The organism is Paenibacillus sambharensis, from assembly GCF_003233845.1.
Lineage (GTDB): Bacteria > Bacillota > Bacilli > Paenibacillales > Paenibacillaceae > Paenibacillus_I > Paenibacillus_I sambharensis.
Window position 1 is genome coordinate 573500 of record NZ_QKRB01000044.1, and the last position, 55075, is coordinate 628574.

At 54.5% G+C, this 55075-nt stretch carries 60 protein-coding genes and 1 other annotated feature (2 of these 61 cut by a window edge); of the genes, 43 read left to right on the forward strand and 17 right to left on the reverse strand.

The annotated features are described in order from the left end of the window. Positions 1 to 1002, reverse strand: partial view of an aconitate hydratase AcnA gene (gene acnA / locus DNH61_RS13950; RefSeq protein WP_111147250.1) — the beginning only. The gene continues 1710 nt to the left of window position 1, outside the view; 1002 of the gene's 2712 nt are visible here — the first part of the coding sequence; its start codon is at positions 1000 to 1002; its stop codon lies off the left edge, out of view. Positions 1003 to 1319: 317 nt separating this feature from the next. Here acnA and DNH61_RS13955 point away from each other — a divergent pair, with 317 nt between their 5' ends. The 8 genes from DNH61_RS13955 (at position 1320) to DNH61_RS13990 (ending at position 8466) form a co-directional block, all read left to right on the forward strand. Continuing rightward, entirely contained in the window at positions 1320 to 2489 is a 1170-nt protein-coding gene (locus DNH61_RS13955; protein ID WP_111147251.1) for an amidase domain-containing protein, read from the forward strand. Positions 2490 to 2566: 77 nt separating this feature from the next. Further along, complete coding sequence (locus DNH61_RS13960) at positions 2567 to 3679, forward strand: D-alanine--D-alanine ligase (RefSeq protein ID WP_111147252.1); 1113 nt, start codon at positions 2567 to 2569, stop codon at positions 3677 to 3679. Positions 3680 to 3762: 83 nt separating this feature from the next. Beyond that, complete coding sequence (locus tag DNH61_RS13965; RefSeq protein WP_111147253.1) at positions 3763 to 4080, forward strand: hypothetical protein; 318 nt, start codon at positions 3763 to 3765, stop codon at positions 4078 to 4080. Beyond that, entirely contained in the window at positions 4077 to 5162 is a 1086-nt protein-coding gene (gene uvsE / locus DNH61_RS13970; protein WP_111147254.1) for a UV DNA damage repair endonuclease UvsE, read from the forward strand. The genes DNH61_RS13965 and uvsE overlap by 4 nt, the downstream gene beginning before the upstream one ends. Before the next feature lie 103 nt (positions 5163 to 5265). Beyond that, positions 5266 to 6036: an enoyl-ACP reductase FabI gene (fabI, locus tag DNH61_RS13975; RefSeq protein ID WP_111147255.1), complete on the forward strand. Its 771-nt coding sequence runs from the start codon at positions 5266 to 5268 to the stop codon at positions 6034 to 6036. A 182-nt stretch (positions 6037 to 6218) separates the two neighbouring features. Beyond that, positions 6219 to 7040 (forward strand): sulfite exporter TauE/SafE family protein, encoded by an 822-nt coding sequence (locus tag DNH61_RS13980; RefSeq protein WP_111147256.1) that lies wholly within the window; start codon positions 6219 to 6221, stop codon positions 7038 to 7040. A 112-nt stretch (positions 7041 to 7152) separates the two neighbouring features. Further along, positions 7153 to 8001 (forward strand): inositol monophosphatase family protein, encoded by an 849-nt coding sequence (locus DNH61_RS13985; RefSeq protein WP_111147257.1) that lies wholly within the window; start codon positions 7153 to 7155, stop codon positions 7999 to 8001. A 162-nt stretch (positions 8002 to 8163) separates the two neighbouring features. After that, positions 8164 to 8466 carry a hypothetical protein gene (locus tag DNH61_RS13990; RefSeq protein ID WP_111147258.1) on the forward strand — a complete coding sequence of 101 codons (303 nt, stop codon included), beginning with the start codon at positions 8164 to 8166 and terminating at the stop codon, positions 8464 to 8466. 66 nt (positions 8467 to 8532) lie between these two features. On the opposite strand, the gene DNH61_RS13995 is transcribed toward DNH61_RS13990, so the two are convergent. Further along, complete coding sequence (locus DNH61_RS13995; RefSeq protein ID WP_111147259.1) at positions 8533 to 8997, reverse strand: bactofilin family protein; 465 nt, start codon at positions 8995 to 8997, stop codon at positions 8533 to 8535. Positions 8998 to 8999: 2 nt separating this feature from the next. Further along, positions 9000 to 10019: a peptidoglycan DD-metalloendopeptidase family protein gene (locus DNH61_RS14000; protein WP_111147260.1), complete on the reverse strand. Its 1020-nt coding sequence runs from the start codon at positions 10017 to 10019 to the stop codon at positions 9000 to 9002. A 199-nt stretch (positions 10020 to 10218) separates the two neighbouring features. Between DNH61_RS14000 and cls the strand changes: the two genes are divergently transcribed. Then, positions 10219 to 11646 (forward strand): cardiolipin synthase, encoded by a 1428-nt coding sequence (cls, locus tag DNH61_RS14005; protein WP_111147261.1) that lies wholly within the window; start codon positions 10219 to 10221, stop codon positions 11644 to 11646. 56 nt (positions 11647 to 11702) lie between these two features. Here the strand turns inward: cls and ligD are convergent, their stop codons facing one another. The 3 genes from ligD to ku are packed head-to-tail and all read right to left on the reverse strand — an operon-like array spanning position 11703 to position 14651. Continuing rightward, positions 11703 to 12599: a non-homologous end-joining DNA ligase gene (ligD, locus tag DNH61_RS14010; protein WP_111147262.1), complete on the reverse strand. Its 897-nt coding sequence runs from the start codon at positions 12597 to 12599 to the stop codon at positions 11703 to 11705. A 7-nt stretch (positions 12600 to 12606) separates the two neighbouring features. After that, positions 12607 to 13626, reverse strand: coding sequence for an ATP-dependent DNA ligase (locus DNH61_RS14015; protein WP_111147263.1), 1020 nt, complete (start codon positions 13624 to 13626; stop codon positions 12607 to 12609). Positions 13627 to 13628: 2 nt separating this feature from the next. Further along, complete coding sequence (gene ku, locus DNH61_RS14020; protein WP_111147264.1) at positions 13629 to 14651, reverse strand: non-homologous end joining protein Ku; 1023 nt, start codon at positions 14649 to 14651, stop codon at positions 13629 to 13631. 168 nt (positions 14652 to 14819) lie between these two features. On the opposite strand from ku, the gene DNH61_RS14025 reads away from it, so the two are divergent. The 3 genes from DNH61_RS14025 to DNH61_RS14035 are packed head-to-tail and all read left to right on the forward strand — an operon-like array spanning position 14820 to position 16230. After that, entirely contained in the window at positions 14820 to 15008 is a 189-nt protein-coding gene (locus DNH61_RS14025) for a hypothetical protein (RefSeq protein ID WP_111147265.1), read from the forward strand. A gap of 41 nt (positions 15009 to 15049) precedes the next feature. Beyond that, positions 15050 to 15235, forward strand: a complete 186-nt coding sequence (locus DNH61_RS14030) for an H-type small acid-soluble spore protein (RefSeq protein WP_111147378.1) — start codon at positions 15050 to 15052, stop codon at positions 15233 to 15235. Between the two features lie 50 nt (positions 15236 to 15285). After that, positions 15286 to 16230, forward strand: coding sequence for a polysaccharide deacetylase family protein (locus tag DNH61_RS14035; protein ID WP_484216270.1), 945 nt, complete (start codon positions 15286 to 15288; stop codon positions 16228 to 16230). On the opposite strand, the gene DNH61_RS14040 is transcribed toward DNH61_RS14035, so the two are convergent. Further along, positions 16196 to 16429: a hypothetical protein gene (locus tag DNH61_RS14040; protein ID WP_111147266.1), complete on the reverse strand. Its 234-nt coding sequence runs from the start codon at positions 16427 to 16429 to the stop codon at positions 16196 to 16198. The genes DNH61_RS14035 and DNH61_RS14040 overlap by 35 nt on opposite strands. A 129-nt stretch (positions 16430 to 16558) precedes the next feature. On the opposite strand from DNH61_RS14040, the gene DNH61_RS14045 reads away from it, so the two are divergent. The 5 genes from DNH61_RS14045 to tsaD all read left to right on the forward strand — a co-directional run bounded on the left by DNH61_RS14045 (position 16559) and on the right by tsaD (position 20488). Further along, positions 16559 to 17455, forward strand: coding sequence for a YitT family protein (locus DNH61_RS14045; RefSeq protein WP_111147267.1), 897 nt, complete (start codon positions 16559 to 16561; stop codon positions 17453 to 17455). Positions 17456 to 17592: 137 nt separating this feature from the next. Further along, positions 17593 to 18087, forward strand: coding sequence for a tRNA (adenosine(37)-N6)-threonylcarbamoyltransferase complex ATPase subunit type 1 TsaE (gene tsaE, locus DNH61_RS14050; RefSeq protein WP_111147268.1), 495 nt, complete (start codon positions 17593 to 17595; stop codon positions 18085 to 18087). Continuing rightward, positions 18084 to 18920: a tRNA (adenosine(37)-N6)-threonylcarbamoyltransferase complex dimerization subunit type 1 TsaB gene (gene tsaB / locus DNH61_RS14055; RefSeq protein ID WP_111147269.1), complete on the forward strand. Its 837-nt coding sequence runs from the start codon at positions 18084 to 18086 to the stop codon at positions 18918 to 18920. The genes tsaE and tsaB overlap by 4 nt, the downstream gene beginning before the upstream one ends. Before the next feature lie 5 nt (positions 18921 to 18925). Beyond that, entirely contained in the window at positions 18926 to 19429 is a 504-nt protein-coding gene (gene rimI, locus DNH61_RS14060) for a ribosomal protein S18-alanine N-acetyltransferase (protein ID WP_245948173.1), read from the forward strand. Then, entirely contained in the window at positions 19430 to 20488 is a 1059-nt protein-coding gene (tsaD, locus tag DNH61_RS14065) for a tRNA (adenosine(37)-N6)-threonylcarbamoyltransferase complex transferase subunit TsaD (protein WP_111147271.1), read from the forward strand. A gap of 120 nt (positions 20489 to 20608) precedes the next feature. Here tsaD and DNH61_RS14070 read toward each other — a convergent pair whose 3' ends face one another. Beyond that, positions 20609 to 21685 (reverse strand): phosphodiester glycosidase family protein, encoded by a 1077-nt coding sequence (locus DNH61_RS14070; RefSeq protein ID WP_111147272.1) that lies wholly within the window; start codon positions 21683 to 21685, stop codon positions 20609 to 20611. Further along, entirely contained in the window at positions 21685 to 22110 is a 426-nt protein-coding gene (locus DNH61_RS14075; RefSeq protein WP_111147273.1) for a hypothetical protein, read from the reverse strand. Before DNH61_RS14075 ends, DNH61_RS14070 begins: the two co-directional genes overlap by 1 nt. Positions 22111 to 22804: 694 nt before the next feature. Continuing rightward, positions 22805 to 23160: a binding site (T-box leader), on the forward strand. Between the two features lie 68 nt (positions 23161 to 23228). Between DNH61_RS14075 and DNH61_RS14085 the strand changes: the two genes are divergently transcribed. The 4 genes from DNH61_RS14085 to DNH61_RS14100 all read left to right on the forward strand — a co-directional run bounded on the left by DNH61_RS14085 (position 23229) and on the right by DNH61_RS14100 (position 27753). Beyond that, positions 23229 to 24812 (forward strand): 2-isopropylmalate synthase, encoded by a 1584-nt coding sequence (locus DNH61_RS14085; RefSeq protein WP_245948174.1) that lies wholly within the window; start codon positions 23229 to 23231, stop codon positions 24810 to 24812. A gap of 435 nt (positions 24813 to 25247) precedes the next feature. Continuing rightward, complete coding sequence (locus tag DNH61_RS14090; protein WP_111147275.1) at positions 25248 to 26117, forward strand: helix-turn-helix domain-containing protein; 870 nt, start codon at positions 25248 to 25250, stop codon at positions 26115 to 26117. A 35-nt stretch (positions 26118 to 26152) separates the two neighbouring features. Next, positions 26153 to 27109 (forward strand): helix-turn-helix transcriptional regulator, encoded by a 957-nt coding sequence (locus DNH61_RS14095; RefSeq protein WP_111147276.1) that lies wholly within the window; start codon positions 26153 to 26155, stop codon positions 27107 to 27109. Between the two features lie 68 nt (positions 27110 to 27177). Further along, positions 27178 to 27753, forward strand: coding sequence for a DinB family protein (locus tag DNH61_RS14100; RefSeq protein ID WP_111147277.1), 576 nt, complete (start codon positions 27178 to 27180; stop codon positions 27751 to 27753). 99 nt (positions 27754 to 27852) lie between these two features. Here the strand turns inward: DNH61_RS14100 and pstA are convergent, their stop codons facing one another. From pstA to DNH61_RS14120, 4 genes are all read right to left on the reverse strand, one after another. Beyond that, entirely contained in the window at positions 27853 to 28746 is an 894-nt protein-coding gene (gene pstA / locus DNH61_RS14105) for a phosphate ABC transporter permease PstA (RefSeq protein WP_111147278.1), read from the reverse strand. Beyond that, positions 28746 to 29705 carry a phosphate ABC transporter permease subunit PstC gene (gene pstC / locus DNH61_RS14110; RefSeq protein ID WP_111147279.1) on the reverse strand — a complete coding sequence of 320 codons (960 nt, stop codon included), beginning with the start codon at positions 29703 to 29705 and terminating at the stop codon, positions 28746 to 28748. The genes pstA and pstC overlap by 1 nt, the downstream gene beginning before the upstream one ends. Positions 29706 to 29806: 101 nt before the next feature. Further along, positions 29807 to 30658 (reverse strand): phosphate ABC transporter substrate-binding protein, encoded by an 852-nt coding sequence (locus DNH61_RS14115; protein WP_111147280.1) that lies wholly within the window; start codon positions 30656 to 30658, stop codon positions 29807 to 29809. 49 nt (positions 30659 to 30707) lie between these two features. Next, positions 30708 to 32078, reverse strand: coding sequence for a stalk domain-containing protein (locus DNH61_RS14120; RefSeq protein ID WP_181438710.1), 1371 nt, complete (start codon positions 32076 to 32078; stop codon positions 30708 to 30710). A 367-nt stretch (positions 32079 to 32445) separates the two neighbouring features. On the opposite strand from DNH61_RS14120, the gene DNH61_RS14125 reads away from it, so the two are divergent. From DNH61_RS14125 to DNH61_RS14150, 6 genes are all read left to right on the forward strand, one after another. Continuing rightward, positions 32446 to 33213, forward strand: coding sequence for a DUF2087 domain-containing protein (locus DNH61_RS14125; protein WP_111147282.1), 768 nt, complete (start codon positions 32446 to 32448; stop codon positions 33211 to 33213). Between the two features lie 29 nt (positions 33214 to 33242). Beyond that, positions 33243 to 33641 carry a GIY-YIG nuclease family protein gene (locus tag DNH61_RS14130; RefSeq protein ID WP_111147283.1) on the forward strand — a complete coding sequence of 133 codons (399 nt, stop codon included), beginning with the start codon at positions 33243 to 33245 and terminating at the stop codon, positions 33639 to 33641. Between the two features lie 301 nt (positions 33642 to 33942). Next, positions 33943 to 34665, forward strand: coding sequence for an ABC transporter ATP-binding protein (locus tag DNH61_RS14135; protein WP_111147284.1), 723 nt, complete (start codon positions 33943 to 33945; stop codon positions 34663 to 34665). Positions 34666 to 34678: 13 nt separating this feature from the next. Beyond that, positions 34679 to 35923 carry an ABC transporter permease gene (locus DNH61_RS14140; protein WP_111147285.1) on the forward strand — a complete coding sequence of 415 codons (1245 nt, stop codon included), beginning with the start codon at positions 34679 to 34681 and terminating at the stop codon, positions 35921 to 35923. A gap of 53 nt (positions 35924 to 35976) precedes the next feature. After that, positions 35977 to 37005 (forward strand): hypothetical protein, encoded by a 1029-nt coding sequence (locus DNH61_RS14145; RefSeq protein WP_111147286.1) that lies wholly within the window; start codon positions 35977 to 35979, stop codon positions 37003 to 37005. Between the two features lie 54 nt (positions 37006 to 37059). Next, a complete protein-coding gene (locus DNH61_RS14150; protein WP_111147287.1) occupies positions 37060 to 37461 on the forward strand; it encodes a hypothetical protein in 402 nt (133 codons plus the stop codon). A 73-nt stretch (positions 37462 to 37534) separates the two neighbouring features. Here DNH61_RS14150 and DNH61_RS14155 read toward each other — a convergent pair whose 3' ends face one another. Continuing rightward, positions 37535 to 38068, reverse strand: coding sequence for an NUDIX hydrolase (locus DNH61_RS14155; RefSeq protein ID WP_111147288.1), 534 nt, complete (start codon positions 38066 to 38068; stop codon positions 37535 to 37537). A 175-nt stretch (positions 38069 to 38243) separates the two neighbouring features. Between DNH61_RS14155 and DNH61_RS14160 the strand changes: the two genes are divergently transcribed. Then, a complete protein-coding gene (locus DNH61_RS14160; protein ID WP_111147289.1) occupies positions 38244 to 38663 on the forward strand; it encodes a universal stress protein in 420 nt (139 codons plus the stop codon). A gap of 60 nt (positions 38664 to 38723) precedes the next feature. On the opposite strand, the gene DNH61_RS14165 is transcribed toward DNH61_RS14160, so the two are convergent. Next, the gene (locus DNH61_RS14165) at positions 38724 to 39995 is read right to left on the reverse strand and encodes a BaiN/RdsA family NAD(P)/FAD-dependent oxidoreductase (RefSeq protein ID WP_111147290.1); all 1272 of its coding nucleotides are present in this window, start codon (positions 39993 to 39995) and stop codon (positions 38724 to 38726) included. 151 nt (positions 39996 to 40146) lie between these two features. On the opposite strand from DNH61_RS14165, the gene DNH61_RS14170 reads away from it, so the two are divergent. The 7 genes from DNH61_RS14170 (at position 40147) to nadE (ending at position 45656) form a co-directional block, all read left to right on the forward strand. Continuing rightward, on the forward strand, positions 40147 to 40860 hold the full coding sequence (locus DNH61_RS14170; protein ID WP_111147291.1) for an HAD family hydrolase: 714 nt from the start codon (positions 40147 to 40149) through the stop codon (positions 40858 to 40860). Between the two features lie 59 nt (positions 40861 to 40919). After that, the gene (locus DNH61_RS14175; protein ID WP_111147292.1) at positions 40920 to 41783 is read left to right on the forward strand and encodes an alpha/beta hydrolase; all 864 of its coding nucleotides are present in this window, start codon (positions 40920 to 40922) and stop codon (positions 41781 to 41783) included. A 158-nt stretch (positions 41784 to 41941) separates the two neighbouring features. Further along, positions 41942 to 43621 carry an ATP-binding protein gene (locus DNH61_RS14180; RefSeq protein WP_146241019.1) on the forward strand — a complete coding sequence of 560 codons (1680 nt, stop codon included), beginning with the start codon at positions 41942 to 41944 and terminating at the stop codon, positions 43619 to 43621. A gap of 46 nt (positions 43622 to 43667) precedes the next feature. After that, positions 43668 to 43805 carry a hypothetical protein gene (locus DNH61_RS26415; protein WP_181438711.1) on the forward strand — a complete coding sequence of 46 codons (138 nt, stop codon included), beginning with the start codon at positions 43668 to 43670 and terminating at the stop codon, positions 43803 to 43805. Positions 43806 to 43820: 15 nt separating this feature from the next. Further along, on the forward strand, positions 43821 to 44261 hold the full coding sequence (locus DNH61_RS14185; protein ID WP_111147294.1) for a DUF3905 domain-containing protein: 441 nt from the start codon (positions 43821 to 43823) through the stop codon (positions 44259 to 44261). A gap of 134 nt (positions 44262 to 44395) precedes the next feature. Continuing rightward, the gene (locus DNH61_RS14190; protein ID WP_111147295.1) at positions 44396 to 44830 is read left to right on the forward strand and encodes a BrxA/BrxB family bacilliredoxin; all 435 of its coding nucleotides are present in this window, start codon (positions 44396 to 44398) and stop codon (positions 44828 to 44830) included. A 16-nt stretch (positions 44831 to 44846) separates the two neighbouring features. After that, entirely contained in the window at positions 44847 to 45656 is an 810-nt protein-coding gene (gene nadE, locus DNH61_RS14195; protein ID WP_111147296.1) for an ammonia-dependent NAD(+) synthetase, read from the forward strand. Positions 45657 to 45771: 115 nt separating this feature from the next. Here nadE and DNH61_RS14200 read toward each other — a convergent pair whose 3' ends face one another. After that, positions 45772 to 46305, reverse strand: coding sequence for a DUF2062 domain-containing protein (locus DNH61_RS14200; protein WP_111147297.1), 534 nt, complete (start codon positions 46303 to 46305; stop codon positions 45772 to 45774). Positions 46306 to 46411: 106 nt separating this feature from the next. Between DNH61_RS14200 and DNH61_RS14205 the strand changes: the two genes are divergently transcribed. The 8 genes from DNH61_RS14205 (at position 46412) to DNH61_RS14240 (ending at position 54127) form a co-directional block, all read left to right on the forward strand. Then, on the forward strand, positions 46412 to 47482 hold the full coding sequence (locus DNH61_RS14205; RefSeq protein WP_245948175.1) for a CobW family GTP-binding protein: 1071 nt from the start codon (positions 46412 to 46414) through the stop codon (positions 47480 to 47482). 83 nt (positions 47483 to 47565) lie between these two features. Further along, positions 47566 to 48375: a VLRF1 family aeRF1-type release factor gene (locus DNH61_RS14210; protein ID WP_111147298.1), complete on the forward strand. Its 810-nt coding sequence runs from the start codon at positions 47566 to 47568 to the stop codon at positions 48373 to 48375. A 207-nt stretch (positions 48376 to 48582) separates the two neighbouring features. After that, positions 48583 to 49740, forward strand: coding sequence for a PstS family phosphate ABC transporter substrate-binding protein (locus tag DNH61_RS14215; RefSeq protein WP_245948176.1), 1158 nt, complete (start codon positions 48583 to 48585; stop codon positions 49738 to 49740). Between the two features lie 139 nt (positions 49741 to 49879). Then, positions 49880 to 50464 carry a hypothetical protein gene (locus DNH61_RS14220; RefSeq protein ID WP_111147299.1) on the forward strand — a complete coding sequence of 195 codons (585 nt, stop codon included), beginning with the start codon at positions 49880 to 49882 and terminating at the stop codon, positions 50462 to 50464. Between the two features lie 190 nt (positions 50465 to 50654). Then, positions 50655 to 51887 (forward strand): DUF4367 domain-containing protein, encoded by a 1233-nt coding sequence (locus DNH61_RS14225; protein WP_111147300.1) that lies wholly within the window; start codon positions 50655 to 50657, stop codon positions 51885 to 51887. A gap of 182 nt (positions 51888 to 52069) precedes the next feature. Beyond that, positions 52070 to 53257: an alanine racemase gene (gene alr, locus DNH61_RS14230; RefSeq protein WP_111147301.1), complete on the forward strand. Its 1188-nt coding sequence runs from the start codon at positions 52070 to 52072 to the stop codon at positions 53255 to 53257. Positions 53258 to 53491: 234 nt separating this feature from the next. Then, positions 53492 to 53773 carry a CopG family ribbon-helix-helix protein gene (locus DNH61_RS14235; protein ID WP_111147302.1) on the forward strand — a complete coding sequence of 94 codons (282 nt, stop codon included), beginning with the start codon at positions 53492 to 53494 and terminating at the stop codon, positions 53771 to 53773. Between the two features lie 3 nt (positions 53774 to 53776). Then, positions 53777 to 54127 carry a type II toxin-antitoxin system PemK/MazF family toxin gene (locus tag DNH61_RS14240; RefSeq protein ID WP_111147303.1) on the forward strand — a complete coding sequence of 117 codons (351 nt, stop codon included), beginning with the start codon at positions 53777 to 53779 and terminating at the stop codon, positions 54125 to 54127. Positions 54128 to 54237: 110 nt separating this feature from the next. Here DNH61_RS14240 and cypX read toward each other — a convergent pair whose 3' ends face one another. Further along, positions 54238 to 55075 carry the 3' portion of a pulcherriminic acid synthase gene (gene cypX, locus DNH61_RS14245; RefSeq protein ID WP_111147304.1) on the reverse strand. It continues 410 nt past the right edge of the window, so only the last 838 of its 1248 coding nucleotides appear in the window; the start codon falls outside the window, past its right edge; the stop codon is at positions 54238 to 54240.

Below are 55075 nucleotides of genomic sequence, written 5' to 3' on the forward strand. Positions count from 1 at the left end.
TTCGCTGCGGCCGGTTTGGCGCATGAAGTCAAGCGTGATGGCATCAACCGGGAAGAAGCCGACGGTTGCGCCGTACTCAGGTGCCATGTTGGCAACTGTTGCACGGTCAGGCAGGCTGATGTTGGAGAGGCCAGGCCCAAAGAACTCAACGAATTTGCCGACAACGCCCTTCTTCCGGAGGATTTCCGTGACGGTCAGCGCAAGGTCAGTTGCCGTGGAGCCCTCTGCCAGCTTGCCGGTCAGCTTGAAGCCGATAACTTCAGGTGTGACAAAATAGAGCGGCTGTCCCAGCATGCCGGCTTCCGCCTCGATACCGCCTACGCCCCAGCCGACAACGCCAAGACCGTTGATCATAGTGGTATGAGAGTCGGTACCTACAAGGGAATCCGGGAATACGACGGTTTCGCCGTCAATATTCTTGGTGGCCGCTACCGAAGCCAGATACTCCAGGTTTACCTGGTGGACGATACCGGTTGCAGGAGGAACGGCACGGAAGTTGTCAAATGCAGTCTGTGCCCAGCGCAGGAAGCGGTAGCGCTCGCCATTGCGCTCAAATTCAATACGTTCATTATATTCAAGCGCATCCGGCGTGCCGAACGCGTCAACCATTACGGAGTGGTCGATAACCAGGTCGACAGGAACAAGCGGGTTGATCTTCTTCGGATCGCCGCCTGCCTTCTTGACGGTATCGCGCATAGCTGCGAGGTCAACGACAACAGGGACACCAGTGAAGTCCTGCAGAACGATACGGGCAGGAATGAATGGAATTTCCTTGTCTTCGCGGCCGTTCGCCCAGCCTGTCAGCTGCTTCACATGGTCGCCGGTAATTGCGCGGCCGTCGAATTGACGGACAGCTGCCTCAAGCAGCACTTTAATGGAGAAGGGGAGTTTGGAAATCGGACCGAGGCCCTGCTCCTCGAGACCATCCAGCCGATAGTAAGCATACTGCTTGCCTTCGACCTGAAGGTTCGAGCGGACCGAGTAGTGGTCTTGTTTTGCCATGGGTTGAAAACGCCTCCTTAGAATATGTTCAGATGAGTCTGCCTGCGATCCTGCGTAAATCGGTTTCGTTACGGAGAAGAGAAGTAAGCTGCTCTTTCCTGTTTCACAGAGTGAAACCCAATTTCATAATCGCTCATAATATAAGTATATCGTTTTTTAGGTGCGATAGTAAAGAGCGATTTTCTTCATGGGACTGCCTGTTTCTTCATATAATTGAACCATTGTTCGCCGCCCGCTGCAACCTGTGGGCCGGCGGGCGTGAGCAGCAGCTGGTCCGTCCGTTCACAGGGGGCGGCAGCTTCAAAGGAGGTTCTCGCATGCCTGCAAAACAGGTAAAGGCACCGGAGAATGATAGATTGAAGGGCTGGAAGGCCGCCGTTTATGAATATGTTAAGCTTGTCAACCAGGCAGGTATCGAACCGCTGCGCAGCCATGCGGAGCAGTCGGTTGCCGACCCGGATTGTCTGCAGCGCGTTGAACTTCTGTGCACAAGGGTCCAGCGGCGCGAACAGCAGCGGGAGGCCGAGGCCGTGCGTCAGGAGACGCATGTCAGGCTGCTTGGCACCGAGGAACGGCCGGATGGGCTGTCGGTTGAGCTTGAGCGCTGGATCAAGCGGCTCATCCGTCAGGGGTCAGCCGTCTACACGGAGGAACGGGTGGAACAGGAGCGGCTGCTGCTGGAAGGCAGCCAGGACAACTGGCGTGTCATTAGGGTAGAGCCTGGTCCCGGCGAAAGGGCAATGAAGGCGGCAGGTGCGCAGGAAGGCAGGGACGGCGGAACAGCACGCCGCACTGCGGACCCGGACCACGACCAGGATTCTGCATACGGACAGCAGTCCGGAAAGCATGAAACGGGAGCGCTGGAGCGCCACTGGCATTCGGGGAGCCGCTGGGAGTCAGGCGACACGCCGATCAAGCCTTTGTCTTTACCTTATATAAATTATGAACTTCTTCATGATTTCAATCACCGGGACCCGGAAATCCCCTACCGCCGGGATTTGGCGGCCGCTTATGCCGACAGATGGTGGAACGAGTCCAACCCTGCTTACGAGCTGTTTGACGTTAACTGTACCAACTACGTCTCCCAGTGTGTCTTTGCAGGTCATGCCCCGATGAACTATACTGGTAGAAGAGAATCGGGCTGGTGGTATAAGGGCCGAACAGGCGGCAGAGAATGGTGGAGCTACAGCTGGTCCGTATCGAATGCGCTGGCCGGGTACCTGTCCGGTGACAGGCCACAGGGCCTCAGAGCCGAAGTGGTACGCTCGCCGGAGCAGCTGCAGCTGGGCGATGTAATCGCTTATGACTGGGATGGCAGCGGCCGTTATGGGCACAGCACGGTTGTGACCGCATTTGACCGCCAGGGAATGCCGCTGGTTAATGCCAATACCGTATCAAGCCGCCACCGCTACTGGGATTACAAGGATTCCTACGCCTGGTCGGAATCCACCCGATATCGCTTCTTCCACATAGCAGACTATTTCTGAAGCGCTGGTTCTATAAGAGGCGGACGCATGCATGGGATAGGTACGAAGTGGATATTTTACTAACACCGGAGGATCTTATGGGGGAGAAAATAAAGGTTGGACTGCTGTACGGCGGCAAGTCGGGTGAGCATGAGGTTTCGCTGCAGACGGCGCTGGCAGTCATGAAAGCATTTGATTATACCAAATATGAAATTAAACCTTTCTATATTACCAAGCAGGGGGAATGGCGTTCGGGAGCGCCGCTGCTTAAGGCTCCTGAAGAGGTTGCGCAGCTCCGCTTCGGGGATGCTGGCACGGAGGACAATGCGCTCGTGCCCCTGTTCACCGGGCTGACGGAGAAGGCAGGCAGCGACCGTACGGCCGCATCGGGTGTTGATGTCATGTTCCCGCTGCTTCACGGCACGTTCGGCGAGGATGGCACGGTTCAGGGATTGCTGGAGATGGCCAATCTGCCTTACGTTGGGGCGGGTGTTCTGGCCAGTGCGGTCGGAATGGACAAAATCATGATGAAGAAGGTATTTGCCGAGGAAGGCATTCCGCAGTGCGCTTACCGGTATTTCAACCGGACACAGTGGCAGAAGGACCCGCATTTCTTCGTGATGGAAGTGGAAGTATCGCTTGGCTATCCCTGCTTCATTAAGCCGGCTAACCTTGGCTCAAGCGTAGGAATCTCCAAGGCGAAGAACCGTGAGGAGCTGCTGCAGGCGATTGCTTACGCATTCCGCTTTGACCGCAAGGTAATTGTGGAAGAGTTCGTCGATGCGCGCGAGATTGAAGTCAGTGTGCTGGGCAATGACGAGCCCCGGGCATCGGTGCCGGGCGAGGTCGTGTCGTCGGGTGATTTCTATGATTACAACGCCAAGTATATTGATGGCAAGTCGGTCATGCAAATTCCCGCTCAGCTGCCTGAAGAGACAGCGGAAGCGGTCCGTGATATGGCAGTACGTGCGTTCCTGGCGATTGACGGCTCCGGCTTGTCCCGCGTGGATTTCTTCATGCGCAAGGACGACGGGCAGCTGCTGATCAATGAGGTGAATACGATGCCGGGCTTTACGCCGTTCAGCATGTATCCGCTAATGTGGAAGGAAACAGGACTATCCTATCAGGAGCTGCTGGATAAGCTGATTCAGCTGGCGCTTGAACGCCATGCCGAGAAGCAGCAGATCGATTACAGCGGCGGCGCGGAATAAGTAAAACAGGGCCGGACGCACGCTTGGGCAGTGCAGTCCGGTTTCCGTTAAATGGCACTCATTATCTTAGGGAGGCGACAGGTATGGGATTCCAAACGGAGTTTAACTCGGTATGCAAGTTTAAGTCTGAGCAGGAGCTGTACGAGCTGCTGGAGTACGGCAAGGGCAAGATGGTGAAGAGCGGCTTCCGCGTCTTTCCGACCGGACAGAAGGTCATTGCCTATACGCCTGACAACCAGGCCATCGCCATCGTGAAGATATCGGCCTCTATTGCCGAGATCAATTTTCAGGGTGAGGAAGTGACCCAGGTGGAGATGCAGCTGGTCCGCAAGCTGACTGAGGAGGAAGCGCGGGTTCAGACGGCTCTGGCGTACGAGATGTTCTTCGGGGACCGCTCATGATTGTCCGCTTCGGCTTCGTCGCGATGAGTGTCCTGCTTGAGAATGCTTCACCGTCCCGAACGATGACCTATGCTAACTTTACGAAACTGGCTGACCGGGAAGCGGCGCTTCGCAAGCTGGAGCGGATTACGGAAGAAAATTTGAAGAATGCGCTGCGTATGCTGAAGCATGCGGCGGCCCACGACATCAGAATGTACCGGTTCTCATCCAAAATTATTCCGCTGACCACCCATGAAGGGCTCAGTGACTGGGACCCTTACCGGAATGCGGATGTCAGAGAGGCCTTTGCCAAGGTGGGGGCGTTTGCGAGGGACAAGCATATGCGGGTGTCCTTCCATCCCGACCACTTCTGCGTGCTCAACACGCCAAAGCCGGATGTGCTGCAGAGCTCGATCCGGGATATGAATTATCACATCCGGATGCTGGAGGCAATGGGGCTGGACGAGCGGGCCAAGTGCAACATCCATGTCGGCGGCTCATATGGCGACAAATGTGTATCGGGCGACCGGTTCGTCAGCCAGTTTGGTGAGTTGGATGCCAAGCTGCAGAGCCGGGTTACGCTGGAGAATGATGACAAGACCTTCAATACACAGGAAACTCTGGAGATCGCCGAACGCGCAGGGGTGCCGATGGTGCTGGATATTCATCATCACGCTGTGAATGACGGGGGAATTACCGGCGAGCAGCTGCTCGGTGACCTGTGGCCGCGCATCGTGCAGACGTGGGAGCGTGAGAACGACCGGCTGGCTGCGAGCGGACAAGGGAATGGTGAACAGGCGGCCTTGGCCGGACAACGGGAGGAAGGCACCGCAGGGCGAGAGCTCATTTTGCCACCGAAAATTCACGCTTCGAGCCCGAAGAGTTCGAAGGATCCGCGAGGGCATGCTGACCATGTTGACTATGAGCCGCTGCTTCGCTTCCTGCAAGGGGCTGCTGCTTCCTGCAAGCGGCTGGACGTCATGCTGGAGGCCAAGCGCAAGGATGAAGCGCTGATGCGCCTCATGGACGATTTCCGGGCAGCGGAACAGCGAGGGGAATCGGTTCAGGTGGTGGACGGAGCGACGATCATGATCCCAACCTGATACAGGCAGGTTTTACTTGAATTACAGGCTGAAATCCAGTACGTTGAACTAGAAGGGTTTCATGCAGCCTGTTGACGGTTTACAGGGTAGAGGAGGAGAAGCAATGAGTGGGTTGTTAGAGGGGAAAAATATCGTCGTCATGGGTGTAGCCAATGACCGCAGCATCGCATGGGCGATCGCGCAGTCGCTGGCTGCCCAAGGCGCGAACCTGGCATTTACATACGAGAGCGAACGTGTGGCGGAACGCGTGCGCAAGCTGGCAGGCACGATTCCGGGCTCGGAGGTGCTGCAGTGCAATGTAACGGTTGACGAAGAGATCGAGACGCTTGCGGCCCAATTGAAGGAGCGCTTCGGCACGCTGCACGGAATCGTGCACAGTATCGCCTTCGCCAAGACTGAAGAGCTCGAAGGCATGTACGTGGAAACCTCGCGTGCGGGCTTTGCGCTGGCTCACGATATCAGCGTATACTCCCTGACCGCTGTAGCGCAGCGTCTGTACCCGCTGATGACGGAGGGCGGCAGCATTATGACCATGACCTATCTGGGTGCCGAACGCGCGCTCCGCAACTATAATGTCATGGGCGTTGCCAAGGCGGCGCTTGAAGCTTCCGTCCGCTATCTGGCGAACGATTTGGGACCTCATAACATCCGGGTTAATGCAATCTCGGCAGGTCCGATCAGGACGCTTGCCGCGAAAGGAATCAAGGATTTCAACAGCATTCTCCGTGAGGTGGAAGAGAAGGCGCCGATGCGCCGGACAACCGAAACGGCAGAGGTGGGCGACACCGCGATGTTCCTGATGAGCCAGCTGTCCCGCGGAATAACGGGCGAAGTCATCTATGTCGATAATGGCTACCATATTGTCGGAGTATAACCGGGATTCCGGTAAGCTGTGTACATTTTTTGCAAACACCGTCAGGGCATCTTGGCGGTTTTTTTGCCCCAATAGGTGGTAGGAACAGGACCAGGTTGAAATAGCGGGCGGCTGGAGATGCTGGTAATACCGCGAACTGTGCGCAGACGGCCGATCTTGTTCGTACTGGAAAGTGTGAGAATATGCTGGAAATTATACTGCTTGTCCTGCTTGGGCTGCTGGCTGCCGTGTTCGGCAGTATAGTCGGTCTGGGCGGCGGAATTATTATCGTACCTTCGTTAATGCTGTTCGGGTCAGTCCTTACCGGCGGGGAAATCAGCCATGCAGCAGCGGTGGGCACCTCACTGGCAGTGCTCATTGTCACAGCGCTTGCTTCTACTATATCGTATACCAAGAAGAAGCGGGTAGACTTCCGGATTGGCTGGATGCTCTTCATTACCAGCGGCCCGGCAGCCATGCTGGGTTCGGCCTTGACCGGCCAGCTCCAGGGCGGCTGGTTCCAGCTCATGTTCGGGGTGTTCATGCTGCTTATGGCCGGTCTGCTGATCGCAAGGGATTTCATCAAGCCATCAGCCAGGATTTGGCCCATCAGCAGAACATACGTAGACCCGGAGGGTCAGAGCCATGAATATGGTTTTGCGCTGCTGCCCGGGCTGCTGGTAGGATTTGGTGTGGGTCTTGTGTCCGGCCTCTTCGGCATAGGCGGCGGCTCCTTGTTTGTTCCGGTTATGGTGCTCTTATTCCGGTTCCCGCCGCATGTGGCGACAGCAACCTCGATGTTCGTCATCTTCCTGTCCTCCATACTGGGCAGCGGCGTTCACGCAGTTGTTGGCGAGACCGACTGGCGGCTCGTGCTGGCGCTTATTCCGGGAGCATGGATTGGCGGAAAAGTGGGCGCTTATATCGCGGTTCGCATGTCAGGCAAAGGTCTGCTGTGGCTGCTGCGCGTTACGCTCTTTATCCTCTCCGCACAGCTGATTATAGAAGGCTTGACCCAAATTTAGGCGCAGCCGGCTAGGCTAAGAGGCGAAACTTGGCCGCGCAGGAAACGTATACTAGTTAGTGAACAATAGACTTCATAACACGGATGATATAAACAGAAAGAAGTGATGATAAGTGAGTGATGAAGTACAAGAGCCGATCGTGGGACGGAAGAGCTTTGCTGCCGTCGCCATTAACTGCGCAGCGAAAGCGGGGGAATGGATAAAGACGAAGCTAGGCAGTTATGTGAGCCTTAATATGAAATTTTCACAGCATGACCTGGTGACCGAAATAGACAAGGGCTCGGAGACGATGATCCGCAACCTGATCATGACCCATTTTCCGGACCACTCCTTCCTGGGTGAAGAAGGGGTTGAGCCTGGGCCGAACGCTTCTCTGGAAGCGCTTGACAATATGAAGGAGGCTGAGTATCTGTGGATTGTCGATCCAATCGACGGTACGACCAACTTCGTCCACGGCTTCCCATTCTTTGTTGTGTCGATAGCATTGGCGCACAAGGGTGAAATCATCCTGGGTGTTGTCTATGACCCTTCGCGTGATGAGCTCTTCATCGCTGAGAAGGGCAAGGGAGCCTATGTGCATGGACGCAGAATGCGTGTGTCCCAGGAGAAGGCCGTACACGAGAGCTTGCTCGCAACCGGCTTCCCGGCCGACCATCAGCAGGCGCTGCCCCTCAATATGAAGCAGCTTCAGAGCGTGGCGCCTAAGGCGCGCAATATCCGTGCTTCGGGCTCGGCTGCCCTTCATATGGCTTATGTGGCTGCCGGCCGGCTGAGCGGCTTCTGGGAGATGGGGCTGCATCCATGGGACCTGGCTGCAGGCTCGCTGCTGATCCAGGAGTCGGGCGGCAGGGTAACCGGTCTGAACGGTGAGGCTTACCATCTGGGAATCAAAGATGTAGTAGCTACGAGTGGAGACATTCATGACGAGCTGTTAAAGCTGCTGAAAGAAGCGGGTAAATAAAGGCAGAGCTTAAAGGCAGAGCTGGACAGAAGAGAGGGCTTGCTGTCTGCTTGCCAGCAGTATGAATCGAAGCATCAGGCGGTTCGGTTATTCTTCGGGGATAGGTGCAAGATAAGCAGGCATGAACAGTTTCTGAGCTTATCATCAGGGGAGTGATCGTTGATGAAGGAATCCGATTATCGGGATAGACAGGACATAGAGCTGGAACAGGAGCAGGGCAGTGAACTGGAGCAAGAGCTGGCAGGCCGTCTGACAGACGGACCGGTGGAAGAAGACAGGGACCGCGAAGCCCGTCTGAAGGCGAAGCTGTCGCCCAAATATGAGGTTCGGATTCAGTCCGTGGACGACCCGATCGTGGAAGAAACGAAGCGGTTCCGCAGCATGGCCCGCGAGATCGATGACCGATACGACCGCTATATGGAGCGGGCGCAGCGGCAGGATGAACAGAATGGTGAAGGCCAGTAAAGGAACAAGGCGCCGCAGATGCAGCGCCTTGTTCTGTTCTATGATTAAAAAGGCTTCTGTGTTCAATTACCCGGCCTGTCTGGCCTTGGCGCCTTCACGCTGCTCCTTGGCTGATTGCTGGGAATTGTCGCGGTCCTGCACCGACTGTGGCTGTTGGGAACCGGCCTTAGCGCTGTCGGATGGCTTGTCATTCATCCGGCAGGAGCCGTTCAAGACAGCACCGTCCAGAATGATAAGCGCCTTGGCCGCGACGTTGCCGTGCAGCTGGCCGGAAGAGGTGATGGTGAGCCTGCCAGTGGTCTGGATATCCCCGTATACCTTGCCCGCAATCGTGACGTCCCGTGCTTCAATATTGGAGCGGGCTACGCCGCATTCCCCGATAATAACATCCCCCTTGCAGGAAATATCACCCCGGTATTCGCCTTCCACACGCAGTCCTGCTTCGCAGCTGATCTTGCCCTCTGCGACCGTACCCTGGCCAATCAATGTGTCGGTTACCGAAAGCCGCTTGCTGGAATTGTCTTTGAACATGGTTAGTCCTCCTTTACAAGCCTGAGATATTTTAACGGGTTAACGGGCTCGTCGTGCTGCACGATTTCAAAATGAAGATGAGGCCCGGTGCTGCGGCCGGTAGAGCCGAGCAGCCCGATTTTCTCGCCCCGCACGACGGTTTCCCCTTCCTTCGCCTCTCGTTGGCTTAAGTGCATATAGACCGTTTGGAGTCCTCTCCGGTGTTTAATGATAATATAGTTGCCCTTGCCCGAATCGTAGCCGCTCTCGAGTACAGTTCCGTCTGCAGCAGCAAAGACGGCGTCTCCAGTGCTGCCGGCAATATCGATCCCTGCGTGAAAGGTGGATTTGCGGGTAAAGGGATCGGTCCGGTAGCCGAAGCCGGATGTCATGCGCTTGGAGGTTGTGGGCCACCCGGTTGGAACGGCATTGGCCGCAGCCTGCCGGAGCTTAGCCTGCTTCAGCGAGTATTCCATAGCCTGTTCCATATCGTTAATCATAGCGGTCAGCTGCCGGAAATCCGGCTCATCGCCATTTAGCATTGCGATCATCTCATCCGCTGTCTCTCCAGCGGGGGGTGGAGCGGCGGCGGGCAGGGAGGCTGCTGTTATCGACGAGACGGCGGCCGCGGCTGCAGGGGGGAGGGCCGGTGCCGACGCACCGGAAGGGGCTTCTCCTCCGTAAGTTTCGATGAAGCTCTTCAGCCGGCTCTCGAGCTCGTACAGATCCTGGAGCTTGGCTTTCATCTCTTCGGTATGTTCAGACAGCTCGGCAACATCCTCTTCCAGCGCTTCGATGTGGCCATCCTTCTCTTCGACAGTGGCTTCCCAGGCCGATGACTGCTGCTCGAGCTGCTCTTCAAGCTCTCCGATCAGGTGGGCGGAGCGCATCTGTAGGGTGATAAAGCAGCCGGATACGGCAAGCAGGGCAGCGGCTGGGGCGGCAATCATGGAGCGTTTGGATACTTGAAACTGCCTGACATTCTTGTCTGCGCCACGAATAACCATCAGCGACCATTTGCCTGATCTGGCTCTTCTCAACATGCATCTCCTTCCAGCCGGCTCATCATGATTTGAACGTTCTATAGCTATTTATTCTTGAAAGCTCTAAAACATGCCAACAAAATAGAAGTAATAGGCGTCTTAATAACCAGAGACAGCCTTCTCTGCCGGTTATGCATGTGACGCTTCCGCCCATTTTTGGGTACAATAATGACAGGATTGTGAAGGAGGCGAACAAAACATGTTTTGGCTCACACTGGCACTATTTATCTTCATCTTTCAGATCGCCACCATTCTCATTCTGGAGTTTCGCCGTCCTGCCAAGTCAGTAGCCTGGATTCTGATTATGTTTGTCCTCCCGGTGATCGGATTTGTGATGTACTATTTCCTGGCGAAGGAGTACCGGAACCGTCATAAAATCCGCAAACGCGGCATACCGCCGGAGGAGGTCCGGTTAACGGCCCTCAGGCGCAGCAAGCTGGTTCACCGGCCTTCTGATATGAATAACGGGGAATTCCAGCATCAGGAGAGACTGTTTCATCTGCTGCATCATTTTACGGACTCCCCGATTACCGGCTGCAACAAGGCGGAGATACTGACGGACGGACAGGCGACCTTCGATGCGATTATCGCAGCAATTGAGAAGGCTGAGCATCACGTACATATGGAATACTATACGATCCGCCATGATGAGATCGGCTGCAAATTCAAGGATCTGCTGATCCGCAAGGCGAAGCAGGGAATTAAGGTACGGCTGATTTATGACGGGGTGGGAAGCTATGAGCTCAGCAGCGAGTACATAAGGGAGCTTAAGCAGGCGGGCATTGAGACCGAATGCTTCCTGACTCCGCGAATCGCTTTCTTTGACAAGCGCATTAACTATCGCAACCACCGCAAGATTGCTATTGTCGATGGGACAGTAGGCTTTATCGGGGGCATTAATATCGGGGATGAGTACCTAGGCAAAAATCCGAAGCTCGGCTTCTGGCGCGATACGCATGTCAGGCTTGAAGGCGACTCGGTTTACTACCTGCAGGAAGTATTCCTGAAGGACTGGTGGTTTACGGCAAGAGAGAAGCTGTCTGACCCCGAGTATCTTCCACAGCATCATTGCAGCACCGATGAGCAGGTGCAGATTGTATCCAGCGGGCCGAACAGCGGACTGGAGGAAATCCTGGAATGCGTGTTTGCGGCTCTTGCTGCGGCGAAGAAGCGAATCTATATCGCAACGCCGTACTTCATTCCAGATGAAAGCCTGCTGATGGCCCTGCGTACGGCGGCTTTGAGCGGTGTGGATGTGCGCATTATTATTCCGGGCGTATCGGATTCGAAGCTGGTGCTGGCTGCCAGCTTATCTTACGTAGAGGAGCTGATGTCGGCGGGCGTACGGATTTACCGCTATGGCAAAGGCTTCATGCATGCGAAGGTGCTGCTCGTAGACCACTTATTGGCTTCGGTGGGAACAGCGAATATGGATCTGCGGAGCTTCTACAGCAACTTTGAGATCAACGCGCTCTTGTTTGATCCGAGGCCGATGAAGAAGATCGAAGAGGATTTTATCGAGGATTTGGCTAACTCGCATGAGCTTACGCTGCATGAAATCCGTTCCCGTCCGCTGCGGAGCCGGTTCGGTCAGGTTGTCGCGCGAATGCTGTCACCGCTGCTGTAGGTATAACCGTCAGTGACGGCTAAGAATTCAGTGCAGTGACAGCGAGGGTAAACTGCTTACCCCTTGCGTGTAATGAAATCGAGCAGCGCGCGGATGTTCTGGGCCGGAACGCGCTCAAGCAGATCACCGTGCCTCGACAGTCTCTCTCCGATGGTGTGCAGGTTAAAGTCGGCGGGATGTACGCCCTCGCGCACCTCGTCCCAGTAGAGAGGCGTCGAAACGGAAGCCGCCTGGCGCGCCCGCGGAGTATATGGGGCGGATAAGGTTTTGCCTTGATAATGCTGCAGATAATCGAGGTAGATCAGAGTCCCCCTGTTCTTCTTCAACCGTTCAACCGTGAATAAGTCCGGGTGCGCACGGGCGAGGTATTCGCCGATGAACTGGCCAAACAGCCGAAGCTCGTCAAAGGTTAAATCGGGTTCTACAGGGACCATAATCTGAACGCCAGTTGCGCCGGATGTCTTGGGGACTGACTGCAGCCCAAGCGAGCGAAGCAGCTCTCCAGCCAGCCATGCGGCCTTCATAATCCGCGGCTCTTCATCTAATGAGGGATCAATATCAAGAATCCACTCTGTCGGCCGCTCCGGCTGTTCAATCCGGTCGAAGGAAGCATGGAATTCCAGACAGGCCAGGTTTCCAAGCCAGATCAGAGTCGGCAGCGAATCCAGATGGACATAATGGATGCCGCCTTGTTCGGCGATCCGGACATAGGACGGGACCGGCTCGGGGCAGTTCTTCTGGTAGAACGATTTGCCGTGAATGCCGTTCGGGTAGCGGATTGTGGTCAGATAGCGGTCCTGGCAGTGCTTCAGCAGGTAAGGCGCCAGCATAGCGAGCTTCTCCAGATAGACAAGCTTGGTAATGCCCGCCTCAGGCCACAGCAGCTTCTCAGGGTTGGTGATCGAGATATCATAGCCGCCGATATTTACCGTGCCTTTTGTTTTGACTGGCATATTTTCCTCACCGTCCTTCCTGTCTTCCGAATCCGACCAGCTGGGGATGTCGCAGCAATCCGGCCGAGGTCATCTCAAGCCCTGTTACCGTGCAGACAAAGGGCTGCTGCAGCCATACAACCCGCTCGCCCCTCAGCTCCTGCGGCAGCCGGCCAAGCGGGTTTGCTTCTGTCGGTTGAAGCTGACCGCCTGGCTGGATACCGCTAAGCAGCAGCTGCTTCATCTGCTCGTTCAATCCCAATGACACGCTGCCGATGAAGCTGCCCTCCAGTGACATGACCAGACTGGCGACCCGATTGTCTCTCAGCTTAAGGCCCACAATATCAACCTCAAGCAGCAGAGCAGTCTTCTTCTTCAGCCAGTCCCTATGCTTCTTGCCCTCACGGTAAGGTGAGGTTCTCCGCTTGCTGATGATCCCTTCCCAGCTGTTCTGCTCCACCCACTGCCATAAGGCCGGGCCATTATCGTACATGTCCGTGACCAGCATCATGCCAGCCTGCTTGGGCCATTTCTGCTGAAGCAGCCGATAACGCTCTTCATAGGGAAGCGGTCGCAGGTCCCGCCCCTGATCGTGCAGCAGATCGAACAGGACATAGAGCAGACCATGCTGGTCTTGTCCGGCCTGCTTGCCGGGCCCGCGCATCCGTTCGCGCTGCAGCACCTTCTGGAAATTCGGCCTGCTGCCATCCCAATAGACAAGCTCACCGTCCAGGAGACAGGCGCCCAGCCGGCCGGATGCCTCATCCAGCATGGCTGCAAGCTCCGGGTAAGTTCTGTTCTTCACCAGCATCCGTTTCGAATACAGCTCTACGCCGCCTGTGCCGTCAAGCCTTGCCAGCATGCGTACCCCGTCCCACTTGAGCTGGTAGCACCAGTCGCTCCCCAAGGGAAGCTCTTCTTCACGGATGGGCGCCATCGGCTCGGCTGGCAGTGGCGGCCATCCGGCAGCGGGAATTGCCGCTGCTGCCGCTTCCGCAGTTCCTTCGGGAACGGATGAAGCAGCCGGCGTTTTCGTGTTCCCTGCCATCGTTAGGAGACCGTCTCCTTCGCCTTCTTTTTGCCGCCTTTACGCGGTTTAGCAGTCGGCTCAATATCACCTGCGGCGTTGATCGTTAACGGCTCTTCTGTATCAGCCACTGCTTTGCGCCGTCCGGGCTTGCCGCCTTCAGCATGAACAAGCGATTCCGCTGCTTCTTCCGCCACTTCTGCCTTCTTATCCCCTTTGGCACGCTTCTTGTCCTTGGCAGCGCTCTTGTCCGACGCGGCGGAAGGCTCTGCCGCAGGGACACTGACGGCTTCCAGGCTCGCCTGTAGAGCCGCCATCAGATCCACGACATTGGTGCGCTGCTGCTCCGGCGCAACATGGATTTCCTCGCCTGCAATCTTGGCCTGGATCATCTCCATCAGCTGCGACCGGTAGTCGTCGGTGTACTTGTCCGGTTCAAACGGCGATGACAGCTGCTCAATCAGAAGAGAGGCCATGCTGAGCTCCTTCTCATTAACGGAAACAGCGTCCGGGAGACCGGGAACCTGCGAGATCGGCCGGATTTCATCAGGATAGAAGATCGTCTCCATAGCCAGACAGTTGTCAATCACCCGGATGGCAGCGAGGCTGCTCTTGGAACGGATCGATATCTTCGCAATTCCGATACGGCCGGACTGCTTCATGGCTTCGAGCAGCAGGTTGTAGGCATTGCCGCCTGCCTGATCGGGTGAGAGGTAATACGTTTTCTGAAAATAAATCGGATCGATTTCCTCCAAATCCACGAAATCCAGAATCTGAATGGTCTTCGTCGCATCTGTGGTCAGCTGCTCCAGCTCTTCCTTCTCAAACCGGACGAACCTTCCCTTCTCATATTCATAACCTTTAACGATGTCCTCGTAGTTCACATCGACATTGCAGTTTTGACACTGCTTGACGTAAGAGATTGGTCCCCCGCATGCCTTATGGAGCATGCGCATGGAGATGTCCTTGTCTTCGGTAGCAGAGAACATCTTGATTGGGACATGGACCAGCCCGAAGCTGATCGCGCCTTTCCAGACGGTATGCATATTCACGGCCCCTTTCGGAAGTGAAAGATAAGTATGCGCTTGACGTGATGAATGAGGACTGAGCGGATAACCTCTTCCGCTACAAGTGTTCCCTGAATGCATGAAATCCAACCGGACAGGGCATATTTTTACCCAGTACCCTAAACGCCTGTAAGGAGGTTTCATAGTATGGTTGAGGCAGGCAATTCACCATCCGGTCAGCAGGCAGCCAAGGATGCCAAGCATGAGGGCCGCGATGATCATTTTATGGATATTGACCGCATGACCAATGAAGGGCTGGGCGCCGGTCTGGTGACGGTGCACAATGCCCGGATTGGCGATACAACAACCGATACGATGGACGAGTCCCGAGAGTAGAAGGTATGCCTGCGAAGGCCATAGACAAGGAGGAGCTTGCGATGAACGTTGAACGCGCGCTGGAGATTATGCATGCGAAGGAAACCTATCCGGTTCATTATCAAGGCGATTCGGTATGGATCGCCGAAGTGGATGCGGGAAGCGGAACCGCGACTGTACAGGTACTGGATGACCGGAATGAGACCCAGAAGGTGCCAGTGGAGAGATTGACGGAGCCTGCACGTTAACCGTGATGTGAAGCCTCTTAAGAGGATGGAGGGCAGCGTAAGTGAAGAAAATGATGACATTCATCAGCGGCGTGAGCCTTCTGGTGTTAGCGGCCTGTACCAATACCGGCCCTACGGGTACAGAGCTGCGCCAGCAGATGCGTAAGGAAATCAGGCAGGAGCACAGTGCTCCGGTACCTGAGCAGGGAATGCTGCAGGATAACGCAGGGAATGAAGCTGGCACGAACATGAACCAGACGAATCAGCAGCCGGCCGGTGACGGCAGCAGCAGTCTGATGCGCCTTCAGGCATCTACACCAGAGCTGGAGGATGGGCATGAGGAGCAAGTGCGAGAGCCTGCACCGATGTCACTAGCCGACCTCAGCCGCAAATACCCCAGCACGTTCGTACTCAGCGGCTCGAAAGGGCAGAGAGAAGTAGCCATGACCTTCGATGATGCGCCGGATGCCGTATTTACACCGCTCGTACTGGATGCACTTAAGAAGGCCGGCGTCAAAGCGACATTCTTCTGTGTGGGCAACCGTATTGAAGCACACCCGGATGTGATGCGGCGGATCGTAGCGGAGGGCCATGTCGTAGGGAACCATTCCTACAGCCATCCGAATCTTCCGAAGCTGTCCGATGCAAGGTTCCGGGAGGAGATTCAGAAGACAGACAAGCTGATTAAAGCGTATACCGGATATGCACCGAGCTTCATCCGGCCGCCGTACGGCAACATTACGGAGGAACAGATTAAATGGCTGGCCAGCCAGCATCGAAGGGTTGTTAACTGGAATGTGGATTCACTGGACTGGAAGAACCTGAACCGTGAGCAGGTGGCCGTGAACGTACTGGCCCATATCGGGCCGGGCGCCATTATTCTGCAGCATTCAGGCGGGGGAGTGGGACAGGATCTTACCGGTACCGTGCAGGCGGTGCCAGAGATTGTCGCTAAGCTGAGGCAAGACGGAGTCCGTTTCGTTACGATACCCGGCATGCTTGGGATTCCGCAATAGCCTGCGGCAGGATACATGGGCGACTCATGAATAGAACAGCGCCGTCTGTATTGCCTCTCCGGCAACGCATACGGCGCTGTTCTGCTTTCTTATTCGGGACAATCTGGGTTTGGGGCTTGCGCGTCCAGCTGGTGCGGGTATGATCCAGCTTATGCTGCTGCGGGTGCGAGGCTGCCGGCTTGCTTCGTTTACGGCTCATTGTGTTTAAACACTCCTTAACTGGTTGATCTGTCATTCTATCCTAGTGTACGGCATGCAGAAGCGGCTGGCAATACATTGTATGGGCCGCGTTAGCGTTTTGCATTTCCCTCATGTACGGTACAATAGAATGATCAAACATGAGGAGGAGTGGCTTACGGTACGACAGCAGCACACAGGCTTATCCAAGCTGGAGATTTTCACACGGATTGTATTTATCACAATAGGCGCTATGCTAATGGCGGTATCACTGGAAATTTTCCTGGTGCCTAATCAAATTATTGATGGCGGAATCACAGGCATTTCTATTATGCTCTCTGAGCTCACCCCGCTTCCGCTCGGACTTTATCTATTCCTTATCAATCTCCCGTTCCTGTTCCTGGGCTATAAGCAGATAGGCAAAACATTTGCGATGTCTACCCTGTATGGGGTAGCGGTTCTGTCTATTGGTACATATCTGCTCCACTTTGTGGAACCAGTAGAGATTACAGAAATACTGGCCGCTATCTTTGGTGGTGTTATTCTGGGCATCGGAGTGGGACTTGTCATCCGTTTTGGCGGTTCACTGGACGGAACGGAGATCGTCGCAATCCTGATCAGCAAGGCATCTCCTTTCTCGGTTGGGGAGATTGTCATGTTCTTCAACCTGTTCATTCTGCTGAGCGCCGGCTTCGTATTCAATTGGGAAAGCGCAATGTACTCCATTCTGGCGTACTTCATTGCCTACAAGACGATGGATGTGACCATAGAAGGTCTGGACGAGTCCAAATCGGTCTGGATCATCAGCGATGAGCATGAGGAGCTTGGGGCTGCAATTATAAGCCGTCTCGGCCGGGGTGTAACGTATATGCACGGCGAGGGGGCCTTTACCGGTGATAACAAGAAGGTGATCTTCTGCGTCATCACCCGGCTGGAAGAGGCCAAGCTGAAGTCGATTGTGCAGGAGCTTGACCCGAGTGCCTTCCTGGCCATAGGCAATATCCATGATGTCCGGGGCGGCCGCTTCAAGAAGAAGGATATCCACTAGGCTGCAGGGCTGCCGTCCGCATTGGCGGAAGTGCTGCCCTGTTTTGTTGCGGCTTGAAGGGTGTATCGCTATAATTAAAGGCAAAATGCCGCATGCTAGCCGCGGTCTATCTCAGAATGAACGGGTGAAGGGCAGTTATGGATCGTAGGTACAGCGAAGAAACGGAATGGACGGCTTTAGACCCATCGGGGACCATCCGCCTGGCTGAAGAGCTTGCGGCCTGGTCGGCACCGGGCACTGTAATTACACTGGACGGCGATCTGGGTGCTGGCAAGACGTTCTTCTCCCAGGCCTTCGCGAAGGCGATCGGTGTTCCGGGTGTTGTGAACAGCCCGACCTTTACGATTATCAAGGAGTATGAAGGGGCTGCAATGCCCTTTTATCATATGGATGTATACCGGCTCTCCCAAATAGAGGCTGATGAGCTTGGACTTGATGATTATTTCTACGGTGATGGCGTGACGATCGTGGAATGGGCGAGCCTGATTCCGGAGCTGCTGCCGGATAACCGGATTGAGCTGTTTATTTCGCTGCTTGAGAATGACGGCCGCCGGTTTCGGATCAGAGGAATTGGGGAGCCATACACGCTCTGGTGCAGGAAGCTGCAGGAGACGAAGGAGGAACAGGCATGACGGCACAACAAGAAGGGTTTTACAGAGACGGTTCGCCTGTCATACTGGCACTTGATACCTCTACGGCGGCTTTGGCAGCGGCAGTCGTTCACGGCGGGAGCACGCTGGCGGACATTCAGTCGTTTGCGGAGCGGAACCATTCGGTTCTGACCGTGTCGAAGGTTCAGGAGCTGCTGCAGGTAGCCGGTCTGGATGCATCCGCTCTGGACGGAATCACAGTCGGTCAGGGACCTGGCTCCTATACCGGCATGCGGATTGCCGTAACGGTGGGCAAGACGCTGGCTTGGGTGTGGGACAAGCCGCTGATCGGCGTGTCCAGTCTTGAGGCGCTCGCTTATGGTGCCTACCGTGAGGGTGGTGAAGCCCAGCTTGCGGGCGCAGTGAAGCAGCAGGATGTCGAAGGCCTCCAGACAACCCGCCGGGAGTGGTATGTACCGCTGATGGATGCCCGAAGGGGACAGGTCTATACCGGCCTGTTCGAAGCGGGTGAGGGAGGCTGGCAGAGGCGCCGTCCCGATGGAATCCGTCTGATGCAGAAGTGGGTGGATGAGCTGCTGGAGCTGGCCTTGCAGGACAAGCCGGCCTCCATACGGATTGGCGGAGACCCTTCCCTGCATGAGGAAGAGGCGGGACGGCTTGCGGCATCCTTGTCCGGCAGGTCTATACAGGTACAGATTGTGCCGAATGATATGGAAGGCCGTTCGCTTGGCATGCTGGGAGCAGACCGCCTGCTTCGCGGTGAACAGGATGACATTCACAGCTTTGTACCCAACTATACACAGCTTGCGGAAGCGGAAGCCAAGCTTGCCGCCGCCAGGCAGCAGGGGGGATGAGGACAATGGATCAGGCATCTGGAGCAGCGCTGCCCCGTCCAGAACCGGAAGTCTCCTTCCGGCGGATGGAGCTTGATGATATCCCGGCGATTACGGGAATTGAGCGGGAATCATTCACAGCGCCTTGGTCTCCCGAGGCGTTCCTGAACGAATTGAAGCATAATCACTTCGCGCGGTACATCGTTATGGAGCTTGATGGAAGGATTATTGGATATGGCGGCATGTGGACGATTATCGACGAAGCGCATATCACGAATATTGCGATACGGGAGGCTTATAGAGGACGCGGGCTTGGCAACCTGCTGATGAAGGAGCTGTTGAGGACGGCGGTCCAGTACGGCTCCCGGGCGATAACGCTGGAGGTTCGGGTTTCCAATGAGCCAGCCCAGAATTTATACCGTAAATTCGGCTTCAAGCCAAGCGGGCTGCGTCCCCGCTATTACACGGATAACCAGGAGGACGCTCTGATTATGTGGGCGGATCTCGCGCAAGGGGAGGCGGAGAGCTAGATGGCAGCCCAGATGGCCGGACAACCCGGTGCAGAACTGATATTGGCCATTGAAACCAGCTGCGATGAAACATCGGTGGCAGTGATACGCGGCGGCAAAGAGATTATATCCAATCTGGTATCAAGCCAGATTGAGACACACCGCCAGTTTGGCGGCGTAGTGCCGGAGATTGCCTCCCGCAAGCATGTGGAGGTCATCACCCTGATGATGGAAGCAGCAGTGAAGGAAGCGGGAATTAAGCTTCAGGACTTGTCGGCTGTTGCCGTTACGCAGGGTCCTGGCCTGGTCGGTGCGCTGCTGGTTGGCATTGTAGCCGCCAAGAGTCTGGCTATGGCGCTGGATATTCCGCTGATTGGAACGCATCATATTGCCGGCCATATATACGCGAATAATTTGATCAGCGACATTGTTTATCCTTCCTTGGCGCTGGTCGTTTCTGGAGGGCATACAGAGCTTGTGCTTCTGGAACGCGAGGGCGAATTCCGCATGATCGGCCGCACACGCGATGATGCCGTAGGCGAGGCTTACGATAAGGTGGCTCGCGCACTGAATTTCCCTTATCCGGGCGGGCCGCATGTGGACCGGCTGGCTCAGCAGTCGGCAGAGGTACGCGAGCTGCCGCGCGCATGGCTGGAGGCGGATTCCTATGATTTCAGCTTCAGCGGCCTCAAGTCTGCTGTGCTGGCAGTCATTAACCAGATACGGATGAAGGGTGAAGAGCTGAATACGGCTGCGCTCGCCAGAGGGTTCCAGGAGTCAGTTATTGATGTGCTCGTGACGAAGGCGCTGCGCGCTGTGAAGGAATTCGGGGCGAGGCAGCTGCTGCTGTGCGGCGGCGTGGCGGCTAATGGTGGCCTGCGGGCGGTCCTGCAGGCGCGCTGCGAGGAAAGCGGCATTCCGCTGTTGATTCCCCCGCTGTCCCTATGTACGGATAACGCAGCGATGATTGGAGCAGCTGCTCACCTGAAGTGGATTCGCGGCGAGTTTACGAATCTCGATATGAAGGCCGATCCTGGCCTGCCGCTTGAGGACTGGTCAGTCGGACGCGTGAATATATAAGGGCGGAAGGATAAGCAGGAAAATAACAAACCCGGAGTTCGCCTCATTGGCGTAATCTCCGGGTTATTTAGTATGGGAGCAGCGTGCAGCGTGATAAGTTGTGCCAAGCCCCTCGCTTACTTACTTGAAGAACAGGAAGTTCGTAGCGAGCCTGCGCATCTGACCGTCCGACGGTTTGTTGACAACCCGTCCATTGAATACCAGCGTGGATGACCCGCCGCCGTCAAGATTATAGGCATCCTTGACACCGAAGCGCTGCAGCAGGATCTGGATCTCCTCCAGCGTCGCCCCCGAGCGTCCGCCTTCGTTATAGCCGTCGGTGACCAGGAATAGCAGCTGATCATCCTTGTAGTTAGCGATAACTGTCCGCGGGGCGCGGAGCGGGCTGGTCTTCCACTTGGCCGGGATTGCCTGCTTCCTGCCATCCTTCATCAGAATGGGAACGAAGGAGGCGCCGAATTTCGGCTTCTGTTTATCCAGCTGGTCTTTACGGGAATACTTGCCGCCGATGAGCTTTAAGTCCTCATTCAAGCCGACGAAGAACAGATCCTTGACCGATGGCTGGAATCCGCCTACATATTCGCTGTCGACGACGGTGGTGCTGAGCGGATACCGTTTTCCGTTGCCGTCAGCATAGCCTCCAGCGTTCACCCCTGCAAAGGCCTTGTAACGCTTGACTGCGGCCAGTGTCGTCTCCGACCGGCCAAATTCGTCTTCGCCCAGCACCATAGACATCGCTTTGTCGGTCTTCAGCTTCACTTTCAGTGCATATCCGACGAAATGCTGCGCCTTAATGTAATAGAGCTGCGCGCGCAGGTTATCGGTCTGGACGGATTCGGAAGGAGACCCAAGCTTGATCGTAATCCGCCGGTCATAGATATGCAGCGGGCGTTCCTTCTGCACAGCGGTATTGTTCACAATGGCCTTCATCTCCGCATTGGTCTTGCTGTAGAGCTCCGCATCCTTCTTGATTGACTCTGCAGTCTGGATGGCTAAGGCGTTAGCCTGCTCCAGCTTCTGCAGGGCAGCATCAGCCTGATGTCCGGTCTCGGGCAGTTTGTTCTCATCAAGCGGGGGATAGGCTGCATCCCCTGGCATGATCGTCATGCCGGACAGAAGAAGCCAGATCGCTGCCCCGAGGAACGGGGCGGTGGCGAGCAGGAACACCCGGTTGACATCTTTTATCCGTATTTTCATTATTTCAACACATCCAGATTTTTCTTCAGTTCATCGAGCTGCTTCTTCACTTCATTGATCTGGGTGTACAGTTTGTTGCTGTTGTCGGTCTTGTTATTCGCGTTATCCTTCGTGAAGGTCAGCAGTTCATTCAAGGAATCGACTTTGCCCGAGATTTGGGTGATTTCCGCCTGCAGGCCTGCTTCAACCTGCTCAATACGAGCCAGATAATCAGTCTGCATGGTACTAATGCGTGCTGCGGTCTGTGCTTCAATTTGAGCCGTAATATTCCGCTCTATATAACCGGTATACGACACCATTCCGGCTGCTCCGCCGGCGATTAGGATTAACCAGGCTGTAACGAGAAACGCGACTGGAGGTTTGGCGGTCTTGCGGGAGGAACGCTCGTACCCGCTTGCGGCCGTAGTCTGGATGTTAGATTGCATGTTGATAGATTCACCTCGGTAAAATAATAGGATGATGACGGGCCTTTGACCCTGGCAGTGGCGGCAGTGATTAGACGAGAGGGGGAGAACGGTACGACAAGACGACGAACGAAGCGGCATTAGCGGCTTGCTTAGGTTACATAATTACGGTCTATATTCTACCATACGGCAGCAGGATGTTGATAGAAAATCAGGGAAATTTAATGAACCTGTCATCGATTTGCAATCATCATAATTAGGCGAATTCTGAATTGACAGATATTTATCGGGTCACTATAATAAGGTCAACAACTTGTTATACCATGATGACCATACAGGAAACGCTGTGAACAGGAGCAAGTAAGGACGTTCGGGATGCCGGCCTATCGCATGAGTAGGCGGTCAGAGAGCTGCGGGCTGGTGCAACGCAGTCGATGAACACCTGAAATCTCGCCTGGGAGCGGAACGGTTCAGGATATGGCGGGCTGTGCGGGTTCTTCCGCAGCTTGCATTCGTCCAGACTGTTACGGCTAACCCCCGTCACCGGGTGCCCGCTACACGTGCTGTATATAGCTGCCGTGCCAGGGGGATTAAGTGGGCGCTTCGCCGGAAACGGGGCGTCAACAAGGGTGGTACCGCGCGGGCTATTAACAAACCTGTCGTCTCTTGATTGTGATCAAGAGGCGGCAGGTTTTTCTGATTTTAACCCCATAATACACACACAGTGAACAGGAGTAGTAAACAGTGAGATGTTCCAGCGGCAGCTTTGCTTCAGCAGAGCAGGCCGGACAGAGAGCTGCGGGATGGTGCGACGCAGCGGGAGCAATTCAGTTGAACTCGCCTGGGAGTGAAGCTGCGGAAAGGGTGCGGACGCGCACCATGTACGCAGCTGCGGCTGACCCCCGTTACCGGGTGCAGAGCTTTCATCATGATTATGGACGCGTCCATTCATGGCTGACGCAGGGTCCTCCTGCTGTCCACGATTCATGCTGAAGCTTCTGCTCAAGCGGACCGCCTTCGTGGCGGTCAACAAGAGTGGTACCGCGGCAGTCAAGACCTGTCGTCTCTTTTCCGGGAGACGGCAGGTCTTTTTTGCGTGCTGCGACAATAAAGATCCAATTAAACGGAGGGAATATACGATGAATATGAATGTGAATAACATGTCCGGTAACAAGTCCAGAATCCACATTTTCGACACTACGCTGCGCGACGGAGAGCAATCGCCAGGGGCCTCTATCAAGCCGGAGCAGAAAATCATTTTGGCCCGCCAGCTGGAGAAGCTCGGCATTGATGTTATTGAGCCGGGCTTCCCGGTATCAAGTTCCGGTGAATTTGCGGCCGTACAGCAGATATCCCGCGAGCTTCAGCAGACGGAGATCGTCGGCTTCGCCCGGGCGGTGCGCGGAGACATTGATGCCGCAGTCAAAGCTACGCAGGATGCTGCGCGCCGCCGCCTGCATCTGTTCATTTCATCGTCGGACATTCATCTGAACTTCCAGCTGCGCAAAACGCGTGACGAGGTCATTGCCATCGCACGCCAGATGGTGGCGTACGGCAAGCAGTTTGTAGACGAGATTGAGTTCTCGCCAATGGACTCTACCCGTTCGGGCATGGAATTTGTGATTGAGCTGGTGGAAGCCGTCATCTCGGAAGGGGCGACCATCATTAATCTGCCGGATACGCTTGGCTACGCGCTGCCCGAGGAGTACGGCGAGCTGTTCCGGACCGTGCGCAGACAGGCGCGTGGCGGCGACAAGGTCAAATACAGCGCCCACTGCCACAACGATCTGGGCATGGCGGTTGCCAACAGCATAGCAGCGATCCGGGCGGGTGCTACTCAGGTTGAAGTTACGGTTAACGGCATTGGGGAGAGGGCGGGCAACTGCTCGCTGGAGGAACTGGTGATGGCGATTCAGACGCGTTCCGATGCACTTCAGGCAGAAACGGGTATTAATGTGGAAGAAGTGTATAACACGTCCCGGCTGGTCAGCCGCACGATGAATTTTCCGCTGGCCTACAACAAGCCGATTGTGGGACGCAACGCCTTCCAGCATGAATCGGGCATTCATCAGGACGGTCTGCTGAAGAACCGGAACACCTATGAGATTATGGACCCGGAGGCAATGGGCATTCCGCGCAGCATGATTATTCTGGGCAAGCATTCCGGACGGCATGCGATCAAGGACCGGGCGGCCTCGTATGGTGCAGAGCTGACTGCCGAGCAGCTGGAGGCTGTTTATGAACAGTTCAAGGTGCTGGCCGACGAACAGAAGATTGTTACAGACGATCAGCTGATGCGTTTGATCGGGGAATTATCGAGCGAGCATGAGGAGCCTTATATGCTGACGGAGCTGCAGGTTCTGTCGGGCACCCAGCGGGCAAGAATGGCATCGGTAACGATTCGGGAGCGCGAAGGACGCGGGGAGCGTACGTACTCCGCTATTGGCACCGGGCCGATTGAGGCGGTTATTAACTGTATTCGCCAAGCGATTCCCGCGGCGGCTGAGTTTGAAGATCTGGAGCTTCATTCGTTATCAACAGGAGAGGATGCCAAGGGCGAGGCTGTTGTCACGATTATCCACTGTGGACAACGCTATAGAGGGACATCCATCCACAATGACGTCATACTGGCGGTAGCGGAAGCTTATATTGGCGCCTGTAATCAGGCCGTAATGAGCGCGGGCCGGAATGAGGAGCGGAAGAAGGCTGAAACGGCAGGATAAACAGGAAAATTTTTGGTTGTGCACAAACTTATCCACATATTAACGTGAAACTGTGCATAACCCTTTAGAGGCCGTATGGCAGGCGGCTCTAGTGTTTTGAGCGGAAGGGGATAGTTTTTGCACAGCCCTTCTGTGGATAATGTGGATAATGTGTGTAAATATTTCATAAGGCCCGCCTGTTGTACACAATTCATCAAAAGTGTGCTTCCGGCGGGCTTTTTTTACTGATGAAACCTGCCTGAATTGCCTTACAATTTATACTCAGCTGTGGATAGATCTGTGGAAAACGTGGATAGCTTTATTTCCCCAGTTTTTTTGTCCGTTCGAGCGTTCCCAGCGGCAGAAGCTTTTGATAGAATAGGAGGGCAATTGATAACAGGGCAGCAGGTAATTTCATATCATCGATGCTGCGGCTTCGGATCTGGGAGACTACTTATGATGAGTCAAACGAGCACACGCATTCTGACATTTTTGGCTCCGCCGCTCCCGTATTTTATTGAATCAAACAGGGTTTGCTACCATCCGGGAGCCGAGCATCCTAACCGGTCCAATCTGGGAGTGTTCGATCTGCTGTTTGTCCACAGCGGGACCCTGCATGTAGCCGAGGAGCGGCGCAGCTGGTCGCTTGGCCCGGGCCAAATGCTGATTCTGCGGCCAGACCGCTGGCATTATTCACCCAAGCCCTGCGACGAGACGACGGTTTTTGATTGGGTCCATTTCCAGACGGCCGGAGAATGGGAAGAGTCTGACTATGTAAACAGCGGTACACTCCATGGCGATTACTATGTGTACGCGATCCGGCTGCCGAAATTTCTTCAGCTCGCTTATCCGGAGCAGGCGAAGGAGACCTTCGCGAAGATGCATGAGGCCGCCCACGCCTCCTCGCATGCATCCTTCTGGGAACGCCAGCAGCTGTTCCTGCATTTGATCGAAATGCTGGATGAGGGCTGGCGCAATGATTCAGCCCCTACATCGGTAGGCGTTGCTGAGCGTGCGGCCGCTTTCATGAAGATGAATTATCGTAATCCGGTCACGAATAAGGAACTGGGAGAGGGACTGGGCCTGCACCCAAACTACATAGCGCGCTGCATGGTGGAGGTATACGGCTGCACGCCGCAGCAGTATATGCTGCTGTATCGTCTGGATCAGGCAAAGCTGCTGCTGCTGAAGACGGACTGGCCGGTTGCGCGTATTGCCGGTGAGACGGGATTTCGCCAAACCCCGCATTTTTCCCGCTGCTTCTCGGAGCATACCGGATTATCACCGCTGCAGTACCGCAAGCAGTACACAAGAAGCGGTTCTTAATTGTCCGATACTGCGATTAGGGGTGTGAACGCAGGATGAAAATGGAGCGGTTGCTCGCTATCGTTATGCTGCTGCTGGGCCGCAAGCGGATCAGCGCCCGTGAGCTCTCCGAACGGTTCGAGGTATCCCAGCGCACCATCTATCGGGATATTGAGTCCTTATGTGCTGCCGGGGTTCCAGTGGCCGCTCATACTGGAATGGATGGCGGCTACGAAATTATGGAGCAGTACCGGATTGAGCGGCAGTATCTCACTATAGAAGAGCTGGAATCGATCGTTGTGGCGCTGCGCGGCGTGCATTCCACAATGGATGAGAAGCTGATCAGCGGTGTGCTGGACAAGGTAAGCGCGCTCGTTGCCGGGAGCGGTCAGGACGGAACACGCACTGCACAGCAGATGATGATTGACCTGAACCCGTGGCATGCCGGTAACGCTGAACGTAAACGGCTGGACAGCCTGAAACAGGCGATTGCCTCCTGCAGACATATCGAATTTCATTACACCAACGGACGGGGAGAGCAGACGAGACGAACCTGTGAGCCCATGCTTGTTGTTCTGAAGGGCTATGTATGGTATTTATACGGCTACTGCCTGCTGCGTGAAGAGTTTCGGATCTTTCGCCTGTCGCGGATTAAACAGCTGGAGCTTCTGCCCACAAGCTTCGTGCGCAGAGAGAGCGAACTTGCTTTAGAGCCGCTTCGTTGGGACAGCTTGCTACTGCAGGATAGGCCGCTGATCCGTCTTAAGCTGCTCTTCGAACCGGCGAGCCGTGCCCTTGTTGAGGACCGGTATGAGCCGGATAAGATTCAGGAACAGCCGGACGGGAAGCTGCTGGTGGAGTCGGTGCAGCCTGATGAGCCGTGGCTCTACGGCTGGCTGTTGTCCTTCGGGACGAATGTGCGGGTTCTGGAGCCGAAGGAGACAGCAAGCCGGTTATACAGGGAAGCCATGGAGATTTGCAAGCTTTATCCGGACAACATTCTGAAACACTGACATACAGTTGGCAGTTACCTTCCGTTATGATGATGAAGAATCATCATTCCAGGGAGGTTTTTTGTGATATGTATACGACAATTCAAGCATTTGAAGCGGAATGGCTGAATGAGAGTGCGGCTACGGCTAGGGTGATGGACAGTCTCACAGATGAGTCGCTGAGCGTCCGGATTGCGCCCGACTTCAGGACCCTGGGACAGCTGGCCTGGCACTTGGTGGATTCGCTGCATGAGATGTTGAACAGGGCGGGACTGGAGTTCGAAGCGCCGCATCGTCTGGTAGCCAGATTGACCGGGAACCTGCAATCGCCGGCTGCGGAGCAGGACAGCAGGGATGAGGAAGGAAAGTATGCAGACCATACACCGGCTTCAGCTGCATTGATTGCCGAAGCCTACCGGATGACGAGTCGGAGTATGCTGGAGGCAGTACGCAAAGGCTGGACAGACACTGACCTGCTGGCCGTACAGAACATGTACGGTGAAGACTGGCCGAATGGCTTGACGCTGAAAGTTCTGATTATGCATGAGGTGCATCACCGCGGCCAAATGACCGTCCTGATGCGCCAGGCCGGACTGCGTAACCCTGATCTCTATGGTCCTACCCGTGAACAGTGGATTGAGCAGGGATTGATGCCGCTGGTCTAAGGAGGACGCCTGATCATCAGGATGGTATAAGAAAGACGGATAGCCGCACAGCACCCTTCAACAGGGAGCATGCGGCTATCCGTCCTTGCGATCAGGCGATTATTTCAACCTGCGGCTGCTCAGCCAGAGCGGAATGCGGAACAGCAGGTTAATGGTGAGCACAATGCAGACCAGAACTGCTGCTGCTTTCTGGGCAATATCCGCAGCGTCAGGCACAATGGCTTCAGACTGGACATACCACAGATGCACAGCCAGATTGGCACCCGGGGAGAGGAGGTTGAAATCCCACATCTCTCCGGAGGTCGATACGCCGCCTGTCAGAATAATGACGGCACTCTCGCCGAAGGCACGCCCGGCTACCAGACAGATACCTGTAATGATGCCGTTCTGGGCCACAGGAATCAGTACCCTTATGATGGTCTGAAGATGCGTGCCGCCAAGCGCGAAGGATGCGTTCTTGATATCCTGCGGCACCGCCCGGATCGATTCCTCCGTCACCCGGGTGAGAACCGGCAGGTTCAGGAAGGCGAGGCTGACCGCGGCGCCTAGAATCGTCAGCCCGACCTCGAACAGCTCGACGAACAGGGCGATGCCGAACAGGCCGAAGATCAGGGAGGGGACTGATGCCAAGCCTTCTACGCAAATCCGGACGAAGCCGATCCACTTGTTATCCGGCGCAAATTCGGCAAGATAGATTCCGGCAGCCATGCCGAGCGGAATGGCAATGATCAGCGAGATGATCAGAATATAGAACGAATTGAACAGCATCGGACCGATGCCGCCGCCTTCTTCGATTTCACTTGGAAGACCATAGAGGAATTCCAGCGAGAGCTTGGGAAGCCCGTCTTTTAGAATCAGGAACAGCAGCCCGAAGATAAACAAAATGACGGTTATGCCGATCGACCACACCAGGGCAGTGAAGATATGGTTGCGGAGCCGGTTCATGCTTCTGCCTGAAGAGAATGGATTGCGTTCAGCTGTAGTTGGCCGCATCAGACACGCCCCCCTTTTCTCTGAAACAGGCGTACCGCTACGATCATCAATAAGGAAATCACGAGCAGCAGGAAGCCCATCATGTAGAGTGCATAGTTCCAGGTGGAGTCAAACGGGACATTCGGAATTTGCATCACAATATTGCTGGTTAGGACAGAGGTCGGCTTAAGCAGGCTGTCCGCAAGCTGCGGCGTGTTGCCAATAACCATGACGACAGCCATCGTTTCACCGATTGCACGAGCCATACCAAGAATAACAGCATACATAATACCGCTCTTCGCAGCGGGCAGCATCACCTTAAAGATGGTTTGGAAGCGAGTGCCGCCTAGGGCATAGGATGCATCAACATAACGCTTCGGTACGGCCGAGATGGCATCATCGCTGATCCTGCTGATTGTGGGAAGAACCATGACGGTCAGTACCAGCGATGCAGCGAGCAGGCCATCCCCCATACTGGAACCGGTCAAGTCGCGGATCAACGGGATCAGAATGGTCAGGCCAAGATAGCCATAGACGACCGAAGGAATGCCGACCAGCAGGTCCATAACCGGACGAAGCAGGTTCTTGAGCCAGCCAGGCGTCATTACCGCCAGGAATACCGCCACGAATATGGAGATGGGGACGGATATAGCCAGGGTGAGCAGGGTAAGGGCGAGGGTGCCGAAGATAAAGGACAGCGCACCGTACTGCTCATTCTCCGGCACCCATTCCGCGGAGAAGAAAAACTCGGAGAGAGAGACATCACGGAACGTTAATATGCCGGTACGGAACATCAAGCCCAGAATGGCCAGAAGGATCAGACAGACGAAAGCAGCGCAGCCGATACAGATATAACGGAACAGGCGGTTCGTGAAGAACAGCCGGGATTTGCGGTCAAACGGCTTGCCGGAACGGCTCTTCAGACTGGAGCCGAGTTCCCCGGCGGCGGCGGGCTGCCCGGCTGTGGATGGATTAAGCATGCTACAGTTTCCTCCAATAGATAGAACAGCCAGCTGGACCTAATCAGGCGCCAGCCGGCTGTTCTTCCGGTTAAATGTTTGCTCTAGAATTTGCAGGAAGCTTATTTCATGGCCGAAATCGGAATGAACTTCAGCTTTTTCAGAGATCCATTCTGGAATTTGGCGCTTTGCACATATTTGATGAATTCTTTCGTAGCATCCGACGGCTTCTCGCTCGTCATGTAGTAGCCATAGCTCCATACATCATACTTCTTGTTAATGACATTGGCTTCTGTTGGGGCAACGCCGTCAATCTTCAGAGCCGTCATCTTGCTTGTGACATAAGCCAGGTCCATGTAACCAATTGCGTTTGGCGTTGACTCGACAGCTGTCTTCATATCGCCGCTCGACTTTACTTCCTTGTAGTTGCTGCCTTTGCTCATGAAATCGGAACCTTTAAGCGCTTTGAGCTGGAAGTTAACGCGTGTACCCGAGCCGAAGGAACGGTTAACAACAACGATCTCCGCATCAGAACCGCCTACGTCCTTCCAGTTGGTCACTTTGCCGGAGAAGATGTCCTGCAGCTGCTTCGTCGTCAGGTTGTCAACTTTGACATTGCTGTTCACAACAGCCGCAAAAGGGATTACCGCTACTTTGTTGGCAACTTGTCCGGTGAATTTCTTGAAGCCAGGTACGTCAGTGGACGCGTCCCAGTCACAGGCACCGATATCGGCAATGCCTTTGCGAACAGCCTGAGGACCGGTAACCGAACCAGCGGCAGAAGCGGAGATTTTAACCTTAGGGTGCAGCTTCTTGAATTCGTTAGCAGCCTGCAGGGTAAGCGGCAGAAGGGCGGAAGAGCCGTTGATGACAACTTTACCGCTCAGCTTGCTTGCGGCACCTGCGGATGTTACAGCGGACAGCGTGAATGCGGCTGCGAGTGTGACGACAGCCAGTTTCTTGAACCATTTCATAGTGGAAATCTCCTCTCAATTTGTAAACTTTATTGTTCTTAAATGTTAATTATCGTGTGATTGCCTTCCAGCTGCCGCCAACGAAGGTATAGAGAATGCCGTCCTCGATCAGGGCCAGCTGGTTTCCATACGGCAGAATGGAGGTTACGCTGTCAGACAACGTGTTGATCAGCTTCTTGCTGCCGCTCGATAGATCGATTTCGTACACAAGGTTGTTAGTCTCGCCTGCTGTCAGAACATACAGCTTGTTCTTGTGCTTAACTGCCTGCATGACATCGCCTTCCGCAACTGCGATTGCTGTCTGCTTCTCTTTATTTACCGAAACGACGGTTGCACTGCCTTCTTCCGGCACACTTACATAGTAGGCAGATCCATACGGCGACAGCTCAAGGAAAATCTTGTCCTCCGTTGAGGTGGTGAGTTGTACCGGCTTGTTGTCGCCTTGATATACGTTGTAGAAGTACACCTGCGGCTCAGTGCCCGTCATATCGATAGAGATTGCGTCTTCGTCTACCGATTTCTTATCATCGGTTGTCACTTTACCCGTCTTAACGACGGTGTAGGCCATCGTTCCGCCCTCTACACGCAGGTTGCTCTTATAATCGACCTTGTCTTCGAGCAGTTTGGTTACCGTGCCGTCAGCTGCGCTGATCTTGGCTACGACAGAGCTCTTGTCGCCCTGCAGGAAGTACAGAGCCGTACCGTCTGCAGACCACTGAAGCTCACTCTTGATGGAGTTATCTTCACCCAGCTTGGAATCCTGCTTGGAAGCCAGATCGAGAATATGCACAAACCCTTCTCCGTCTACATATGCAGCACGTGCACCGTCAGGAGCGATGGCGAGATCGGAAGTGTCCACGGAAACGAGCAGCACTTCGTGCTTGCCTGTCTTGGCATCCACGATATAGTCGGTGCGGCCAGCTTCGCCATAAGTGGAAGCGAGCAGCTTGCCTTTGCCGATCCACTGGGCGGAATCGATCGCTTCCAGCAGGTTGACGGTAGATATGCCGCCATCTGCATCCATGGAAGCGCCAAGGGCTGTTACAACAGCTGAATCAATGTAATTAACACCTTGAACGTTCAGCACGGGCAGAGCAAGCTGCTGAGCGGAACCGTTCACTGTAATTTGCTTGGAGCCCACTTTGAATTCCACCGTACTGTCGTTCAGTTTCATGTAGTAGCTGCTGCCGTTGTGGCCCAGCTCAGCCCCGAGCGATAAAGCAAGGTCGCGTACAGCAACCAGTTGAACAGAGCCGCTGGCAATTGTCCGTACCTGTGTATCCATACCATTGACGTTCAGAGTACCTTGTACAATCTGCACGGCCGATGCTGAACCCGGAGCCGCGTAAGCACCGCCTACGGCTGCTGTACTGATTGCCGCTGCCATCATTGTGACTGCAATCGTCTTTTTCATCGTCATTAGCTTTTGCTCACCCTTCATACTCAATTTTGTTTTTTCTCTAATAAAAGCATGATCGCTCTGCCGACAGCCCGCGTCGGCGATTCGACAGGCTTGATCCCCCCTAGACCGGTCAAGATGCTCGTAAGCTTGTTTACTAGTTCGAAAGCAATAGTAACAGCGATGTGTTAACCGAATATTTTGGAAAAATTAATCAATTGTAAATGAACGATAGTCCTGTTGTATAGGACCTCTTTGGGACCGGAAACTGGGATGGTTCAGAAGAGGAGATGCAAACTTGAAGGGCCAGCTGTTCATTGACTAATTAGCAAACGAAATGGTATATTATCTATAAAATAAACAAACGTATTATGGAGATGATTGGTTTATGGATGTAAATGATCGTTTCTGGAGCGCTGGTTTGGATGAACTGAAGCAGGGTTATATATGGGACCCTCACTCGGCAGCTTACCATTGCCTGATCTGCGGGGAGAGCTATGAGGATGGCCGTGTGTACGAGCATGAGCAGGCTCTCTATGAAGCGAGACGTATGGTGGCTGTGCATATGGAGCATGCTCACGGCTCTATGCTTGCCTATCTGCTCAGTCTCGACAAGAAGGCGACCGGCCTGACGGACTTGCAGAAGGAATTGATTGATTATTTTGCTGCAGGGCTCGCTGATGCGGATATCGTCAAGCGGACGAGCGCGGGAAGTGCCTCGACGATCCGCAACCATCGTTTTGCTCTGAAGGAGAAGGCCAAGCAGGCCAAGCTTTTCCTCGCGGTCATGGAGCTTATGGATCAAGACTCAGAGGGAGGGACGCAGCGTTTTATACCGATCCACCGGACGGCTACGCAGGTCGATGAGCGTTATGCGATTACGGAAGAAGAGTATGAGGGCCTCATCCAGAAGTTTTTCCCTGATGGGCCGGGGGGCAGATTAACGAACTTTCCGCGCAAGGAAAAGCGGAAAATTGCAATCCTGAAGCATATCGCAGGACGGTTCAAGTCCCGGCAGCGGTATAGTGAGCAGGAGGTTAACGATGTGCTTAAGCAGGTGTATGAGTCAGATTATGTCACGCTTCGCCGTTATTTGATTGAGTATGGATTCATGGACCGGGAAAGCGATGGCAGTGCTTATTGGCTGAAGCAGTAGAAGGATGTCAATACAAGGAGGAATAACGGATGGAACAGAGCCGTAAAGATCTGGTCAGACAGTATCAGGACAGGAAGCGGGAGATGGGCATTTATACAATCACCAATACGGAGAACGGCAAGCAGTATGTATCCTGGAGCTTGAATCTCCCAGCAGCGGAAGGAAAGGAGACCTTCGAGCTGAAGATGGGCGGTCACCGCAACAAGTCGCTGCAGGAGGATTGGAACCGCTTTGGGGAAGCGGCCTTCCGCTTTGAGATCGTTGAGGTCCTTAAACTTGATGATTCCATTCGCATGGATTACAAAGATGTTATAACACCCGAGGGCTATCGGGCTGATATCATACGCGACTACCGCAGGCAGCTGGAGAAGCTTGAGGCGGTCTGGACAGAACGGCTCGGCTGCAGGGAACCCAATGGCTATAACTAGCGATTAACAGGACGGAAATCCGGTTAAAAAGAGTTAAGGAGTTATTTTCCAGAATTGGAGGAGCAGGGGGGCGGCTTATTCCTATATGCATGCACCTGCTGCTTCTGCTGGATGGCTGGCAGCCGCTCTGCTCATCATTCAGTGCCCGTCTGTTCATAGCTGCCCTGCAAACGGGCGGCTATTTTTGTTAACAAGCCCGGTTTATTAGGAAGTTGTTGGGCTGTTAGGGCGACCATTCCCCTCCCGCCTCGTATTACATAAGCAGTAAGATACATTTGCCTTGGTTGGAGGTCGATCGGGATTGAGCACGAATACGGAGGAAAGCGGCAGGCTGAACGTAGCCATCCGGCAGGCTGGCTATGATGCACAAGCACCGGTCATCCGGGATGTTGCGTTTGAAGTAAGAGCAGGAGAACTCGTGGGGCTGATTGGCCCTAATGGGGCGGGCAAGAGCACGACCATTAAGTCGATTCTTGGTTTACTCAAGCACCTGGAAGGGGAAGTGGTGTTCGGAGGGGCATCAGGGAGATATGCCTATGTGCCTGAACAGCCGGTCATGTACGAAGCGTTTACCTTGTGGGAGCATCTGCGGCTGGCGGCTTCTGCCTTCGGTATAGACGAGCAGACCTTCGCCAGCCGGGCCGACAGGCTGCTCGGCACATTCCGGTTAACGAACGTTAAGCATGAGCTGCCGGTTACGTTCTCGAAGGGGATGCAGCAGAAGCTGATGCTGATCATCGGTTTTATGCTGGAGCCGGATATTTATATTGTGGACGAACCGTTCATTGGTCTTGATCCCCGGGCGACGAAGGATCTGCTTGATCTGCTCGATATGGAAAGGCAGCGGGGAGCGGGTATTCTGATGTCCACGCATGTGCTGGATACGGCTGAACGTATTTGTGACCGGTTCATCCTGCTGGACCAGGGCTCGGTAATGGCAGAGGGGACACTGCCGAGGGTCAGGGAGCAGGCGGGATGTCCGGCGGACGCGACTTTATTTGACTGCTTTTATGCGCTGACATGAGGGGGCGGCGCGGATGAAGTGGACGAAGCGTGGATTGTTCCATTCCCGGCTGACCGGCAGCTGGATCAAGAATTTTAAGGCCTGGAAGATGGCGCTGGACTGGACGGTCTGGGTCTATTTCCTGGTCCCGGGAACCTGGATCGCTGCGGGCACTTATCTGGAGTGGTGGCGTGAAGAGCCATTCTGGCTGACGCAGCTTCCGGATTGGGTTGTGCTTCTGCCGCTCCTGTTCTTTGCGCTTGGCGGCGGGCTGCGTGTGTTCCTGCATGAGGCGGATATGCTCTTCCTGCTGCAGCGCCGGGAGTGGCTAAGCAGCTTAATCCGCTATGGCGCCTTCTATACGCTGTTGATGCAGGCGGCTGGTACGGCCCTGCTCTGCGGCGTGCTGCTGCTCCCGCTGGTGAAGGGCCTGGGATTAAGCTCTGGTTCCATTCTTGCCTTGGGCATGTTTACCTTGGTCATGAAGTTTGCAATCGGGTTAATACAGAATATGATGTTCGGCCGGTGGAAGGGACTGCAGAAGCTTGGAGTGGACCTGCTGACTGCGCTGCTTGCCTCAGCCGTCTACCTGACGGCTGCTCTGCCGCTGCTGTATGAACCGCTCTGGCTGCTGCTTGCGGCTCTGGCCGCTGCAGCTGCGGGGGCCGGCCTGCTGAGGCGGAAGCTGAGGATGAAGGGAACCTTTACAGCTGATGTAGAGCAGGAGCGCAAGGCATCGGCAGTCGTGACAGAGATGCTGCTTACACCGGTTATGGAGAAGAAGCCGCTTATCAAACTGGAGAAGCCGCTCGTCTTCCGCCAGTCCGGGCGTATATTCAGAAAGTCAGATGCCGGCACGATGCTGGCGGAAATGCGGATGAAAGCCTTCCTCCGGAAATTTGCCAATATCAGACTATGGGTCAGCTTCTTCGCTGTCTCAACGGCCGCTATTGCGGCCTCGCCCGGATGGCTTGGACTGCTGCTGGCCGGGACCTTGCCGCTGCTTGCAGGAAGCTGGCTTCAACAGCACTGGAAGGAGTGGGCGAAGGAGCCTTTTATTATTCAGTTTAATTGGGAGGATGAGTCGCTGCGCCAAGGTGCCTTCCTGTCAGGCTGGCTCCTGCTGCTGCCGGGTGTCATCTGGCTGTTCTTGCTGGCAGGCTGGTTGACGGGCGGCCTGATGATGTCCGCTGTTATGGCTGTCTCCGGCGTCTTCTACTGGTGGACCATGAACAAGCTGCTTAACACTATTATGGACCCGGTTACTAATAAAGAGTAACTTACACAGGCAGGCCTGAACTGCCTGATCAAGACCGAAAGGCGGTGACCGGATTGCTGCATCTGACAAGCACGGATCAAACGGCGATGCTTCTTGGCCGGGCAGGACTCGATGGTGATGTGCAAGTCTGGCGGGAGTTTATGACGGAAGGACCTGTTCGCACAGCTTGGTACAAGCCGGCTGTCATCGAAGAACGGGCGTCCTATATTGAGGAGACATTAGGCCTTCCGAGGAAGGCTTTCATACAGATCGCAAGCAGCCAGCTGAAGCGTCTCGAGGAGGCGGCAGAGGCTAGGGAAACCATCGTATTATGGTTTGACGGTGATTTATACGACCAGACGATATTGGCTGCTCTGCTGTATTGGTTCCGGCAGCGGCAGGCCTCCGGCATGCCAATCGGAAGCTTGGAATGGATTGCGCCCCCTTACAGCTGGGAAAGCCAGAACAGAGAGCCTTTTGGCATTCAGGAACCTAAGCGTCTGGCGGAATTATGGTCGGCGCGCCGGATTGTGGAGGAGAACCAGCTGCAATTTGCCTCAGAAGGATGGATCGGGTTCTCATCGGAGGACCCGCAATGGCTGGAGCAGTGGCTTGCAAGGCGGGCTCCGGGGGAGCCCAGCCGGGTCATGCTGGATGCGCTGCGCTTTCACCTGCGGCGGTTTCCTTCTCTGCGCAGCGGTCTCGGCTCGGTGGAGCGTGAAACGATGCTTCTGCTCAGCATAGGGCCGGCTCGGCCGGACGAACTGCTGACCAAGATTAAGCGTGCATACCCGCTCTATGGATTGGGCGAGCTGGCATATGATGGATACCTGCGGCGAATGGAGGCAGCGGGCCTGATCGTCATTCATTATCATCATGCATATCCGGGCTGCCGCGCCGTTGAGCCTCCTGATTATGACAGCCGGCTGATCACGATGACCTCATACGGCGCGAGGGTCCTCACCGGCCAGGCTGACGTGCTGCGTGACGGACGATGGCCAGCCCGCTGGCTTGGCGGCATTAAAGTAGGCGGCGGCTCGACGAAGGCCTGGCGGTGCGCAGGAGGCGATCGAGATGGCGGGACAAGCATGATTTATCTGTAATAAGGGCATGGTATGTATAGGAAGTATGATTTTACCAGAAGGGAGGCAGGTACGATGGACCATGCTGTACAATTCTCGTTCGCAAGCAGCAACGAGGCGTCGATGGCATACGCCACCCTGCAGGAGCTTGGGTATTCGCCTGTCCGTGAGGAAGAGCGCGTCCATGTTCACATCCAGCAAGGGGACCTCACCTCGGCCTTGGAGATTGCGATGGCACATGGAGGGCAGCTGTGCGGTCAAGCGGCGATCCGGGACAATATGGTCATTGAGACGGCTTATGATATGGATGCCATTCCGATACCCGCCCATACTGTCAATGAAGACTGGGCCGAAGCTTATGCCAGCGATAGGCCAGGCAATGATGAGCTTCGTAACCGTGATGATGCAGCCGCCGACATGGAATTTGATCCGGATGGCGGCGAATATGGTTTCTTCTCGGGAGACGTCAGAGCGTAGCTTGTACGCTTTGACGTTTTTTTTGTATGCAGCTCCGCTGAAACGTACGACAGAAGAATAGGGCGTTCACGCCCTATAGCGTGTTCGCGGGAAGAAGCTCCTCGGCAACCAGCTCGAGCACGCAGGTTTCCCGTTCAATGGAGAGGCCCATGGAGGCCTCTTGATTATTCATGACTAAGCGGTTATGCCGGATTGCTTCATGGACGGGAATCCAGACCGCGGACATGCCGTTAGCCACCTCGTAGTCCTCCATCTGCGCTTCGCCAAGCTGCTCATCTGCCTTACAGACATAATAATAGGACAGCATATGCACAAGATCGTATTCGGATTTATGATAGGGCCTGTATTCTTCCGTCATTCCGAACTCCTGCAGGATGGTGATGCCGCTGGCGCCTGTTTCCTCAGCGATTTCCCGCTCTAGTCCGGCTATGAGGTCTTCATCGGCCTCCAAGCCGCCTCCGGGAAAGCTGTAATCGTTGTACCGCTTCGTATACAGCAGGAGGATGTCGCTGCCGCGCAGTATAATGGCTCTTGCCGCCCGGCGGTGGAAGACCGCTCCTTCCAGGCTTGCCAGGTCCTTATGTATGAATTCCTTGATTAGTCTCATGCGTTGAACCGCCTCCGGATGTGTAATGGTTTGCGCTGCGATGGATAAGGCTGGGGGGCTGCCAGGTCAACTCGGCAGCTCGGTGACGCCGTTTTTTGGGGGGGCGAGAGTAATACGTGTATTATAAGGGCAGGGAATACTTCATGCCAGCTTATAAAGGAGGAGTGAATTTGCCATGTATAAGAAAATTCTAATAGCGGCGGATGGCTCGGAACACTCGCTGCGTGCGGCCGACCATGCAGTCGCCATTGCTTCCGCTATTCCTGCAGCAGTGCTGGAAATCTTATATGTATTTGATGCCGAGCATGCAAAGGCTGATGTGATTCACCACTGGAATGCGCTGGACCGGAGCGATATCCGGAAGCAGCGTGTGGCGGCGGTGGAGACGAAAGCAATTCAAGCGGGCGTGACCTATGATACGAAAATTCTGCACGGGGAGCCGGGGCCAGCCATTGTGAAGTACGCTAACGAGAATGAGGCGGATCTTATCGTTCTCGGAAGCAGGGGGCTGAACGCTCTGCAGGAGCTGGTGCTCGGAAGTGTCAGTCACAAGGTTGCCAAGCGTGCCAGCTGTCCAGTCATGATCGTCAAATAAGCAGATGTGTAAAACACAACAAGGGGCGGTTCTGCAGTATGCAGTAGCGCCCCTTCATAATTACTGCAGGCCCTTGACCCGCTCAGCCGCGCACTTGCCGGCCGTGAAGCCGGTGGAGAAGGCGGCTGTAATGTTGTAGCCTCCGGTATAGCCGTGAATGTCAAGCACCTCTCCGCAAAAGTACAGGCCGTCCATCAGCTTGGACTGCATGGTCCTTGGATCAACTTCCTTGATATTGACGCCGCCGCCGGTTACGAAGGCTTCCTCGATGGATAAGGTGCCGTTGATCTCTACGGGAAAAGCTTTGGTTAATTTGGCCAGCTCGTTCCAGGCCTGCTTGGAAATATTGTCATAAGTTATATCTTCCTTGACGCCGGCAAGCTTCATGATGAGAGGAAGCATACGCTCGGGAAGATAGGTTTTGAGAACGTTCTTGACAGCCTTCTTGGGCTCGTCCCGGCACAGCGCGTAGGTATGGGAGTAGACTTCATCAACTCCCTGCTGCGGCTTAAGGTCAATCGTGAGCGTTACGGTCGGCACCTTGAACTGCTTGCGCGCCTTTACGACGTACTGGCTGCAGCGCAGAACGATTGGGCCTGATAGACCGAAATGAGTAAAAATCATGTCGCCTTCATGCTTGATAACAGGCTTCCCCTTCGGATTCCAGACCGTTAACGCCACATCACGCAGTGACAAGCCCTGGAGCTCCTTGCTGCGGATGAAAGGCTCATTGGAGGTCAGCGGAACCTCTGTAGGATACAGCTCCGTGATCGTATGACCCGCGTTCTCAGCCCAGGCATAGCCGTCTCCTGTTGAGCCTGTATGCGGCACCGATTTGCCGCCGACCGCAATAATGACAGCTCCGCAGGTCAGTGTCTCCCCGTTCTTAAGCCGCACACCGGTTACCCGTCCGTCATTGTACAGGACATCGTGGACAGGAGAATTCACCCTGATCTCAACCTGCTGCGAGCGGACCTTGTTAACGAGAGCATCGACAACGGTCTTTGCTTTGTCAGATACCGGGAACATCCTGCCGTTGTCTTCCTCCTTCAGCCTGATTCCCATTCCTTCGAAGAAATCAATGATATCCCTGTTGCTGAACACTGCAAGTGCACTATGGAGAAAACGGCCGTTGCCGGGTATATGTTTGATGAGTTCATCCAGATCCTTGGCGTTCGTCACATTGCAGCGGCCGCCGCCCGATATGCCAAGCTTGCGCCCCAGCTTGTCCCCTTTGTCCACGAGCAGGACCTTGGCACCAAGCCTGCTTGCCGAGACGCATGCCATGAGCCCGGAAGAGCCTCCGCCAATCACGATCACGTCGTAATGCAACTGTCATCTTCCTTTTCATTAGAGTCATGCAGATCATATCATTATGATCGGAACGAAGACAACTCACTCCCAGCGGGACAATGAACGGGGGTTTGCCATAAGGGGGCCTCCTGATAAATAATAATAACAGACGAACCAGAAGAGGTGGCCTATGGAACCAGTACGCATCATCCTATTTGATTTGGACGACACACTGCTTCATTTTGACGATTATTGGACAGTCAGCATGCAGGAAACCTTTCGTACCTTTCCGCTGACGGCGGGGATCGACCTGGAGGTTCTGTTCCCGGTGTTCCTGGAGAAGGACGAACTGTACCATATTGAGTGGCTGGAAGGCCGGCTGGACGGCAGTGAATTCCGCAGGCACCGGTTTATCGATACATTAGCCGCGGTTGGTGTCGATACGGGCCCTGAGGAGGCGGATGCCTTTGAACGCTGGTATTGGTCCGTCCGTGCTCCCCATATTCCGCACGACACGTCCCTCATTGCCAAGCTGCAGCGTCTAGCGGGGACTTATCCGCTCGGTATTGTGACCAATGGCACAACCGAGGATCAATTCAATAAGCTGAACAGGATGGGACTCGATACCTTGTTCACACAAGAGAATGTGTTCATCTCGGATGCGATGGGGGCGGCCAAGCCCACCCCGGATTCTTATTTGATTCCTGCCAGGGCATTCGGCGTCCGGCCGGAGGAGGTGCTGTTTGTCGGCGACTCGTGGCAGAACGATGTAGAGGGGCCGATGCGCCAGGGAATGCAGGCTGTCTGGATGAACCGCAAGGGACTGCCGCAGCCTGCAGAACCGAAGCCGGTCGCGGTCATTACGGATTTGGCAGAGCTTGAGAAGCTGCTGGCAGACCGCTAGCGATTATCAAGGTTCGAAGGTTCGAGGTCAATATATTGCTGTGACAGGAGGAGTGACAGATGCAGGCCATACAGTTGGACACGATCAAGCTGGCCATGTCAGACGGAATTGAGCTGCACGCGACACACTATTCTCCGGCCGACCGTGAGGTGGCAGGCGCTATCTGCCTGCTTCATGGAATGGGTGAGCATGGCGGGCGCTATGAAGAGCTTGCCGGGCGGCTAGCGGGACAAGGATATGCCATCCTTGCGCCTGATCAGAGGGGACACGGCCGCACACCCGGGAAGAGGGGGCATGCAGAATCGGTATTGAGGCTTGCTGAGGATGCAGCCAGAACGATTGAATATACACAGGCCATCTATGAAGGGCTGCCGGTCTTCCTGTATGGCCACAGTATGGGAGGCAACGTTGCGCTGAGCTGCGCCCTTCGCTACCGTCCTGCCATTACCGGACTGGTGCTCTCCAGCCCTTGGCTAAAGCTGGGGTTTGATCCTCCCCGCCACAAGGTCATGCTCGGACAGGTGCTGGCCAGACTGCTGCCGTCTCTAACCCTGGCTACACAGCTGGAAGCGGGTGCGTTGTACCGCAATGATAATCAGATTAAGAAGGATTGGGAGGATAAGCTGCTGCATAACCGGATTTCAGCGGCCTTGTATTTCTCCTTAACCGAGGAAGGACGGCGCTCCATCTCTTACATGGCGGATTTGAAGGTTCCGCTGCTGCATCTTCACGGTACGGCCGATACCGTTACATCTTATGCAGCGAGCCGCGAGGCAGCGGAGAGAGTGAAGGGTGAGTGCCAGTTTGTGGCGCTTGAAGGCGGCTTCCATGAGCTTCATCATGACCGGGAGAAGGAACGCTTTACCAGTATCCTGATTGAATGGCTGAACCGGCTTGTGCAGCTGACCAATAGAGCGGGCTAGAAGCGATATCGCTTCTACAGCCTGCTTTTTTTTTGCGGCTTGCTGTCTGCTGAAGGGTGTTCATCCGGATTGTAAAAAATGGGTGTCTATGATTTAATCGGAAGTAGTAAGGCTTAAGGAATGGGGGAGAGCTGAAATCCGTGCTGGAGCATATCCTGTTGCAATTGTTATTATCTCTTGTTCCTGTTTTTGCATTTCAGATCTGGTATGACCGGCCTGGCAGACGCAAGGGGATTCCGGTTTTCCTGCCGCTGTTTGCCATTCTTACGCTAATCCTGTGCGTGCACTTTTCCAAAGATATTGTATTTGGCCTGGTACTGGACAACCGTTACATCCCTTATATTATTGGAGCTCTCTATGGGGGGCCTGCAGGTGCTGTGCTGCTGACAGTCTTATATGCTGTCATGTGGCTTCCAGAGCTGGCTGGATTGTGGGATTATGCCGGAATGGCGGTGTTCGCAATTCTTCTAGTTCCTGCGCTGATCATGTGCAGAAGGCGGTTTCACAAGAGCGGACGAACCATGAAGCAGCGGGCTATGACGGCAGTAAGTTTTATGATTTTTTTGAAAATTTCAACACTTTCTTTGCTTGAGAGCAGCCTTTTGATGGGCTTTACAACGGCTGCTGTCATGACGACCATGCTGTATGCAGCGGGTTCAGCCGCCTTGCTCTGGGTTTCCATTATGCTCATTGAAGGTACAATGGAAAAGCAGAGGATGCATCACCGTCTGACGCTCGTATCACAGGACTACCGCAATGAGGTGCAGAAGCTGCAGCAGTTCATTGATCTGACGCCGCTCGGAGTTGTTATTGTAGACCGGACAGGAGTCATAACACACATTAACGAGCAGGCTGTCCGCTATATGAGCGATAAACCGGAAAGCGCAGGACGCGCCTCCCTGATTGGCGGCCAGATTGAAGACATGGCATTCAGGGAAGAGGCTTCCACGGTGCGGGATCTACTCAATGAGGTGCTGTGCGGAGGGAAACTTGCCCCGGATATCACGCGGGAAGAGCAGCGGGTGCTAGTAAGGACGGCGTTTAATATACGCGATGATGTCAGCCGAGATATTATCGGAGCCGCTGTCATCATTCACGATATTACAGAAGTGAGCCATCTGAAGGACGAGATATCACGTGTAGAGAGACTTAGTCTGGTAGGACAGATGGCAGCGAGCATCACTCATGAAATCCGGAATCCGATGGCTGTTATCCGGGGATTTGTACAGCTGATGCATGAACGGAGCTCGGAAGGGCAGCATGAGTACTACAGGATCATTATGGATGAACTGGACCGGGCCAACAGCATCATTAACGATTTTCTGTCACTTGCCCAAAATCGCGTGATTGAGAAGGAAAGCCAATCCCTTCATAATGTACTGAATATGCTTAGTCCGCTCCTGTGGGCGGATGCAAATTTAAGGGGACAAGTTATTGAGTTTGACTTTTGCAGCGATATGCCTTTCATGGAGATGAACGAGAAGGAAATCAAGCAGTTAATTCTTAATCTCGCCCGCAATGGCATGGAAGCCATGGGGGAGAAGGGCAAGCTGGTTATCCGCACCAGCTGTAAGGATGGCGTCATGGAGCTTCAAGTCGAGGATAATGGTGCCGGTATCCCGGCTGACCAGCTTGAGCGGCTCTTCGAGCCCTTTTATACAACGAAGACGCGTGGAACCGGGCTTGGCCTGCCCTTATGTCTGAGTATTGCAGAGAGACACAATGGCTCCATTAAGGTAGTGTCGGAAGAAGGCAGGGGAACAACCTTTGTCGTGACCTTCCGCAGCGAGGAGGGAAGCGATTCCTTGCCGCAGCGAACGGGACAGCATGCAGGATAGTGCGGCGAAACTCTGCACATACTAGCCTCGGAAGGAGGCGGTATACATGTCCAAGAATCGTGAGCGCGACTCGGAAACTTACAAGGGTCCAAGTAAAAGCGGCAGCCGCGGCAACCAGTCCGTCCAGCCGGAGAACCCCGCATTCGACAAGAAGCTGGATGGGCCAAACCGTCCGTCTGTTTGACGGGAGGATAGTCCGATGCCAGGTGTTCCGCGTGATAATTGTCATGCTTCTCCGGCTGCTGCGGAAGAAGCGGCTGCCGGAAAGAGCAGTGCTTTCAAGGATGATCCAGAGCTCGACCCGTATGAGATTGACTTCTTGCCTGACTACAGGATGAACCGGGGTCCCCGCGGCCCGTTCCTTAATTCACAGGGCGTTGTGATCGGCGATCATGATTATGATTCCCCGCAATCCCCGCTCAATCACTGGTCAGCAGAAACAGATCCAGCAGTGATGAGCGGTGAGGAGTGGGTTCACCCGTTCAAGGACATCGGTTTCCAGACAGAGGAGAACCGGCAGCTGTTCGAGAAGGGGATACGGCCTCAATCGGGCATCTATATGCATCCGGAGCTGAGCACCTCATATGAGGCTCGCCGTCCGGAGATCGGGTGTAAAGACCAAGTGATGAGGGATGACTAACAACCGGGAGCTGTCTACCGGTTGTTTCTCTATATATAAGGTTAAGTAATAGGTGGCGGCATGCGGCTTTGCTTTCACCAATATCCGAATGTATAATAGAACCAAATCTGATAGGGGTAGAGGAGTGATTACGTATGTCGATGTCATTTGAACGATACATGATGGATATGGTACAGCCGATGCGGGAGGATTTGACGCGTCTTGGCATCCAGGAGCTGCGTACGCCGGAGGAAGTGGAAGAGCGTCTGCCAAATGCCAAGGGAACAGCGCTTGTCGTTGTAAATTCCGTGTGCGGCTGTGCGGCAGGCCAGTGCCGTCCGGGCGTGGCGGAAGCCCTGCAGCATGATATTACGCCTGATCATCTCTTTACCGTATTCGCCGGTCAAGACAAGGAAGCAACGGCAAAGGCACGTGAATATTTCGCGCCGTATCCGCCTTCTTCACCATCCATTGCGCTGATCAAGGATGGCGAGCTGGTCCATTTCATTGAACGCCACCAGATTGAGAACCGCTCGGCTCAGGAGATTGCAGCGGATTTGACAAGTGCCTTTGACCGATTCTGCCGATAAGGGGAGGGGAACGGACATGAGCTTGCAGCAGGAGATTATTGCTAAACTGGGCGTTAAGCCCGAGATTAAAGTTGAGGAAGAAATCCGTAAACGGGTTGATTTTCTGAAGGACTATGTGAAGGGCTCCAACACTTCAGGACTGCTGATTGCAATCAGCGGCGGAATCGACAGTGCGGTAGCCGCGGGACTGTGCAAGCGGGCGACCGATGAGCTGTCGCAGGAGAGCGGCAAGGAATATATTACGCTTGGTGTGTATCAGCCATATGGTGAGCAATCGGATATTGCCGACAGCTATGCCGTAGCCAAGGCATTCGATCTGAAGTACCAGGCTGAGACAAATATTGAGGATGCCGTTAATGAAGTGGCTCTTGAGGTTGAGCATGCCTATAAGAACATGGGTAATCCTCGTCACATAAGCCGCGAGGGCAAAGGCAATGTTAAAGCGCGCATGCGGATGGTAGTTCAATATGCGCTCGCATTTGACCTGAACCTGCTCGTTGTCGGGACAGACCATGCATCCGAGGCCGTTACCGGCTTCTATACGAAGTGGGGCGACGGCGCTGTAGATATTACGCCGCTCAGCTCGCTTAACAAGCGTCAGGTGAGACAGCTAGCAGCTGCTCTTGGTGTGCCGCAGCCGATATTGGACAAGGCGCCGACCGCAGGGCTGTGGGAAGGCCAGACCGACGAGGGTGAGCTCGGCATTAAGTATGATGACAACAGCGACTATCTGGAAGGCAAGGAGATTGATCCTGCCGTCCGACAGAAGCTGGAGAAGAAGTACCTGATTACGGCGCACAAGCGTGAGCCGATACCGGGGATCTAGAGCAATGAACACGAACAGCCCCTAAGCAGGGGCTGTTTTGTTACAACAGTGAAGCATTCAGTGATATTTTGCGATCGGCAGGTCGTTTTACCAAATCGTAAACTTTACATTCGTTCTAAATCTGGTTGGAGCGGGTGGCGGCTTTGCGTTTGCCTCTAATTTTCTGAAGAATTTTCAGCCGGTATTTCGAGAAGATGATCCGCAGAATGAAATATCCGATCACCGAGAAGATAAGACTGTTCAAGGTGCCGCCGATGAAGATATCAAAGCCTACCTCGCGAATCCAGTGCAGCACTCCGTTGATAAGCGGGCCGAATACTCCGTCGTATGAGGCTTCTGCAGCCGGGTTATGCACCGCTTCTTCCAGCGGCGCTGTATGGAACAGGCTGCGTACCAGCGGTCCGCTCTGAACATTCAGAAGAAACAGCAGCGGCCAGGCTACGGAACCGATTGCTGCTGCGATCAGGGCAGTCGGCACATTGCCCTTCATCAGCTTGGCAAGCCCGACTGACAAAGCGGGTCCGATGCCAAAGGTAGGGTACCAGCACGGGAAGAAGCCGACGATAAATCCGAGTGAGACGGCGTGAGGCCCTTTATTTTGGCGGAATAGTTGGATCATATAATATTTGGCGCGTTTAGTGAGCTTCATGCAGGGTACTACTCCATTCCTAATATTCTTCCTATCATTCTACATGATTCTGCAGCAAAATACCGGGACTTTAAACAAACTTTACAGAAGGAAAGGTTGAACGTCCGTGACTCAGTATGAAACAGCAGCAAAGCTAATTCCTATACATATATTAAGCGGATTTCTCGGCAGTGGCAAAACAACACTGCTGACCCGTATGGCCGATTATTACAAGGAAATGGGCTGCAAGCCGGCCATCGTGATGAATGAGCTTGGAGAAGTCAATCTCGACGGGCAAATACTCGGCAGTGATGTGGCAATGACCGAAATGCTGGGCGGCTGCATCTGCTGTACGATTCGCGGCGACCTGACGCTGGAAATAAAGACCCTAATAGATGAACATCATCCGGATGTTATTCTGATTGAATCGACGGGGGCCGCCAACCCGCTTGAAATTATTGACGGAGTGACTGAAGCCGCCATGTATACCCGAACCGAGCTTCGCTCGATCATTACGGTCGTGGACGGGCCGGTTCTAATCGACAGGCAGAAGCGGTCCAAAGACCGCACCTTCAAGCTGATGCGCGAGCAAATCCGCTGCGCGACAAGATTGATTCTAAACAAGGCGGACAAGCTCGAACCGGAAGAATTAGTGCTGGCCGAGCAGACCATCCGGGAGTGGAACTCATACGCGCCGCTCACGGCAACGATACGCTGCGCAGCCGACCTTGAGCAGCTTGCGGCTGGAGCGCCTGTAGTTAACAGGGCTGCAGCTGGGCATGCGTCGACAGCTTCAGATGGCGGAACGCCCCATGAGCATTCGCATGGCTGCAGGCATACTGGCCAGGAACACCCACACGGCTGTGACCATCATAATGATGACGAGCCAGAGTCCCGTCAGGTTTCAAAGCATGAGAGCCATGACCATGTGATGGCGGTCACCTATTATTTTAATCGGCCGGTGGACAGCAAAGCATTTGAACTTTTTCTGCAGAAGCTTCCTGAGAATATATACCGGGCGAAGGGCATTCTGACATTCCGGGATGCGCCGAGCAGGTTTCTGTTCCAGTATGCATTCCGTGAGTCCGATTTCATCAAGATTAACCCGCAGGGCGATGTCCACGATGTGGCTGTGTTTATCGGCGAGCACTTCTCACGGGGGGCGCTGCTTGAGGAATTGGCGAAGCTCGAGGGGTGATCGGCAGAAGGAGCTGCGGAGCGGGTTATCGTTTCATTACGCCGGGGGACGGGTACAGGGAAAGCAAGGAGGTGTTCCATCCTATGTCTTTTACGAAATTAGAACGACATGTGAAAGAGCTGGAAGACTATTGTGCTGAATCCGGACACCGTGTCCTCAGTATGTACCTCAACACGGAGCCGGACCGGAACCGTCCTCAGTCATGGAAGATTAAATTCAAGAGCGGAATGAAGCGTCTTCGTGAGTATGCGGAAGCTGAAGGCGGTGAAGAACAGGTGCAGATGTTCGATAATCTGCGGCCGTCGGTTGAACGGGCTGTAGAGGAAATGCGCGGCGATCTGAAGAAAGGTCTGCTGCTCTTTGCCTGCTCGTCGGGTCAATTCACTGTTGTAGAAACAGTGCAGGTGCCAACGCCGGATGCATTCTATTGGGAGGACCGTCCTCATATGCAGGAGCTGCAGGAGATGCTGAAGAGCTATCCGCCTGCTGGTCTTGTGCAGGCCGGCAGCGAGGGGGTATCGGTCATTTCAACGTCCCTTGGTGAAATTGTGGATGAATGGCATTATGAATGGGATTTGCAGCAGGACCGGTGGAGGCAGAAGAAGGGCCTTGGCCATGCAGGCATACTGGCTTCAAGCGCCAACCACAGGGATCAGTACGATAAGAAGCTTGATGTTAATCGTCAGCGTTGGCTGAAGGATTTCGTACCCGTGCTGGAATCTCATAACCGGAAGCAAAAGTGGGAAGAGATTATTCTGACCGGGGAAACCGATGTAACCAATGATCTGGATGAGATGCTGAATACCAAGTCCCGTCAACGAATTATCCCAAAAAATTTCAATGGCATGCCTTCCGCTCAGCTGCTGCAGGAGGTTCAGTCCAACCTGAGGTAACGGTGCCAAGCAATTCAGCAAACGATTACAAAGCTCGGATAGGTTAACTCCTCAGAATTGCCAAGGTTGTTCATATAGAGAAGAAGCTGTTGCCCATGAAGATGGGGTGACAGCTTCTTTTTTTAGCTGAACTTAAGGGACGGGTCCCGAAGAGGGGCCCTATAATGAAGCTGAGTAGGCGGCATCTATTAAGAGGGGGATATCGGAGTGATTGAAAAAACAGCCAAGGCGCTTTTCCTGCTGGCCCTGATCATTGGGGCGGGCTTCTTCGCGGTGATAATCATCAGTTTTATGCCGGGTGCAGTGTTTTACCGGCCTTTCTGTATGGTTCTGGCAGGCTGGGTGGCTGTGTTGGTCTTATGGAAATATTTTGGCGTGGCGGGAAGACGGCGTTTCTGGCAAGTTGTTTCGGTGTCCGTGCTGCTGTTCCTGGCAACGGCTGCTGCCTATGAGCTTCGCAGCCAGTATATACGCAGCATACCGACAATTAACGAGGATTCTCTGGTACTTGGCCAGTACGCCCCATTTACGGATGGCAGCAAAGCCGCCCGGCTCGCTGAGCCAGCGGTGCTCGCGCTTCGCGAACAGCTGCCTCGCCTGGACGGCGCAACAGCGCTTTACCCGCTCTATGCAGCTTTTGCGCAAGCTGTATACCCTGAGGGGGAATACAGTCCCTATGACAGTATTGTTAGCTCGACAACGACCAGGCAGGCCTACGATCGCCTGATTGAGGGCGAGGTGGACATCGTATTTGCGGCTCAGCCGTCTGAGGAACAGCTGGCTGCAGCGGCCGAGAAGGGGGTGGAGTTGAAGCTGACGCCCATCGGTAAGGAGGCATTTGTCTTTTTTGTACATGCAGATAATCCTGTAATGGGCTTGTCAAGCTCACAGCTTCGTGATATTTACTCAGGCAGGGTAAACAACTGGTCGGAGGTGGGCGGAGACAGCAGGGAGATCCGCGCCTTTCAAAGGCCAGAGAACAGCGGCAGCCAGACTATACTCATATCCTTTATGGGGGAAACACCCATTGAGGAACCGCCGACCGAGGACGTTGCGGGCGGGATGGGAGACATCATTACGCAAACGGCTGACTACCGCAATTATCCGAATGCCATCGGTTATTCCTTCCTGTTCTATGCGACCGAGATGGCTTCGAATGGAGACATACGGCTGTTGGCAGTCGACGGAGTTAACCCGTCGCGCGAGACGATCCGAAGCGGGGAGTACCCGCTGGCTAAGTCCTTTTACGCAGTGACGGCAGGTTCGGACAACCCTAATATTGAACGATTGATCAACTGGATTTTGTCTCCTCAAGGGCAGGATCTCGTCTATAAAACCGGCTACACACCGTTGGTGGAACAATGAAGCCAAGCGCGGCAGCCGCATATTTTGTCCGGGATGTGACGCGCAGCGGCTGAGGGCCCGCACAAGTACGGGAGGTTCCGCCATACACTGTAACCAGATACTTGCCAGGTGAAGACCGGTTAGGAAGCAGGTGATAGGAATGGGGACTGGGAGAGGAAAATGCCGCCCCCGCCGCAAACGGCGGCTGGGCCCGGTTCCGCTGCGAAGTGCGGCAGCCGCTATGGTGCCCTTTTACCGTGCAGTTGCAAGCAGTGAACGATACGCCCGGAGGTGGTCGGGAGCTATCGTTAGGGCTGATTTGAAGCGGCTGGAGAAGCTGCTTAAGCTTGTGTCGCCGCTGGCTGCGAAGCAGGGGCTTGGAACGAACGGGATCGGGTACTTTATTTCATTTCCGGCGGATGAATTCGACGCGCTCTTGACAAACGGGACAACAATACCGCCGGGTACCGTAAGGTTTACATTTCAAACGCGAGTACACCGATCAATAGCCAGAGCTGTTCTGCCCTTCTATCGCAAGCTGGCGGCCAGCCGCTCTTATGCGGCCGCGCTTGCCAAGGCAATTCGGCTTGGTGACAACCGCGAGGTGGCTGGCCTTGTACGCAGTCTTATACCCACACCGGCATTGAAGTCGGTTGCGATAGAGGACTGCGGCATTGCGATGCTGTTCCAATATTCGTCCAGCCGGTATCCGTACCGTAATTTACTGGTTTATGAAATGTTATAGATGTACAGTGGTTGGCAGGCAGCGTATGAAGACGCCATCTAAGGCAGCGCTTCGGCGCTGCCTGCTTGTGCTGCTGACCGCGAATTGGCACCCTGCTCGTCACGCTTGTCAAACCAGTCCGCATAATTGGTCAAGTACCCTCATAGACATGTTATCAGTTGGAAAAACATTGTGAAGAGGGGATGATCTCATGCGTCGCATGAAGTGGCTTGCGGCCATCATTGTATGCTTCTCGGTAGTGGTTGCGGGATGCGGGACAAAGGATGCGGAAGCGGTTGTAAAGGATTTGGATAAGGTGATGGGCAGCATGAAGAGCTACCGGGGAAGCGGGACAATGACACTGCATACCGGCCAGCAGCCGCTTAACTATCAGGTAGAGGTATGGTATCAGCAGCCTCAGTATTACAGAATTGCCCTAACGAATGAGAAGAAGGATATTACACAAGTGGTGCTTCGCAATGACGATGGCGTGTTCGTACTGACCCCGAAGCTGAAGAAGAGCTTCCGCTTCCAAAGCGACTGGCCGCAGGATCAGGGGCAGGTTTACTTATATCAGACGCTCATCCAGAGCATTCTGAAGGACAATCAGCGTCAATTTGTTATGGATGAAGAGTCGTATGTATTCGACGTGATGGCCAATTACCGGAATGCGTCGCTTGCGCGCCAGAAGATCTGGCTGGATAAGACCAATTACAAGCCTAAGCACGTGGAAGTGAGCGATGCCAACGCCAAGGTTATGGTCGAAGTTGATTTCAAGAGCTTTGAATTTGACGTAGCCTTCGATAAGAATGCCTTCGATATGAAAGCAAACATGGGTGCACAGGGCGGAGTAGAGAATGAAGCCGAAGGGACGCAGGAGAACCAGGATGCCATGACCGGCGTTCAGCCGGACCAGGCTGCCGAAGAAGAAGGGCTCGGGACAGACAGCCCGGACAGTGGGGCGCAGCCGGATGAGCAGACTGACGGCAAGCTGCCGGAGGAGAGTGAAGACGGCGAAGGCGCCGGCGGGGAGGCCGAGCCGGGCAGCGGCAAGCCAGGGGATGAACAGAAGGAAGGTGCTGCATCTAATGGTGATGAAGTGCCAATGACCTTTGTCACGATGGCGCCGAGCTATTTTCCGGAGGGAGTTTCCCTTCATGAGATGAGCGACATTACAATAGGCGGCGGCAAAGGCGTAATGCAGCGCTATAGCGGAACCTATGATTACACGCTGATCCAGTCGATGCCTGAGGACGAGGCAGTGTTCCACCCGAAGGGGACATGGATAGATCTGGGACATACGTGGGGGCTTCTGGCGGGCGAGGAGCAGCGGACGCTGGCATGGACGTATGATGGATATGAGTACCGGCTGACAACGGCAACCCTGCCGGAGGCCGAGATGTATAAGGTAGCGCAGTCGGTAATGGAGGAAATGGGAAAATAACAGCAGTCAGCCCGGCCGGGCCTGCAGCTGATCCGTGTGAGACGGACCCTGCAGGCCTATTTATTTTTCGCTGACTGCCGGGCTTTTTCCGATTCGGAAGGGATTCATTCATTGACAGGGTAAGCCCGCCCGGTTTACCATAATGCTATTGGTTCATGGAACAGGAGAAGGTGAAAGGGAAAGTGGACGCTTATCATCGATCGACGCGCGCAGAGATATCCTTGGATGCCCTGCGAAACAACATCACGGCATTTAGGTCCGCTATACCTTCGGGGATGTTGCTTATGGCATCTGTCAAAGCAAACGCCTATGGCCATGGAGCTGTTGAGACGGCCCGGGAAGCCGCAGCCGCAGGGGTTGACTATCTCGGTGTCGCTTTTCTGGATGAAGCTGTTCAACTCCGCCGCTCAGGCATTGATACACCGATTCTGGTACTCGGTTATGTGCCGCCTTCGGGGTATGCTTTGGCGAGGGAGCTGAACATCGCGGTTGCTCTCTTCCGCGTTGACGCGCTGGAGGCTGCTGCTGGCAGCGCCGGAGCAGGCAAGCCGCTCAAGGTTCATATCAAGGTTGATACAGGAATGGGAAGACTGGGCGTTCTGCCCGGCGAGGAAGTGACAGCATTTATTGAACAGGCGCTCCGCACACCGGGGATTGAGGTTGAAGGCCTGTTCACTCACTTCGCGAAGGCGGATGAGCAGGACAAGACGTATACCAGACTGCAGTACGAGCGTTTCAGTGAAATCGTCGATTATGTCCGGCGGCATTCGCTGCCCATCACTCACATTCATACGGCCAACAGCGCGGCGGGAATTGATACGCCGGAGTGGGCGTACGGTATGCTGAGGCTGGGCATCGGCATGTACGGCTTATATCCGTCAGATGAAGTGATGAAGGACCGGATCGCATTGCAGCCTGTCATGTCTCTCAAGACGGAGATTGTCATGACGAAGCATGTGCCGGCCGGCTGGGGAATCAGCTATGGCACGCGGTATCTGGCTGCGGGCGGGGAGCGTATCGGCACGCTGCCGATTGGCTATGCGGACGGATTCAGCCGCATGCTGACAGGCAGGGCCGAGGCGATAGTCCGGGGTGTCCGTGTACCGGTGCTCGGGACGATCTGTATGGATCAGTGTATGATTCATCTGGATCCTGCTGCAGATGCAGGAGGCATGACAGGCCCGGTGCAGGCAGGCGAAGAGGTTGTGCTGCTCGGCAGTCAGGGCGGCGCCAGTATAACCGCTGAGGATTTAGCCGGAGACCTAGGAACGATTAACTATGAGATTACGTGCATGTTGGCCGCCCGTGTACCCCGTGTGTATATACGGAACGGGCAGACGGTTGCGGTGACGAACCCGCTGCTGGGCTGACTGAACGGGCAGGGATGTTATTTCCAGCTCATTTTTTAAGCAAGTTAAAGAGGATTTAGCCGGTTCGTCGCGAATTTATTCAGGTAGAGGACACTGTCATGCTCCGGGTATGTGTGTTAATGCAGCATATTATCCATACGGCGCACATACAAATGATAGTGTATAAGGTCGCCTAATAAACGGACATAATGGTAATAGTGTTTTTCTGGAAATGTCTTTGGAGGTGCGTTATTCTTGGCCAATATACAGAATACCAAACGTATCATGATCAGTTTGCCGGATCACTTGCTGCAGGAAGTGGACGGTATCGTTGCACGTGAGAACTCCAACCGCAGCGAATTTATCCGTCAGGCTATGAAGTTGTATTTGATCGAACGCAAGAGGCGGCAAATCCGTGAATCGATGCAGCGCGGATATCTGGAGATGGCAAAGATTAACTTGAATATGGCCTCGGAAGCCTTTCAAGCGGAGGAAGATGCCGACGGCACACTCGGTCGTCTCGTAAGCGGGGTGTAGTCTTTGATTGTAAAACGCGGCGATGTGTTTTTTGCGGATTTATCACCGGTTGTCGGCTCAGAGCAGGGAGGCGTCCGGCCAGTTCTCGTTATTCAGAACGACATCGGCAACCGCTTCAGCCCAACAGTTATCGTAGCCGCTATTACAGCGCAGATTCAGAAGGCGAAGCTGCCAACGCATGTCGAGATTGACGCGGAAACTCATGGCTTTGACCGTGATTCCGTCATTTTGCTTGAACAGATCCGCACAATCGACAAGCAGCGGCTGACTGACAAGATCACGCATCTTGATGATGATACGATGCGCAAGGTGGACGAATCGCTGCAGATCAGCGTCGGATTGATTGATTTTTAATAGGAATGATCCATAGAGAACCGGGCAGCCGGTTCTTTTTTTTGAAAGCAAAGCCGATTTTCCCGCGTGGGAAACATCGGCTTTGCTTGTTTACAGGGGGATATACGCTGCTACAATCCGGAAGCGGGACTATCCACTGTGACAGGGTCAAAAAGTACAGGCAGGGAAGCAGGGCCCCGGGTATATAATCCGGTTTCCCGGTAGACGAATGAGTCTTCCAGCCGGATGTTCTGCATACGATCGAGCACAAGGTTTACGACAATCTCGATTTCGGCACGGGCAAATTCGGCACCTAGGCAATGATGCATGCCGGAACCAAAGGCGAGGTGGCGTGCAGCTCCAGTAAATGCGCTCTTGGGATCGAGATCGGAGCGATGGATATCGAATTCATCGGCACGTTCGAACGCAGCCGGGTCACGGTTCGCTGCCCCAATCATGCAGAAAATTATCGTATCCTGCGGCAAAATCACACCTGCAATTTCGGTGTCTTGTGCGAGCTGACGCGGTATCAGCTGAACAGGCGGTTTAAATCGCAGTGTTTCGGCAATGGCACGGGGAACCAGTGAACGGTCGGCCAACACATCCTGCATCTGATCCGGGTTATCAAGGAGGTGATAGATCAGCAAGGCCAATGTTTTATCGGCCGGCTCGGTAGCCGCCAGAAGTACGTTAAGAATTAAGGCGAGAATATCGGAGTCCGACATCGCCATCCCGTCATATTCGGCTGTACAGAGCATGGATATAAGGTCATGTCCTGGACGAGCCCGGCGTTCTTTGATCACGGGGGCAAGATAGTTTGCCAGCTGTTCACTGCACCAGAGAGAGTAAGCGCGAGCTTCCATAGGCTGATTAAGGGTAGTGATAAAATCCGCTACTCCACTGTGCCAATCTTGAATCTGCTGGTGGTCTCGCTTGTCGAGACCGAGTATATCCATCGTTACACATACC

What these genes read in the sequence shown, in the direction of transcription:
- DNH61_RS13955 (WP_111147251.1), top strand. Translation starts at nt 1,320, where the DNA reads ATGCCTGCAAAACAGGTAAAGGCACCGGAGAATGATAGATTGAAGGGC.
- DNH61_RS13960 (WP_111147252.1), top strand. Translation starts at nt 2,567, where the DNA reads ATGGGGGAGAAAATAAAGGTTGGACTGCTGTACGGCGGCAAGTCGGGT.
- DNH61_RS13965 (WP_111147253.1), top strand. Translation starts at nt 3,763, where the DNA reads ATGGGATTCCAAACGGAGTTTAACTCGGTATGCAAGTTTAAGTCTGAG.
- uvsE (WP_111147254.1), top strand. Translation starts at nt 4,077, where the DNA reads ATGATTGTCCGCTTCGGCTTCGTCGCGATGAGTGTCCTGCTTGAGAAT.
- fabI (WP_111147255.1), top strand. Translation starts at nt 5,266, where the DNA reads ATGAGTGGGTTGTTAGAGGGGAAAAATATCGTCGTCATGGGTGTAGCC.
- DNH61_RS13980 (WP_111147256.1), top strand. Translation starts at nt 6,219, where the DNA reads ATGCTGGAAATTATACTGCTTGTCCTGCTTGGGCTGCTGGCTGCCGTG.
- DNH61_RS13990 (WP_111147258.1), top strand. Translation starts at nt 8,164, where the DNA reads ATGAAGGAATCCGATTATCGGGATAGACAGGACATAGAGCTGGAACAG.
- DNH61_RS13995 (WP_111147259.1), bottom strand. Translation starts at nt 8,997, where the DNA reads ATGTTCAAAGACAATTCCAGCAAGCGGCTTTCGGTAACCGACACATTG.
- DNH61_RS14000 (WP_111147260.1), bottom strand. Translation starts at nt 10,019, where the DNA reads ATGTTGAGAAGAGCCAGATCAGGCAAATGGTCGCTGATGGTTATTCGT.
- cls (WP_111147261.1), top strand. Translation starts at nt 10,219, where the DNA reads ATGTTTTGGCTCACACTGGCACTATTTATCTTCATCTTTCAGATCGCC.
- ligD (WP_111147262.1), bottom strand. Translation starts at nt 12,599, where the DNA reads ATGCCAGTCAAAACAAAAGGCACGGTAAATATCGGCGGCTATGATATC.
- DNH61_RS14015 (WP_111147263.1), bottom strand. Translation starts at nt 13,626, where the DNA reads ATGGCAGGGAACACGAAAACGCCGGCTGCTTCATCCGTTCCCGAAGGA.
- ku (WP_111147264.1), bottom strand. Translation starts at nt 14,651, where the DNA reads ATGCATACCGTCTGGAAAGGCGCGATCAGCTTCGGGCTGGTCCATGTC.
- DNH61_RS14025 (WP_111147265.1), top strand. Translation starts at nt 14,820, where the DNA reads ATGGTTGAGGCAGGCAATTCACCATCCGGTCAGCAGGCAGCCAAGGAT.
- DNH61_RS14030 (WP_111147378.1), top strand. Translation starts at nt 15,050, where the DNA reads ATGAACGTTGAACGCGCGCTGGAGATTATGCATGCGAAGGAAACCTAT.
- DNH61_RS14035 (WP_484216270.1), top strand. Translation starts at nt 15,286, where the DNA reads ATGATGACATTCATCAGCGGCGTGAGCCTTCTGGTGTTAGCGGCCTGT.
- DNH61_RS14040 (WP_111147266.1), bottom strand. Translation starts at nt 16,429, where the DNA reads ATGAGCCGTAAACGAAGCAAGCCGGCAGCCTCGCACCCGCAGCAGCAT.
- DNH61_RS14045 (WP_111147267.1), top strand. Translation starts at nt 16,559, where the DNA reads ATGATCAAACATGAGGAGGAGTGGCTTACGGTACGACAGCAGCACACA.
- tsaE (WP_111147268.1), top strand. Translation starts at nt 17,593, where the DNA reads ATGGATCGTAGGTACAGCGAAGAAACGGAATGGACGGCTTTAGACCCA.
- tsaB (WP_111147269.1), top strand. Translation starts at nt 18,084, where the DNA reads ATGACGGCACAACAAGAAGGGTTTTACAGAGACGGTTCGCCTGTCATA.
- rimI (WP_245948173.1), top strand. Translation starts at nt 18,926, where the DNA reads ATGGATCAGGCATCTGGAGCAGCGCTGCCCCGTCCAGAACCGGAAGTC.
- tsaD (WP_111147271.1), top strand. Translation starts at nt 19,430, where the DNA reads ATGGCAGCCCAGATGGCCGGACAACCCGGTGCAGAACTGATATTGGCC.
- DNH61_RS14070 (WP_111147272.1), bottom strand. Translation starts at nt 21,685, where the DNA reads ATGAAAATACGGATAAAAGATGTCAACCGGGTGTTCCTGCTCGCCACC.
- DNH61_RS14075 (WP_111147273.1), bottom strand. Translation starts at nt 22,110, where the DNA reads ATGCAATCTAACATCCAGACTACGGCCGCAAGCGGGTACGAGCGTTCC.
- DNH61_RS14085 (WP_245948174.1), top strand. Translation starts at nt 23,229, where the DNA reads ATGAATATGAATGTGAATAACATGTCCGGTAACAAGTCCAGAATCCAC.
- DNH61_RS14090 (WP_111147275.1), top strand. Translation starts at nt 25,248, where the DNA reads ATGATGAGTCAAACGAGCACACGCATTCTGACATTTTTGGCTCCGCCG.
- DNH61_RS14095 (WP_111147276.1), top strand. Translation starts at nt 26,153, where the DNA reads ATGAAAATGGAGCGGTTGCTCGCTATCGTTATGCTGCTGCTGGGCCGC.
- DNH61_RS14100 (WP_111147277.1), top strand. Translation starts at nt 27,178, where the DNA reads ATGTATACGACAATTCAAGCATTTGAAGCGGAATGGCTGAATGAGAGT.
- pstA (WP_111147278.1), bottom strand. Translation starts at nt 28,746, where the DNA reads ATGCGGCCAACTACAGCTGAACGCAATCCATTCTCTTCAGGCAGAAGC.
- pstC (WP_111147279.1), bottom strand. Translation starts at nt 29,705, where the DNA reads ATGCTTAATCCATCCACAGCCGGGCAGCCCGCCGCCGCCGGGGAACTC.
- DNH61_RS14115 (WP_111147280.1), bottom strand. Translation starts at nt 30,658, where the DNA reads ATGAAATGGTTCAAGAAACTGGCTGTCGTCACACTCGCAGCCGCATTC.
- DNH61_RS14120 (WP_181438710.1), bottom strand. Translation starts at nt 32,078, where the DNA reads ATGACGATGAAAAAGACGATTGCAGTCACAATGATGGCAGCGGCAATC.
- DNH61_RS14125 (WP_111147282.1), top strand. Translation starts at nt 32,446, where the DNA reads ATGGATGTAAATGATCGTTTCTGGAGCGCTGGTTTGGATGAACTGAAG.
- DNH61_RS14130 (WP_111147283.1), top strand. Translation starts at nt 33,243, where the DNA reads ATGGAACAGAGCCGTAAAGATCTGGTCAGACAGTATCAGGACAGGAAG.
- DNH61_RS14140 (WP_111147285.1), top strand. Translation starts at nt 34,679, where the DNA reads ATGAAGTGGACGAAGCGTGGATTGTTCCATTCCCGGCTGACCGGCAGC.
- DNH61_RS14150 (WP_111147287.1), top strand. Translation starts at nt 37,060, where the DNA reads ATGGACCATGCTGTACAATTCTCGTTCGCAAGCAGCAACGAGGCGTCG.
- DNH61_RS14155 (WP_111147288.1), bottom strand. Translation starts at nt 38,068, where the DNA reads ATGAGACTAATCAAGGAATTCATACATAAGGACCTGGCAAGCCTGGAA.
- DNH61_RS14160 (WP_111147289.1), top strand. Translation starts at nt 38,244, where the DNA reads ATGTATAAGAAAATTCTAATAGCGGCGGATGGCTCGGAACACTCGCTG.
- DNH61_RS14170 (WP_111147291.1), top strand. Translation starts at nt 40,147, where the DNA reads ATGGAACCAGTACGCATCATCCTATTTGATTTGGACGACACACTGCTT.
- DNH61_RS14175 (WP_111147292.1), top strand. Translation starts at nt 40,920, where the DNA reads ATGCAGGCCATACAGTTGGACACGATCAAGCTGGCCATGTCAGACGGA.
- DNH61_RS26415 (WP_181438711.1), top strand. Translation starts at nt 43,668, where the DNA reads ATGTCCAAGAATCGTGAGCGCGACTCGGAAACTTACAAGGGTCCAAGT.
- DNH61_RS14185 (WP_111147294.1), top strand. Translation starts at nt 43,821, where the DNA reads ATGCCAGGTGTTCCGCGTGATAATTGTCATGCTTCTCCGGCTGCTGCG.
- DNH61_RS14190 (WP_111147295.1), top strand. Translation starts at nt 44,396, where the DNA reads ATGTCGATGTCATTTGAACGATACATGATGGATATGGTACAGCCGATG.
- nadE (WP_111147296.1), top strand. Translation starts at nt 44,847, where the DNA reads ATGAGCTTGCAGCAGGAGATTATTGCTAAACTGGGCGTTAAGCCCGAG.
- DNH61_RS14200 (WP_111147297.1), bottom strand. Translation starts at nt 46,305, where the DNA reads ATGAAGCTCACTAAACGCGCCAAATATTATATGATCCAACTATTCCGC.
- DNH61_RS14210 (WP_111147298.1), top strand. Translation starts at nt 47,566, where the DNA reads ATGTCTTTTACGAAATTAGAACGACATGTGAAAGAGCTGGAAGACTAT.
- DNH61_RS14220 (WP_111147299.1), top strand. Translation starts at nt 49,880, where the DNA reads ATGGGGACTGGGAGAGGAAAATGCCGCCCCCGCCGCAAACGGCGGCTG.
- DNH61_RS14225 (WP_111147300.1), top strand. Translation starts at nt 50,655, where the DNA reads ATGCGTCGCATGAAGTGGCTTGCGGCCATCATTGTATGCTTCTCGGTA.